At 75.3% G+C, this 55,062-nt stretch carries 53 protein-coding genes and 2 riboswitches (2 of these 55 cut by a window edge); of the genes, 35 read left to right on the top strand and 18 right to left on the bottom strand.

Annotated elements, in window-relative coordinates:
- Positions 1-1,888: the 3' portion of a mannose-1-phosphate guanyltransferase gene (locus tag CHF16_RS16090; protein ID WP_089326833.1), read on the top strand. It extends 611 nt beyond the left edge of the window; only the last 1,888 of its 2,499 coding nucleotides appear in the window; its start codon lies beyond the left edge, outside the window; the stop codon is at positions 1,886-1,888.
- 50 nt (positions 1,889-1,938) lie between these two features.
- Here CHF16_RS16090 and CHF16_RS16085 read toward each other — a convergent pair whose 3' ends face one another.
- Positions 1,939-3,276 (bottom strand): aminotransferase-like domain-containing protein, encoded by a 1,338-nt coding sequence (locus tag CHF16_RS16085; protein ID WP_089326832.1) that lies wholly within the window; start codon positions 3,274-3,276, stop codon positions 1,939-1,941.
- Between the two features lie 102 nt (positions 3,277-3,378).
- On the opposite strand from CHF16_RS16085, the gene CHF16_RS16080 reads away from it, so the two are divergent.
- The 8 genes from CHF16_RS16080 to CHF16_RS16045 all read left to right on the top strand — a co-directional run bounded on the left by CHF16_RS16080 (position 3,379) and on the right by CHF16_RS16045 (position 9,495).
- Positions 3,379-4,017, top strand: a complete 639-nt coding sequence (locus CHF16_RS16080) for a LysE family translocator (RefSeq protein ID WP_089326831.1) — start codon at positions 3,379-3,381, stop codon at positions 4,015-4,017.
- Between the two features lie 41 nt (positions 4,018-4,058).
- A complete protein-coding gene (locus tag CHF16_RS16075) occupies positions 4,059-4,949 on the top strand; it encodes a DUF881 domain-containing protein (RefSeq protein ID WP_089326830.1) in 891 nt (296 codons plus the stop codon).
- 22 nt (positions 4,950-4,971) lie between these two features.
- Positions 4,972-5,304, top strand: a complete 333-nt coding sequence (locus CHF16_RS16070; protein WP_089326829.1) for a small basic family protein — start codon at positions 4,972-4,974, stop codon at positions 5,302-5,304.
- On the top strand, positions 5,301-5,984 hold the full coding sequence (locus tag CHF16_RS16065; RefSeq protein WP_089326828.1) for a DUF881 domain-containing protein: 684 nt from the start codon (positions 5,301-5,303) through the stop codon (positions 5,982-5,984). Before CHF16_RS16070 ends, CHF16_RS16065 begins: the two co-directional genes overlap by 4 nt.
- Before the next feature lie 298 nt (positions 5,985-6,282).
- Positions 6,283-6,819, top strand: coding sequence for an FHA domain-containing protein (locus CHF16_RS16060; RefSeq protein ID WP_089326827.1), 537 nt, complete (start codon positions 6,283-6,285; stop codon positions 6,817-6,819).
- A 13-nt stretch (positions 6,820-6,832) separates the two neighbouring features.
- Positions 6,833-7,546, top strand: a complete 714-nt coding sequence (gene ftsR, locus CHF16_RS16055; RefSeq protein ID WP_089326826.1) for a transcriptional regulator FtsR — start codon at positions 6,833-6,835, stop codon at positions 7,544-7,546.
- Between the two features lie 142 nt (positions 7,547-7,688).
- Positions 7,689-8,159 carry a bifunctional nuclease family protein gene (locus CHF16_RS16050; protein WP_067468341.1) on the top strand — a complete coding sequence of 157 codons (471 nt, stop codon included), beginning with the start codon at positions 7,689-7,691 and terminating at the stop codon, positions 8,157-8,159.
- 739 nt (positions 8,160-8,898) lie between these two features.
- Complete coding sequence (locus CHF16_RS16045) at positions 8,899-9,495, top strand: MerR family transcriptional regulator (protein WP_089326825.1); 597 nt, start codon at positions 8,899-8,901, stop codon at positions 9,493-9,495.
- Between the two features lie 3 nt (positions 9,496-9,498).
- Here the strand turns inward: CHF16_RS16045 and CHF16_RS16040 are convergent, their stop codons facing one another.
- Positions 9,499-11,979 (bottom strand): lysylphosphatidylglycerol synthase transmembrane domain-containing protein, encoded by a 2,481-nt coding sequence (locus CHF16_RS16040; protein ID WP_245868587.1) that lies wholly within the window; start codon positions 11,977-11,979, stop codon positions 9,499-9,501.
- A 313-nt stretch (positions 11,980-12,292) separates the two neighbouring features.
- A riboswitch (glycine riboswitch) is annotated at positions 12,293-12,387 on the top strand.
- A riboswitch (glycine riboswitch) is annotated at positions 12,388-12,499 on the top strand. It abuts the riboswitch before it with no gap.
- 61 nt (positions 12,500-12,560) lie between these two features.
- Here CHF16_RS16040 and gcvP point away from each other — a divergent pair.
- Entirely contained in the window at positions 12,561-15,431 is a 2,871-nt protein-coding gene (gcvP, locus tag CHF16_RS16035) for an aminomethyl-transferring glycine dehydrogenase (RefSeq protein ID WP_089326823.1), read from the top strand.
- Between the two features lie 136 nt (positions 15,432-15,567).
- On the top strand, positions 15,568-16,674 hold the full coding sequence (locus CHF16_RS16030) for a tetratricopeptide repeat protein (protein WP_089326822.1): 1,107 nt from the start codon (positions 15,568-15,570) through the stop codon (positions 16,672-16,674).
- A gap of 28 nt (positions 16,675-16,702) precedes the next feature.
- Here CHF16_RS16030 and CHF16_RS16025 read toward each other — a convergent pair whose 3' ends face one another.
- On the bottom strand, positions 16,703-17,128 hold the full coding sequence (locus CHF16_RS16025; protein ID WP_089326821.1) for a PPOX class F420-dependent oxidoreductase: 426 nt from the start codon (positions 17,126-17,128) through the stop codon (positions 16,703-16,705).
- A gap of 50 nt (positions 17,129-17,178) precedes the next feature.
- Between CHF16_RS16025 and CHF16_RS16020 the strand changes: the two genes are divergently transcribed.
- Positions 17,179-17,826, top strand: a complete 648-nt coding sequence (locus tag CHF16_RS16020; RefSeq protein WP_089326820.1) for an alpha/beta hydrolase family protein — start codon at positions 17,179-17,181, stop codon at positions 17,824-17,826.
- A 100-nt stretch (positions 17,827-17,926) separates the two neighbouring features.
- Here CHF16_RS16020 and CHF16_RS16015 read toward each other — a convergent pair whose 3' ends face one another.
- Positions 17,927-18,130 carry a DUF5999 family protein gene (locus CHF16_RS16015; protein WP_089326819.1) on the bottom strand — a complete coding sequence of 68 codons (204 nt, stop codon included), beginning with the start codon at positions 18,128-18,130 and terminating at the stop codon, positions 17,927-17,929.
- Between the two features lie 277 nt (positions 18,131-18,407).
- Between CHF16_RS16015 and CHF16_RS16010 the strand changes: the two genes are divergently transcribed.
- Genes CHF16_RS16010 through CHF16_RS16000 form a run of 3 tightly spaced genes read left to right on the top strand, consistent with a single transcriptional unit; the run spans position 18,408 to position 21,219 of the window.
- Positions 18,408-19,136 (top strand): (Fe-S)-binding protein, encoded by a 729-nt coding sequence (locus tag CHF16_RS16010; RefSeq protein ID WP_089326872.1) that lies wholly within the window; start codon positions 18,408-18,410, stop codon positions 19,134-19,136.
- Positions 19,137-19,171: 35 nt separating this feature from the next.
- A complete protein-coding gene (locus tag CHF16_RS16005) occupies positions 19,172-20,581 on the top strand; it encodes a lactate utilization protein B (RefSeq protein ID WP_089326871.1) in 1,410 nt (469 codons plus the stop codon).
- Positions 20,578-21,219, top strand: coding sequence for a LutC/YkgG family protein (locus CHF16_RS16000; RefSeq protein WP_089326870.1), 642 nt, complete (start codon positions 20,578-20,580; stop codon positions 21,217-21,219). The genes CHF16_RS16005 and CHF16_RS16000 overlap by 4 nt, the downstream gene beginning before the upstream one ends.
- A gap of 30 nt (positions 21,220-21,249) precedes the next feature.
- Here the strand turns inward: CHF16_RS16000 and CHF16_RS15995 are convergent, their stop codons facing one another.
- Positions 21,250-21,828 carry a TetR/AcrR family transcriptional regulator gene (locus CHF16_RS15995; RefSeq protein ID WP_089326818.1) on the bottom strand — a complete coding sequence of 193 codons (579 nt, stop codon included), beginning with the start codon at positions 21,826-21,828 and terminating at the stop codon, positions 21,250-21,252.
- A 116-nt stretch (positions 21,829-21,944) separates the two neighbouring features.
- Between CHF16_RS15995 and CHF16_RS15990 the strand changes: the two genes are divergently transcribed.
- Positions 21,945-22,361: a plectin gene (locus CHF16_RS15990; RefSeq protein WP_089326817.1), complete on the top strand. Its 417-nt coding sequence runs from the start codon at positions 21,945-21,947 to the stop codon at positions 22,359-22,361.
- Positions 22,362-22,531: 170 nt separating this feature from the next.
- Positions 22,532-23,233, top strand: coding sequence for a maleylpyruvate isomerase N-terminal domain-containing protein (locus CHF16_RS15985; RefSeq protein ID WP_089326816.1), 702 nt, complete (start codon positions 22,532-22,534; stop codon positions 23,231-23,233).
- On the opposite strand, the gene CHF16_RS15980 is transcribed toward CHF16_RS15985, so the two are convergent.
- Positions 23,194-24,570: a nitrate/nitrite transporter gene (locus tag CHF16_RS15980; protein WP_089326815.1), complete on the bottom strand. Its 1,377-nt coding sequence runs from the start codon at positions 24,568-24,570 to the stop codon at positions 23,194-23,196. The genes CHF16_RS15985 and CHF16_RS15980 overlap by 40 nt on opposite strands.
- A gap of 191 nt (positions 24,571-24,761) precedes the next feature.
- On the opposite strand from CHF16_RS15980, the gene CHF16_RS15975 reads away from it, so the two are divergent.
- Positions 24,762-25,010: a hypothetical protein gene (locus CHF16_RS15975; RefSeq protein WP_089326814.1), complete on the top strand. Its 249-nt coding sequence runs from the start codon at positions 24,762-24,764 to the stop codon at positions 25,008-25,010.
- 81 nt (positions 25,011-25,091) lie between these two features.
- Here CHF16_RS15975 and CHF16_RS15970 read toward each other — a convergent pair whose 3' ends face one another.
- A complete protein-coding gene (locus CHF16_RS15970) occupies positions 25,092-25,601 on the bottom strand; it encodes an NUDIX domain-containing protein (protein WP_089326813.1) in 510 nt (169 codons plus the stop codon).
- A gap of 306 nt (positions 25,602-25,907) precedes the next feature.
- On the opposite strand from CHF16_RS15970, the gene CHF16_RS15965 reads away from it, so the two are divergent.
- The 4 genes from CHF16_RS15965 to CHF16_RS15950 are packed head-to-tail and all read left to right on the top strand — an operon-like array spanning position 25,908 to position 30,403.
- A complete protein-coding gene (locus CHF16_RS15965; protein ID WP_089326812.1) occupies positions 25,908-27,992 on the top strand; it encodes a molybdopterin oxidoreductase family protein in 2,085 nt (694 codons plus the stop codon).
- A 57-nt stretch (positions 27,993-28,049) separates the two neighbouring features.
- On the top strand, positions 28,050-28,442 hold the full coding sequence (nirD, locus tag CHF16_RS15960; protein ID WP_089326811.1) for a nitrite reductase small subunit NirD: 393 nt from the start codon (positions 28,050-28,052) through the stop codon (positions 28,440-28,442).
- Entirely contained in the window at positions 28,426-29,637 is a 1,212-nt protein-coding gene (locus CHF16_RS15955) for a uroporphyrinogen-III synthase (RefSeq protein WP_089326810.1), read from the top strand. The genes nirD and CHF16_RS15955 overlap by 17 nt, the downstream gene beginning before the upstream one ends.
- Complete coding sequence (locus CHF16_RS15950) at positions 29,630-30,403, top strand: sirohydrochlorin chelatase (protein ID WP_245868585.1); 774 nt, start codon at positions 29,630-29,632, stop codon at positions 30,401-30,403. The genes CHF16_RS15955 and CHF16_RS15950 overlap by 8 nt, the downstream gene beginning before the upstream one ends.
- Here the strand turns inward: CHF16_RS15950 and CHF16_RS15945 are convergent.
- Entirely contained in the window at positions 30,349-30,894 is a 546-nt protein-coding gene (locus CHF16_RS15945) for a MarR family winged helix-turn-helix transcriptional regulator (RefSeq protein ID WP_179271548.1), read from the bottom strand. The two genes, CHF16_RS15950 and CHF16_RS15945, sit on opposite strands and share 55 nt — an antisense overlap.
- 115 nt (positions 30,895-31,009) lie before the next feature.
- On the opposite strand from CHF16_RS15945, the gene CHF16_RS15940 reads away from it, so the two are divergent.
- From CHF16_RS15940 to CHF16_RS15930, 3 genes are all read left to right on the top strand, one after another.
- Positions 31,010-31,993, top strand: coding sequence for an ATP-binding cassette domain-containing protein (locus CHF16_RS15940; RefSeq protein WP_089326808.1), 984 nt, complete (start codon positions 31,010-31,012; stop codon positions 31,991-31,993).
- A 2-nt stretch (positions 31,994-31,995) separates the two neighbouring features.
- On the top strand, positions 31,996-32,883 hold the full coding sequence (locus tag CHF16_RS15935) for an ABC transporter permease (protein ID WP_089326807.1): 888 nt from the start codon (positions 31,996-31,998) through the stop codon (positions 32,881-32,883).
- A gap of 65 nt (positions 32,884-32,948) precedes the next feature.
- Positions 32,949-34,160, top strand: coding sequence for an esterase-like activity of phytase family protein (locus CHF16_RS15930; protein WP_245868582.1), 1,212 nt, complete (start codon positions 32,949-32,951; stop codon positions 34,158-34,160).
- A gap of 98 nt (positions 34,161-34,258) precedes the next feature.
- Here the strand turns inward: CHF16_RS15930 and CHF16_RS15925 are convergent, their stop codons facing one another.
- Complete coding sequence (locus CHF16_RS15925) at positions 34,259-35,656, bottom strand: RNA polymerase sigma factor (RefSeq protein WP_089326806.1); 1,398 nt, start codon at positions 35,654-35,656, stop codon at positions 34,259-34,261.
- A 329-nt stretch (positions 35,657-35,985) separates the two neighbouring features.
- The gene (locus CHF16_RS15920) at positions 35,986-37,152 is read right to left on the bottom strand and encodes an AMP-binding protein (RefSeq protein ID WP_179271547.1); all 1,167 of its coding nucleotides are present in this window, start codon (positions 37,150-37,152) and stop codon (positions 35,986-35,988) included.
- A 111-nt stretch (positions 37,153-37,263) separates the two neighbouring features.
- Here CHF16_RS15920 and CHF16_RS15915 point away from each other — a divergent pair, with 111 nt between their 5' ends.
- The 3 genes from CHF16_RS15915 (at position 37,264) to menD (ending at position 40,853) form a co-directional block, all read left to right on the top strand.
- Positions 37,264-38,163: a 1,4-dihydroxy-2-naphthoyl-CoA synthase gene (locus CHF16_RS15915; RefSeq protein WP_089326805.1), complete on the top strand. Its 900-nt coding sequence runs from the start codon at positions 37,264-37,266 to the stop codon at positions 38,161-38,163.
- A gap of 96 nt (positions 38,164-38,259) precedes the next feature.
- Positions 38,260-39,189 carry an o-succinylbenzoate synthase gene (locus CHF16_RS15910; protein WP_245868580.1) on the top strand — a complete coding sequence of 310 codons (930 nt, stop codon included), beginning with the start codon at positions 38,260-38,262 and terminating at the stop codon, positions 39,187-39,189.
- Entirely contained in the window at positions 39,186-40,853 is a 1,668-nt protein-coding gene (gene menD, locus CHF16_RS15905) for a 2-succinyl-5-enolpyruvyl-6-hydroxy-3-cyclohexene-1-carboxylic-acid synthase (RefSeq protein WP_089326803.1), read from the top strand. The genes CHF16_RS15910 and menD overlap by 4 nt, the downstream gene beginning before the upstream one ends.
- Before the next feature lie 129 nt (positions 40,854-40,982).
- On the opposite strand, the gene CHF16_RS15900 is transcribed toward menD, so the two are convergent.
- Complete coding sequence (locus CHF16_RS15900; protein WP_089326802.1) at positions 40,983-41,765, bottom strand: tyrosine-protein phosphatase; 783 nt, start codon at positions 41,763-41,765, stop codon at positions 40,983-40,985.
- Between the two features lie 210 nt (positions 41,766-41,975).
- Between CHF16_RS15900 and CHF16_RS15895 the strand changes: the two genes are divergently transcribed.
- Together CHF16_RS15895 and CHF16_RS15890 are read left to right on the top strand one after the other, a co-directional pair.
- Entirely contained in the window at positions 41,976-43,052 is a 1,077-nt protein-coding gene (locus tag CHF16_RS15895; protein ID WP_089326801.1) for a fatty acid desaturase family protein, read from the top strand.
- Positions 43,053-43,062: 10 nt separating this feature from the next.
- On the top strand, positions 43,063-43,878 hold the full coding sequence (locus CHF16_RS15890) for an Fpg/Nei family DNA glycosylase (protein WP_089326866.1): 816 nt from the start codon (positions 43,063-43,065) through the stop codon (positions 43,876-43,878).
- 59 nt (positions 43,879-43,937) lie between these two features.
- Here CHF16_RS15890 and CHF16_RS15885 read toward each other — a convergent pair whose 3' ends face one another.
- The 5 genes from CHF16_RS15885 to CHF16_RS15865 all read right to left on the bottom strand — a co-directional run bounded on the left by CHF16_RS15885 (position 43,938) and on the right by CHF16_RS15865 (position 48,688).
- Positions 43,938-45,197 (bottom strand): cation:proton antiporter, encoded by a 1,260-nt coding sequence (locus CHF16_RS15885; RefSeq protein ID WP_089326800.1) that lies wholly within the window; start codon positions 45,195-45,197, stop codon positions 43,938-43,940.
- Between the two features lie 6 nt (positions 45,198-45,203).
- Positions 45,204-45,686 (bottom strand): cation:proton antiporter regulatory subunit, encoded by a 483-nt coding sequence (locus tag CHF16_RS15880; RefSeq protein ID WP_179271546.1) that lies wholly within the window; start codon positions 45,684-45,686, stop codon positions 45,204-45,206.
- Between the two features lie 144 nt (positions 45,687-45,830).
- Positions 45,831-47,066 (bottom strand): isochorismate synthase, encoded by a 1,236-nt coding sequence (locus tag CHF16_RS15875; RefSeq protein ID WP_089326798.1) that lies wholly within the window; start codon positions 47,064-47,066, stop codon positions 45,831-45,833.
- Between the two features lie 233 nt (positions 47,067-47,299).
- On the bottom strand, positions 47,300-47,890 hold the full coding sequence (locus CHF16_RS15870) for a biotin transporter BioY (protein WP_089326797.1): 591 nt from the start codon (positions 47,888-47,890) through the stop codon (positions 47,300-47,302).
- Between the two features lie 117 nt (positions 47,891-48,007).
- Entirely contained in the window at positions 48,008-48,688 is a 681-nt protein-coding gene (locus CHF16_RS15865) for a spermine/spermidine synthase domain-containing protein (protein ID WP_089326796.1), read from the bottom strand.
- Between the two features lie 108 nt (positions 48,689-48,796).
- On the opposite strand from CHF16_RS15865, the gene CHF16_RS15860 reads away from it, so the two are divergent.
- Positions 48,797-49,597 (top strand): SDR family NAD(P)-dependent oxidoreductase, encoded by an 801-nt coding sequence (locus tag CHF16_RS15860; RefSeq protein WP_245868577.1) that lies wholly within the window; start codon positions 48,797-48,799, stop codon positions 49,595-49,597.
- A 78-nt stretch (positions 49,598-49,675) separates the two neighbouring features.
- The gene (locus CHF16_RS15855) at positions 49,676-50,701 is read left to right on the top strand and encodes a S1C family serine protease (protein ID WP_089326794.1); all 1,026 of its coding nucleotides are present in this window, start codon (positions 49,676-49,678) and stop codon (positions 50,699-50,701) included.
- Positions 50,702-50,755: 54 nt separating this feature from the next.
- Here CHF16_RS15855 and CHF16_RS15850 read toward each other — a convergent pair whose 3' ends face one another.
- Complete coding sequence (locus CHF16_RS15850) at positions 50,756-51,805, bottom strand: Rv2578c family radical SAM protein (RefSeq protein ID WP_245868574.1); 1,050 nt, start codon at positions 51,803-51,805, stop codon at positions 50,756-50,758.
- 210 nt (positions 51,806-52,015) lie between these two features.
- Here CHF16_RS15850 and CHF16_RS15845 point away from each other — a divergent pair, with 210 nt between their 5' ends.
- From CHF16_RS15845 to CHF16_RS15835, 3 genes are all read left to right on the top strand, one after another.
- Positions 52,016-53,638 carry a glycoside hydrolase family 10-like protein gene (locus CHF16_RS15845; RefSeq protein WP_245868571.1) on the top strand — a complete coding sequence of 541 codons (1,623 nt, stop codon included), beginning with the start codon at positions 52,016-52,018 and terminating at the stop codon, positions 53,636-53,638.
- A 58-nt stretch (positions 53,639-53,696) separates the two neighbouring features.
- A complete protein-coding gene (locus CHF16_RS41860; protein WP_089326792.1) occupies positions 53,697-53,897 on the top strand; it encodes a DUF3040 domain-containing protein in 201 nt (66 codons plus the stop codon).
- A gap of 420 nt (positions 53,898-54,317) precedes the next feature.
- Entirely contained in the window at positions 54,318-54,890 is a 573-nt protein-coding gene (locus CHF16_RS15835; protein WP_089326791.1) for an ATP-binding protein, read from the top strand.
- 9 nt (positions 54,891-54,899) lie between these two features.
- Here the strand turns inward: CHF16_RS15835 and CHF16_RS40890 are convergent, their stop codons facing one another.
- Positions 54,900-55,062, bottom strand: the final stretch of a protein-coding gene (locus CHF16_RS40890; RefSeq protein WP_218826687.1) for a helix-turn-helix transcriptional regulator. The gene runs 1,004 nt beyond the window's last position; the window shows 163 of its 1,167 coding nt (coding positions 1,005-1,167); the start codon falls outside the window, past its right edge; the stop codon is at positions 54,900-54,902.

Genomic DNA, 55,062 nt, shown 5'->3' with positions numbered 1-55,062 from the left:
CGCCCGCCTGTTCGGCTACGTGGCCGACTGCTACTGGGAGGACGTCGGCACCCACGAGAGCTACCTCAAGGCCCAGGCCGACATGCTGTCGGGCCAGGTCGCCATCGAGCTGGACGGCTTCGAGATGTCGCCGGGCGTGTGGGTCGCCGAAGGCGCCGAAGTGGACGCCGAGGCCGTCCTGAAGGGACCCCTGTACATCGGCGACTACGCCAAGGTCGAGGCCGGGGTCGAGCTGCGCGAGTACACCGTGCTCGGCAGCAACGTCGTGGTGAAGGAGGGCGCGTTCCTGCACCGGGCCGTCGTCCACGACAACGTGTTCGTCGCGCCGTCGACGAACCTGCGCGGCTGCGTCGTCGGGAAGAACACCGACATCATGGCCGGCGCCCGCGTCGAGGAGGGCGCGGTCATCGGGGACGAGTGCGTCATCGAGGCCGAGGCGTACGTCTCCAGCGGCGTGAAGGTCTACCCCTTCAAGACCATCGAGGCCGGCGCCGTCGTCAACACCAGCGTGATCTGGGAGTCGCGCGGGCAGCGCAACCTGTTCGGGCCGCGCGGCGTGTCCGGGCTCGTCAACGTGGAGATCACGCCCGAGCTGGCGGTGCGGCTCGCCAGCGCCTACGCGACCACCCTCAAGAAGGGCACCACGGTCGTCACCGGCCGCGACGTCTCCCGCGCCGCCCGCACCCTCAAGCGCGCCGTCAACAGCGCGCTGACCGCCAGCGCCATCAACGTCAACGACCTGGAGGCGACGCCGCTGACCGTCGCCCGGTTCGAGACCGGCCGCGAGGACGCCGTCGGCGGCATCTACATCCGCACCACCCTCGGCGACCCGCAGGGCGTCGACATCCTGTTCCTGGACGCGGGCGGCGCCGACCTGTCCCAGGCGGCGCAGCGCAAGCTGGAGCGCGTCTTCGGCCGCCAGGAGTACCGCCGCGCGTTCCCCGGCGAGATCGCCGAGCTCACCTACCCGCCGCGCGTCGTGGAGACCTACACCCGCGACCTGCTGCGCCGGGTCGACATCCGCGGCGTCCGCGAGGCCGGGCTGAAGATCGTCTTGGACTGCGCGGGCGGCGTCGCCTCGCTCGTCCTGCCGAACCTGCTCGGCAAGGTCGGGGTGGAGGTCCTCACCCGCAACGCCGGGCTGGACGAGGCGAACCCGACCGAGACGCTGGCCGAGCGGATGCGCGACCTGGAGCGGCTCGGCGAGCTGGTGTCGTCGTCGCGGGCGGCGTTCGGCGTCCGGTTCGACCCGGTGGGGGAGCGGATCTCGCTGGTGGACGAGAACGGCGAGCTCGTCGGCGACGAACGCGCCCTGCTGGTGATGCTCGACCTGGTCGCGGCCGAGCGGCGCGGCGGCAAGGTGGCCCTGCCGGTGACGACGACGCGGGTCGCCGAGCAGGTCTGCCGGTTCCACGGCGTGCAGGTCGAGTGGACGTCCACGTCCCAGGACGTCCTCACCAAGGCCGCCGCGCAGCCCAGCGTGATCTTCGCGGGGGACGGCCGGGGCGGCTTCCTGATGCCGGAGTTCAGCGGCACGGTCGACGGGATCGCGGCGTTCGTCCGCCTCGTCGGGCTGGTCGCCCGCACCCGGCTGACGCTCTCCCAGATCGACCGCCGCATCCCCGACGCGCACCTTCTGCGCCGCTCCGTCCCGACCCCGTGGGCCGCCAAGGGGAGCGTGATGCGGCACGTCGTGGAGGCCGCCGGCGACCGCGCCATCGACACCACCGACGGCGTCCGCGTGGTCGAGGACGACGGCCGCTGGGTCCTCGTCCTGCCCGACCCGGCCGAGGCGGTCACCCACCTGTGGGCCGAGGGCCCCGACGCGGACGCCGCGCAGGCGCTCCTGGAGGAGTGGGCCGAGGTCGTCGAGCGCGCCGGCTCCTGACGGCGTGCCCGGGCGGTGCCTCCGGGCGGTGTCCCCGGGCGGCGGGCGGGTCAGTCGACGGGGGCGTCGTCCGGGCTCCCCGCGGCGATCTCGGCGAGGACGTCCAGCGCGCGCGCCAGGGTGTCCAGGGGCGGCGACGCCAGGCCGACGCGGACCGCCCGAGGCGCCGCGCCCGTCCCCACGACGAACGCCGCCGCCGGCGTGATGGCGATCCCGCGCCGTGCCGCCGCCGCCACGAACGTCTCCGCCCGCCACCGCGGCGGGAGGTCCCACCAGCGGAAGTAGGCGGGCCGCGCGGCCGGGGCGGCGCCCGGCAGGCGCTCGGCGGCGAGGGCGGCGCGGGCGGCGGCGTCCGCGCGCTTGGCGCGGGTCACCGCCGCGACCGTCCCGTCGGAGATCCAGCCGGTCGCCGCCTCCAGCGCGAACCGCGCCGGGCCCCACGCGCCCGACCGCAGCGCCGCCGCGACGGGCTCGGCCAGCCGGGCGGGCGGCACGGCGAACCCGACGCTCAGGCCGGGCGCGAGGCGCTTGGACAGGCTGTCGACGAGCACGGTGCGGTCCGGCGCGAGCGCGGCGAGCGGCTCCGGCCCGTCCGGGTCGAGGAACGCCCAGACGCGGTCCTCGACCGCGGGGAGATCGAGCCGTTCCAGGACGGCGGCGAGGTCGGCGCGGCGCGCGGCGGGCATCGTCGTCCCGCAGGGGTTGTGCAGGGTCGGCTGGACGTAGAGCGCGCCGAGCGGCGCGGCGCGGTGCGCGGCGGCGAGCGCGTCGGGACGCAGCCCGTGCTCGTCGGCCGCGACCGGGACGAGCGCGACGCCGAGCCGGGCCGCGATCCCCTTGACCACCGGATAGGTCAGCGCCTCCACCGCCAGCCGCCCGCCGGGCGGGACGAGCGCCGCCACGGCCCCGGCGATCGCCTGCCGCCCGCTCCCGGCGAACAGCACGCGGGACGGGTCGGGCCGCAGGCCGGGCGCCGCCAGCAGCGCCGCGGCGGCCTCCCGGGCGGCGGCGGTCCCCGCGACCCCGACCGGGCCGAGCGCCCCGGCCGCGACGTCCCGGCGGGCGAGCCGCTCCAGCCCGGCGGCGAGCAGCGGGCCCTGCTCGGGCACCAGCGGGTGGCTGAGCTCCAGGTCGACGCGCGCGGCCGCGGGCTCGGCCAGCGCCGGGTCGGCCGGGCGCGCCGCGGCGCGGACGAACGTGCCGCGCCCGACCTCGCCGACCACGAGGCCGCGCCGCCCGAGCTCCCGGTACACGCGGGCCGCCGTGGAGGGCGCGATGCCGCGCCGCCGGGCGAAGGCCCGCTGCGGGGGCAGCCGGTCGCCCGGCCGCAGCCGCCCCGACGCGATGTCGGCGGCCACCTCGTCGGCGACGCGGCGGAAGTCCTCCACGGCCCCTCCTCACCTCGCGCCGGGAACCACACCCGGCGCCGCATTGCACCGAGAACAATGCACCTATTGTACTGATAAATGGTCCGATCTAGCATCGGTGCAATGATCTCGTACGCCGCCGTCGCGGCCGTCGCCGCCTTCGCCCTCGGACTCGTGCTCACCCCGGGACCGAACATGATCTACCTGGTGTCGCGGACGGTGACGCAGGGCCGCCGCGCCGGGCTCGTCTCGCTCGGCGGCGTCGCCGCCGGCTTCCTCGTCTACGTCGCGGCGGCCACCGCCGGGCTCACCGCCGTCTTCGCGCTCGTCCCCGCCCTCTACACCGCCATCAAGATCGGCGGCGCGGCCTACCTGCTCTGGCTCGCCTGGCAGGCGGTGCGCCCCGGCGGCACCGCCGTGTTCGCGCCCCGCGAGCTGCCCGCCGACCCGCCGCGGCGGCTGTTCACCATGGGCCTGGTCACCAACCTGCTCAATCCGAAGATCGCGATCCTGTACGTGTCGCTGCTGCCGCAGTTCGCCGACCCCGCGCGCGGGCACATCGCGCCGCAGATCTTGCTGCTCGGCCTGGTCCAGATCACCATCGCGGTCACCGTGAACGGCCTCATCGTGCTCGGCGCCGGCGGCATCGCCCGCTTCCTCGGCGGGCGGCCCGGCTGGCGGCGCGCCCAGCGGTACCTGATGGGCTCGGCCCTCGCCGGGCTCGCCGTCCACATCGGCCTCTACCGGCCCGCCGCGGCCTGACCCGCCTGCCGCGGCCCGCCGTCCCTTGCCATGATGGGGCGGTGATCACACGACGGGACGGCCCCGGCGTCCGGCGGCGGCCCGACGCCTCCATGTCGCTGCTCGCCGACCTTATCGCCGGCAAGCTCCTCGACCACGGCTACGCCGAGGCCGCGGCCCGCCGCGCCGCCGCAGGCGCCCGGCCGCCCCGGCGGGGGCCGCTGCGCGGCACCGGCGTCCTCCTGGTCCTCCTGCTCGCCGGGACGCTCGTCGCCGTCGCCGGCGCGCAGGTGCGCCGCGGCGAGCCCGGCGCGGCCGAGCGGCGGTCCCGCCTGATCGGGGAGATCCGCGCCCGGACGGCCGAGACCGACGCCCTGCAGCGCCGCCTCGACCGCGTCCGGGCCGACACCGAGCGGCGCCGCGCCGCCGCGCTCGCCCGCAGCGACGAGGGGCGCCGCGTCCGGGCCCGGCTCGCCCGCGCCGGCGCCGCCGCGGCCGCGCTGCCCGCCGCCGGCGCCGGGATCGTGGTCACGCTCGCCGACGCGCCGCGCCCCGGCCCCGGCGCGCCCGGCGCGCGGCGGCCCGCGGCCGACGCCGGCCGGGTCTATGATCAGGACCTCCAGGTGCTGGTCAACGGGCTGTGGGCGGCGGGCGCCGCGGCGGTCGGCGTCAACGGCCGCCGGCTCGCGCCGACCACCGCGATCCGCATGGCCGGCGAGGCGATCCTGGTCGACTACCGGCCGCTGACCGGCCCCTACGAGGTCACGGCGCTGGGCGACCCGGACCGCCTGCGGGAGGTCCTCGCGGGCTCGGCCGCCGACCGGCGGCTCGCCGCGCTGCGCACGCGGTTCGGGATCCGCTACCGCGTCCGCGCCGCGTCGGCGGCGCGGCTGCCCGCCGCGGGCGCCGTCCGGCCGCGGTACGCCGGTCCCCGCCCGGAGGACGGCCAGTGAGCGGGGAGGGGGTGGCCCGGGGATGTTCGCGCTGATCGGGCTCGTCATCGGCGTCGGGCTCGGCCTCGTCCTGCAGCCGGACGTGCCGCTCTGGCTGCAGCCCTACCTGCCGATCGCGATCGTGGCCGCGCTCGACGCCATGGTCGGCGGCGCCCGCGCCCGGCTGGAGGGCATCTTCGACGAGCGGGTCTTCGTGGTCTCCTTCGCCGGCAACACCCTCATCGCCGCGCTGATCGTGCTGCTCGGCGACCAGCTCGGCGTCGGCTCCCAGCTGTCCACCGGCGTCGTGGTCGTGCTCGGCATCCGGATCTTCGCCAACGCGGCCGGCATCCGGCGGAAGCTGTTCGGCGCATGACCGGCGAGCGCCCGCCGGGGGCGCCCCGCGGCCCGCTGGGGCCGGGCGCCCGCCGCCTCGCCGCCGGGCTGCTGTGCCTCGTGCTCGGCTTCGCGGCCGTCGCGCAGGTCCGCTCGACGCGGCGGGACACCGCCTTCGCCACCGCGCGGCAGGACGAGCTCGTCGGGATCCTGGCCGATCTGGGTCAGCGGTCCGAGCGGCTGCGGACCGACCTCGGCGACCTGGAGGCCACCCGGGCCCGGCTGGAGCGCGACGCCGAGGGCGGGACCGCGCTGGAGGAGGCCCGCGAGCGCGCGACGGCCTACGGCATCCTCGCCGGGACGCTCCCCGCCGAGGGGCCCGGCATCGAGCTGGTGATCCAGGACCCGGCGCGCCGGGTCAGGGCGGTCAACCTCCTGGACGCGCTGCAGGAGCTGCGCGACGCCGGCGCCGAGGTCGTCCAGATCGGCGACGTCCGCGTCGGGGTCGACACCTACTTCCTGGACGACCCGGGCGGCGTCCGGGTCGACGGGCGGCCGCTCACCGCGCCCTACCGGTTCCTCGCCATCGGCGACCCGCACACGATGACCACCGCGCTCAACATCCCCGGCGGGCTCGTGCGGACGCTGCGCGGGGCGGGAGCCGCCGTCCTGATCACCCCGCGCGCGAAAGTGTCCGTTGGCGCGGTACGGTCTCCCTAGAGGGAACGAACGGGCGGCCCGCTCGAGCGTCGCTGTCGCGGCGGTCCGCGCGGCGGCGTAGACCTGCGATCATCGACGAATGTAGTTTGGTGCGGTCGGTTCACCGTTCCGGTTGACCCCTCGGGTGATAGCCGCGTAAGTTGCGGCGACCGTCGCGCGAGCGGGGCGGTGAGTTGGACCGTGGTCGGGGGCCGGTCCCCGGCATGGGTTGGGTGAAGGATGCGCGTGGCGCAGGCGGCTCCCGCTGCGGCGGGGCGTCCGCGTGCGGCACGCCGATGGTAGGAGGCCGAGCCGATCGATGCCGAGCGTCTACTGCACGCAGTGCGGTCACGCCAACCCGGATGATGCCCGCTTCTGTTCGAACTGCGGCACTCCGCTGACCCGGAGTCCGGCCGCGCCGCCGCCGTACCGCGAGTCGCCCGGCGAGTCCACGTCCACGATCTCCATCGGCGGGTTCGAGGCACTGGACACCGACACCGGCGCCGAGGAGCAGGCCGGTCCCGACCAGATGGCGATGGAGGCGCTGCCCCCGGGCACCGCGCTGCTGGTCGTCAAGCGCGGGCCGAACGCGGGCAGCCGCTTCCTGCTCGACAAGGACCGCACGTCCGCGGGGCGGCACCCCGAGAGCGACATCTTCCTGGACGACGTCACCGTGTCCCGGCGGCACGCCGAGTTCGCCCGCCAGGGCGGCACCTTCTCCGTCCGCGACGTGGGCAGCCTTAACGGCACCTACGTCAACCGGCAGCGGATCGACCAGGCCGGCCTGTCCGGCGGCGACGAGGTGCAGATCGGCAAGTTCCGGCTGGTGTTCCTGACCAACCCGGCGCACGGCTGACGGGAGGGGCGCGTTGAACGCGGAGCCGGCCCGGTCCCAGATGACGATCGGGGACGTGCTCGGGCTGCTGCGGCCCGAGTTCCCCGACATCACCATCTCCAAGATCAGGTTCCTGGAGTCCGAGGGCCTGGTCGAGCCGGAGCGCAGCCCCGCCGGCTACCGCAAGTTCGGCCCCGCCGACGTCGAGCGGCTCCGCTTCGTCCTCACCGCGCAGCGCGACCACTACATGCCGCTGCGCGTGATCAGGCGGCACCTGGAGGCCCGCGACCGCGGCGAGAGCGTCCCCCCGCTCGGCGCCCGCGAACCGGCCCGGCGCCCCCGCACCCTCGTGGCCGCCGACACCACCGCGCCCGACCCCGCCGTCCGCCTCACCCGCCGCCAGCTCCTCGACGGCGCCGGCATCGACGAGGCGCTGCTCGCCGGCCTGGAGGAGTACGGGCTCGTCCGGCGCACCGGCGCCCACTACGAGGGCGAGGCCCTCGGCATCTGCCGGGTCGCCGCCGAGCTCGGCGAGTTCGGCTTCGAGGTCCGGCACCTGCGCGCCGTGAAGGCCGCCGCCGACCGGCAGGTCGGGCTGATCGAGCAGATGGTCGCGCCGCAGCTGCGCCGCCGCAGCCGCGGCGCCCACGAGCAGGCCGCCGAGACCGCCCGCGAGATCGCCGCGCTGTCGGTCCGGCTGCACGAAGCCCTGGTCAGCGCGGGTCTGCGCGAAAGCCTCGACCACTGATCATGGGGGCCGCGGAGGATTTTCCCGCACCCGCGGCGCGACGAGCTGTCCGGGCCTGGGTGTACGTTGGCTACATGGTTCGGTCAGGAATCGATCCGCTGCACGTGGTGATCGAGACAGCGAGAACCAGCAGGGAGCCGCAGTGAAGCAGATGGAGGTCGTCGGCGTCCGGGTCGAGATGCCCTCCAATCAGCCGATCGTCCTGTTGAAGGAGACGGAGGGCGATCGCTACCTGCCCATCTGGATCGGGGCGGTCGAGGCGACGGCCATCGCCTTCGCCCAGCAGGGCGTGCTGCCCGCCCGGCCGCTGACCCACGACCTCTTCCGCGATGTCCTGGACGCGCTCAGCGTCCAGCTCCGCACCGTCAACATCACCGCGCTCCGCGAGGGCATCTTCTTCGCCGACCTGATCTTCTCCAACGGCGTCGAGGTGAGCGCCCGCCCGTCCGACTCCATCGCCCTGGCCCTGCGCACCGGCGCCACGATCTTCGCCAGCGAGGACGTCCTCGAAGAGGCCGGCGTCGCCATCCCGGACGAGCAGGAGGACGAGGTCGAGAAGTTCCGCGAGTTCCTCGACACGATCTCCCCGGAGGACTTCGGCCGCGCCGGCTAAGGCGCTCGGGCTGGGGCAGGTGTGGTCGCAAGCTGCGCTTGCTCCCCGTCGGCCTCGCTGTGTGTTCTCCCAGGGGCGCGACCCCCTGGAACCCCCGGCTGTGGGCCTGCGCCCACGTCTCGGGGCTTGGGGGAGGTGCCTGAGGAGGCTCCTGGAAGCTTGCTGGGGCTCCGTCATGCCGGTCCGGGCTGGAAACAAGGGGGGTCGGGTGTCCGGGGTGTTCTGAGGGCTCTCAAGGGGCTTCTGGGGTGGAGCGGCGTTGTGGGGTGCGGTGGGTGATTCGGTGCCTGGAGTGGTCGTGTGGTGTTCGTCACTCGCGCCCTGCGGCGCGGGTGTCGCCTGCGGGCGACGGGTGTCGGGCCAGGTGGTGAGGGGATTGTGGTCTGGCCGGAGCCGGTGGGGCGATCCGGTCACCGTGCGTGACTGTTTGGTGGTTCGTGAGGCGGGCAGGACGGGGACTTGGCGCAGGGTGGGTAGGTGTTGTGAAGGGCAGTGATAAATGCCGCATCGTCCTGGACCTGGCGGTTTTTGGGGGACGCGCTTCGGGGTAGGAGTCGGTGGGTGGCAGAGGTTGCGCAGTTTGCCCACGTGAAGCCGGTTCATCCGGGCATGCGACGCGCCGACGGTGAACGTTGACCACACCCTGACCGGCACCTACCGTGCTGGTGGAACACCCGTGGTGTAATTCGTCAAACCCCCTTGACGAACCGCCACGGGATGATAGAAGCCGGAGGTCCGCGTGGCGGTGAGCAGCGGCGAGGGCAAGGCGACCCCCGACAGGCACGTGGCGTCCCGCCGTGCCGGAGAGCAGGGGCTGCTCTTCGACACGCAGGTGTCCGCGCCGCCGGAGGATGTCGGCTACCGGGGCCCGACGGCGTGCGCCGCTGCGGGGATCACCTACCGGCAGCTCGACTACTGGGCGCGCACGAAACTGGTCGAGCCGAGCGTCCGCGCGGCGCAGGGGTCGGGCAGCCAGCGGCTGTACAGCTTCCGCGACATCCTCGTGCTGAAGGTCGTGAAGCGTCTGCTGGACACGGGCGTGTCGCTGCAGCAGATCCGCACCGCCGTGACGCACCTGCGGGACCGCGGCGTCCAGGACCTCGCGCAGATCACGCTGATGAGCGACGGCGTCAGCGTCTACGAGTGCACGTCCGCCGACGAGGTCGTCGACCTGCTGCAGGGCGGGCAGGGCGTGTTCGGCATAGCGCTCGGCCGGGTGTGGCAGGAGGTGGAGGGCAGCCTCGCGCAGCTGCCCGGTGAGCGCGCCGCCGCGGACCCTATCGAGCACCCCCACGATGAGCTCGCCAACCGGCGCCGCGCGCGCCGGACCGGCTGACCCTCAGAGCGCCTCCTTGCGCTGGAGGAAGGCGAACGCCCCCCAGCCCGGCAGCACGGGCAGCCACAGCGTGAAGAGCCGGTAGAGCAGCACCGCGGACGTCGCGGTCTCCGCGGCCAGCCCGGAGATCGTCAGCGCCAGGGTGAGGGCGCCCTCGACGGCGCCGAGACCGCCCGGCGTCGGCGCCGCCGACCCGACCGCGTTCGCGGTGAGGAACACCAGCACCACCGTCGTCCACGGCAGCGACCCGCCGAACGAGCGGATCGACGCGTCCAGGCACAGGACGAACGCCAGCGTCAGCAGCAGGCTGCCGCCGATGCCGGTGAACAGCTTCGCGGGCGACTGCAGGACGTCCACCAGGCGGGGCACCACGCCGGAGAACATGCTCCGCAGCCGCGACGCCACCACCCGCCGGACGCGCGGGACCGTCAGCGCCAGCCCGGCGACCAGGCCCAGCCCCAGCACCGCGAGCACGACCGTCCGGGACGGCGCGAGGTCCTGCGTCGCCTTCGCCGTCGAGCCGGTGACGAACCCGAACAGCACCAGCAGCAGGATGTGCGTGACCAGCCCGACGAGCTGCGACGCGCCGACGCTCGCGACGGCCAGCGCCGGCCGCACCCCCGAGCGCTGCAGGTAGCGGGTGTTGACCGCGACGCCGCCGACGGCCGCCGGCGCGACCAGCTTCACGAACGACGCGGCGAGCTGCACCAGCACCGTCCGCCCCAGCGGCAGCCGCTCCGGGACGAACCCCATGAGCATCAGCGCCGCCCCGACGAAGCTCAGCGCCGCCGCGCCGAGCGCCGCGACCACCCAGTGCCAGCTCGCCGTCGCCGCCAGGTACCCGACGTCCAGGCTGGTCACCTGCGGGATGACGATGTACGCGGCGACCGACAGCGCCACCACGCTGAAGATCGTCCTCGGCCGGAACCGCTCCAGCCGGGCCGGGCCCGCCTCGTCGGTCTCCGGCTTCAGCCGGACGATCTGCTCCCGGATGCGGGTGAGCAGGTCGCGGTCGCGCCGCAGCGCGGCGCGGGTCGCGCGCGACAGCGCCACCCGCTGCAGCAGCGGCACCGCCCCGCCCAGCGCCTCCTCGCCGAGGACGGACGCGGCCGTGCGCACCGCCCGCTCGGGACCGGCCCGCAGCGCGAGGGTCGTCAGGAGCTGCGCCAGGTCGAGGCGCAGCACCAGGTCGCCGGCCGCCGTCTCCCCGGCCCGCAGGTCGGTGACGTAGGCGAGGCCGTCCTCGCCGATCAGCAGCGCCCGCTCCTCCAGCCGCCGGTGCGCGAGCCGGCCGCCCTGCAGCGCCCGGAACTGCCGCCAGACGTCGGTCAGCAGCGCGTCGGTGACCTCCTCGTCCGGCACCTCGCCGAGCCGCCGGCCCGGCACGTGCTCGTAGGCCAGCAGCGCCGCCTCGGTGCCGACCTCGCAGGTGCCGGCCAGCCGCGGCGTCCGCACGCCCGCCGCGTCGACCGCGTACGCCATCAGCGACTCCTGCTCCAGGGACCGGCGCAGCGACCGCAGCGTCCGCCCGCTGGTCGCGGCGCGCAGCCGCAGCAGCCGCCAGACGCGGTATAGCAGCCCGGCGGTCTGCTGGTCCCGGTCCAGGACGCGGACCTCCAGGTCCCAGCCGCCGTGCGCGCCGCGCCCGGCGGGGACCCGGGCGCCGTACCCGCCGCCCCGGTCCGGCCCGAGGACGACGCCGTAGCGGCGGCCGGCCTCGGTGTCGTCGCTGGGCTCGTCCAGCCGCGCGCCGCGCTCCGGCCGCAGCCCGAGCCGCTCCAGCGCCGCGACCACCGCCGCCCCGGACGGCCGGGGGTTCGGCGTGCCGACGGCGTACAGGGTGCCGTGGCCGATGGCGCGGCCGAGGAAGTAGGTGGCCGCGAGCGCGGCGACGGACGCGTAGGACGCGGTCAGCCCGGTCAGCGCCGCCAGCCCGATCATGGTCCAGGTGGCCGCCTGCCAGCGGGCCCGCCCCGCCATCCCGACGGCGGTGGCGAACGCGATCACCGGGGCGATGTCGGTGTGCACGGGGGCGGTCTCGGTGCCGCCCCAGATCAGCGAGTCCAGCACGCCGCCGGGGGCGGCCCGCACCACCAGGTCGTCCAGTCCCACCGTGATCCCGAAGGCGATCACGGCGGCCAGCAGCGCGATCGCGACGCGCGTCCCGTCCTTGTGGAACAGCCGCTCCACCGCGAACGCGACCGGCACCGCCAGCACCCCGAAGCTGGACACCAGCGTCGCGAGCGTCAGCAGCAGCCGGGGCGCGTGCGCGGTGCCCTGCGCGATGTCGGTCTCGAGGCCGTGCGTGGTCTGCTGGGCGATCGACACCAGCAGCATCACCGCCGCCAGCCCCGCCAGGGACGCGGCGAAGCGGATCGCGTCGGTGGGCCGGCGGATCCGGTCCGGCAGCGCGGGCTCGTCGACCGGCGCCGCCGCGGGCGCGTCCTGCCGCGGCGGCGCCTCGCCGTCGTGGATTCGCGTCACGCCGCTACCGCCCGGGCCGTCCTTCATCGCGATCAGCGTCCCAGAACCGGCGGCGCGCCGTCGAGCGCCGGGACGCCCCCCGGCCGGTCGCGCACGCACCCCGCAGCCCCATCTCCGCCCCCGTGGCCCGAGGTCTGTCTTGTCCCAGGTGAATCCGCACATCGTACCGGCCGGTACGCCGCGGCGCGGTGGGGACGGCCCCATGCCGGCGGCGGGGGCCGCCCCCACCGCCGCGGCGCGGCCGCCTCCACCGCCGGGGCCGCGGCGACGGCGCGGAGGGGACTTTGGGTAGGGTTCGGTCAGGACATGCCGTCGACCCTGGGCGGGAGAGACCCCGTGCCGCCAGCGCGGGGCGCCGAAGGGGCAACCTCCCCGGAACCTCTCAGGCAAAAGGACCGCTCGGGCGAGGCACCTCTGGAAAGCAGGCGTCGTTCCCCGCGCGCGGGGAACGCGGCTCACCGAAGGGGAAACCCCGCGGGCGCGGGTGAAGCTCTCAGGTGCCGATGACAGAGGGGGAGACCGGCCGCCGGCCCGCGCGCCGGCGGTGGCCCTGAGCGACCGCAGCAGCCAGGAGGCTCTCCATGACCGCGCAGTTCTTCGCCCCCGTGGCCTCGCCGCAGCACGCCCGCACCGCGTTCGCCGACCGGCACATCGGCCCGGGCCCGGCCGACCGGGACCGGATGCTCGCCGCGATCGGCTACTCCGGCGCCGAGGCGCTGATCGACGCCGCGGTCCCCGCCGCGATCCGCACGTCCCGGCCGCTGGACCTGCCGCCCGCGCTGAGCGAGTCCGCCGCGCTGGCCCGGCTCCGCGAGCTGGCGTCCCGCAACACCGTGCTGACCTCCATGATCGGGCTCGGCTACCACGGGACGACCGTCCCGGGCGTGATCCTGCGCAACGTCATGGAGAACCCCGGCTGGTACACCGCCTACACGCCCTACCAGCCGGAGATCTCCCAGGGCCGGCTGGAGGCGCTGCTGAACTTCCAGACGGTGGTCGCCGACCTGACCGGGCTGCCCGTCGCCAACGCCTCCATGCTGGACGAGGGGACCGCCGCCGCCGAGGCGATGGCCCTCGCGCACCGCGCGTCCAGGCGCAAGGACCCGGGCACGTTCCTCGTCGACGCCGACGCGCTGCCGCAGACGATCGAGGTCGTCCGGACGCGCGCCGTCCCGCTCGGCATCGAGGTGGTCACCGCCGACCTGTCCGCGGGCCTGCCGGACGGCGACTTCTTCGGCGTGCTGCTCCAGTACCCGGGCGCGTCCGGCGCCGTCCGCGACCTGGAGCCGGTGATCGCGCAGGCGCACGAGCGCGGCGCCAAGGCCGTGGTCGCCGCCGACCTGCTCGCGCTGACGCTGCTGCGCCCGCCGGGGGAGTCGGGCGCCGACATCGCGGTCGGGTCGGCGCAGCGCTTCGGCGTCCCGTACGGGTTCGGCGGGCCGCACGCCGGCTACATGGCGGTCGGCGAGGGCCTCCAGCGGCAGCTGCCCGGACGCCTGGTCGGCGTGTCCGTCGACGCGGACGGCGCCGCCGCCTACCGGCTGGCGCTGCAGACCCGCGAGCAGCACATCCGCCGGGAGAAGGCCACCAGCAACATCTGCACCGCCCAGGTCCTCCTCGCCGTGATGGCGAGCATGTACGCGGTGTACCACGGCCCCGAGGGGCTGGCCGCGATCGCCCAGCGCGCCCACCGCCGGGCCGCCGAGATCGCCGCCGGGCTGCGGGCCGCGGGCGTGGAGGTCGTCCACGGCTCCTTCTTCGACACCGTCCTCGCCCGCGTGCCGGGCCGGGCCGCCGAGGTCGTCGCCGCCGCCCGCGAGCGCGGCGTGAACCTGCGCCCGGACGGCCCCGACCGCGTCGGGATCGCCTGCGACGAGACGACCCTGCCCGAGCACGTCACGGCCGTGCTGGAGGCGTTCGGCGCCGCCCCCGCCGGCGAGGCCTCCGACGCCATCCCGGACGCGCTGCGCCGGGAGAGCCCCTACCTGACCCACCCGGTGTTCCACGCGCACCGCTCCGAGACCGCGATGCTGCGCTACCTGCGCCGCCTCCAGGACAAGGACATCGCGCTCGACCGCTCGATGATCCCCCTCGGCTCCTGCACGATGAAGCTGAACGCCACCACGGAGATGGAGCCGGTCACCTGGCCGGAGTTCTCCGACATCCACCCGTTCGCGCCGGTCGACCAGGCCGCCGGCCACCTGGAGCTGATCGGCGAGCTGGAGGACGCGCTCGCCGAGATCACCGGGTACGCGAAGGTGTCGGTGCAGCCGAACGCCGGGTCCCAGGGCGAGCTGGCGGGCCTGCTGGCGATCCGCGGCTACCACGCCTCCCGCGGCGAGGAGCACCGCGACGTCTGCCTGATCCCCTCGTCCGCGCACGGCACCAACGCCGCCAGCGCCGTCATGGCGGGCATGCGCGTCGTCGTCGTGAAGTGCGACGAGGGCGGCAACGTCTCGCTGGACGACCTGCACGCCAAGATCGAGCAGCACGGCGCGCGGCTGGCCGCGATCATGGTGACGTACCCGTCCACGCACGGCGTCTTCGAGGAGACGATCACCGACGTGTGCGCGGCCGTGCACGCGGCCGGCGGCCAGGTCTATGTCGACGGGGCCAACCTCAACGCCCTCGTCGGCCTCGCCCGCCCCGGCGAGTTCGGCTCGGACGTCTCCCACCTGAACCTGCACAAGACGTTCTGCATCCCGCACGGCGGCGGCGGTCCGGGCGTCGGCCCGATCGGAGTCCGGGCGCACCTCGCCCCTTTCCTGCCGAACCACCCGCTGCGCGGGGAGGCCGGACCGGACACCGGTGTCGGGCCGATCTCCGCGGCCCCGTGGGGCTCGGCGGGCATCCTGCCGATCTCCTGGGCCTACATCGCCATGATGGGCCCGGACGGCCTGCGCGCCGCCACCGAGGGCGCGATCATCGCCGCGAACTACCTCGCCGCCCGGCTCGCCCCGCACTACCCGATCCTCTACACGGGCCGCAACGGCCTCGTCGCGCACGAGTGCATCGCCGACCTCCGCAAGATCACCAAGGAGACGGGGATCACCGCCGAGGACGTCGCCAAGCGGCTCATCGACTACGGCTTCCACGCCCCGACGCTGTCGTTCCCCGTCGCCGGCACCCTGATGATCGAGCCGACCGAGTCCGAGGACCTCGCCGAGCTCGACCGGTTCTGCGACGCGATGATCGAGATCCGCCGGGAGATCCAGCGGGTCGCCGACGGCGGCTACGACCGCGAGGACAACCCGCTGAAGAACGCCCCGCACACCGCCGCCTGCCTGGTCTCCGACGACTGGAAGCACGCCTACACCCGCGAGGAGGCCGCCTACCCCGTCCCGTCGGTGCGCGAGGGCAAGTACTGGCCGCCCGTCCGCCGCATCGACCAGGCCTACGGCGACCGCAACCTGGTCTGCTCCTGCCCGCCCCCCGAGGCGTTCGAGGACTGAGCGGGGGACCGGGCCCCGCCGCCACCGGGACGGATATGTGTTCTTGGTGGGGTTTCGGGGTGTCGTCGCGGGACGCGGGGGCGCCGGGTCGCTAGTCTCTGTGCGGACTTCACTGAACCCCACAGGGCAGGGGCCGATGAGCGAGTTGCCGGACGGGACGGACGACCCGGCGCGGATGTGCGAGCGGGCCCGCGCCCTCGCCGAGGGCGGCGCGGCCGGGGAGGCGGCGCGGCTGTTCGAGAAGGTGCTCGCCATGGGCGAGACGCCGGTGCGGGCTCAGGCCGCGCTCGGGCTCGCCGTCGTCCTCGACGACGCCGGCGAGGTGGAGCGGGCCCGCGAGGCCGACGGCGTCGCGATCGCCACCGGCGACCCCGAGTACGGGCCCCGCGCGGCCTACCACCTGGCGCTCACCCACGAGCGGGCCGGCGAGCCGGAGCGCGCCGCGCCCGCCTGGCGCGCCGTGGTCGGCTTCGGCAACCCGGCCTACCTGCCGCCCGCGCACCTGGCGCTCGCCCGGATCGCCGACGACGCCGGCGACTTCGACGCGGCGCGCGAGCACTGGGAGGCCGCGGTCGCGACCGGCGACGCCGAGTACGGGCCGCTCGCCGCGCACGACCTCGCGCAGCGGCTGCTCGAGCGCGGCGACCCGGCGCGGGCGCAGCGGACCCTCGCCGCCGGGCTGCGGCTCATCGACCGCGAGGCCGCCCCGTACGCGTACGCGCGGCTCGCCGTCGCGCTCGGCATCTCCTACCTCGACCAGGCCATCGGCGCGTTCGGCGCGGCGCTGGCCGCCGAGCCCGCCGATCCCGAGACGGGGCCGCTGGCCACCGAGCTGCTCGCGCGGACGCTGCCGCTGCGCGGCCGCGGCGGCGAGGCCGGCGAGGTGTGGCGGCGCGGGCTCGCCGAGCCGGGCACCGCGCCGCAGGTGCGGGCCAGGCTGCGCCGCGACTTCGCCGAGGACGACGGCGACGCCGACCTGTGGTGGGAGCCGGTCGTCGAGCAGGCCGTGTCGGAGGGCACGCTCCCGGCGCTCGCCGGGGAGGCGTTCGGCGCCCTCGACCACATGTACGCGCTGCTGGCCGTCCGGTACGCCGAGCGGCGGGGCGACGACGCCCACGAGGTGCTCGGCGGCGCGGTCCGGGTCCCCGACGGCTACCCGTGGGGGCCGCTGCTGCACGAGAGCTTCGCCGAGCGGCTCCGCCTCGCGACGGGCGCGCCCGTCCCGGAGTGGCCGGACGGCTGACCCCGCAGGCGGCCCGGCCGCTCCTCCGCTACTCCGCGATGGCGCGCTCGGCGATCACCTTGGTGATGCGGGCGCGGACGAGGTACTCGGTGGGGACGGCGTTGCGCGCCCCGAACTCGCCGCCCCGCTCCACGCCCATGTAGCGGCCGCCGATGAGCGTGGCCCAGTGGCGCATCTCGTCCAGGTCCTCGATGAGGGTCGCCTCCGCCTGGAGCTGCACGTACGAGAACGGCGGGGTCTGGTCGTCCACGCAGATCGACAGGCGGGGGTCGCGCGCGAGGGCGCGGCCCTTGACGCTGTCCCGGGCCGTGTTGAACAGCACGTCGTCGCCGTCGAGCAGGAACCAGATCGGCGTGACGTGCGGCGTCCCGTCCCGGCGGACGACGGCCGCCTTGCCGGTGCGGGTGCCCTCGCACACGAACGCGCGCCACTCGCTGTCCGTCATCTTCTCCATGCGCCCAGTCTGCCGCAAAGATCATCAGGGCCTGCCGTTACGGTGGTCGCATGGAGGTCACGACGGCGCACGGGCCCGCCGAGCTGGTGCTGGACGAGGTGGACGGCCCCGCGTTCCTGCTGGTCCTGACGCACGGGTCGAACGGCGGCGTGGACGCCCCCGACCTGCTCGCCGTCCGGGAGGCCGCCCTCGGCCTCGGCGGCGCCGTCGCCCGGGTGACGCAGCCGTTCCGGTACGCCGGTCGCCGCGCGCCCGGAGCGCCGGCCCGGCAGGACGAGGCGTGGCTGGAGATCGTGGAGCCGCTGCGGGAGCGGTTCGCGGGCGTCCCGCTCGTGCAGGGCGGCCGCAGCAACGGCGCGCGGGTGGCGTGCCGGACGGCCGCCGCGGCGGGGGCGGCCGGCGTGGTGGCGCTCGCCTTCCCGCTCCACCCGCCCGGGAAGCCGGAGAAGACGCGGGTGGGCGAGCTGCGCGCGGCGGGCGTGGAGGTCCTCGTCGTCAACGGCGACCGCGACCCGTTCGGCGTGCCGGACGAGGCCGACGCGGCGCACGTGGTGGTCCTGGCGGGGGAGCGGCACGACCTGAGCAGGGATCCCGCCGAGGTCGGCCGGGCGGTCGAGCCGTGGCTGCGCAAGTGGGCGTCGCGCCGGCAGGCGGCGGACACACGAACGGCCCGTCCGGTGCGGACGGGCCGGGAGTGACGATGCGGTCCGGGCCCGGTGCGGGCCCGGAGGGTGAGGGCGGGTGGGCGTTGCCCCCGAGGATGATCACCCGCTTGGACTAGTCCCCCGTGGAGACCGGTCAAGCGGCGGACGGCGCCTGCAGGTCCGTCGGCCGGTGCGGTGCGATGACTCCCCCGTCGGGCAGCAGCTCACCGGTGTCCTCGAAGAGCACGACGCCGTTGCACAGCAGGCTCCACCCCTGCTCGGGGTGCGCGGCCAGGGTGCGGGCGGCGTCGCGGTCGGGTGCGTCGTGCGAGGGACAGGCTGGCTGGTGCGGGCACATCGTGTGCCTCCGGTCTCAACTACTGGTCGGTGGTCGTGCTTTCCTTTTGGGACGCACCCCAGTGTGGAGTGGTTCGCCCGGACCGGCTATAGCCCGTTGGGAGGGTTGTCCCTTGGTACCGGAGTACCGGCCGGGTGTGATCACTCTCACTCCGAGGTGCCAGGCATAGCGTCTCTCCCACGCGATAACGGGCGAAGAACGACACGCCGCCGGGAGCGAAACCCCTACGATGTCGGCGGGGGACGCCCTGTACAGGGCGCTGGGGGGAGTGAGGCCGATGCGGGTCGCGTTGTCCGTCGCGTGCTTCGATGACGCGCTTTTCCCTGATACAGGGAAGGCCGTGACCGTGCTTTTGGAACGACTGGGGCACGAGGTGGTATTCCCGCCCGCGCAGACCTGCTGCGGGCAGATCCACTGGACGGCCGGCTACCACCGGGAGGCGGCCGGCCTCGCGCGGGCGTACGCGGCCGCGTTCGAGGGCGAGGACGTCGTGGTGGCGCCGTCGGCGTCCTGCGCGGCCGCCATCCGGGCCGACTACCCGCGGATCGCGCGCGCGTCCCGCGACCCGGGGCTCGCCCGCGCCGCCGAGGGCCTGGCCGTCTACGAGCTGAGCGAGTTCCTCGTCGACGTCCTCGGCGTCACCGATGTCGGCGCCTACTTCCCGCACCGGGTCACCTACCACCCGTCGTGCCGGTCGCTGCGGTCCCTGGAGGCCGGCGACCGGCCGCTGCGGCTGCTGCGCGCGGTGCGGGGCCTCGACCTGGTCGAGTTACCGGCCGCGGCGGAGTGCTGCGGGTTCGGCGGCGCGTTCGCGATGAAGAACGCGGACGTGTCGGTGGCGATGGTCGCCGACAAGGTCCGGCACGTCCGCGGCACGGGCGCGGACGTGGTGTGCGCGGTCGACGACTCCTGCCTCGCCCACATCGGCGGGGCGCTGTCGCGGCTGCGCGCCGGGGTGCGGACCATGCACCTGGCCGAGATCCTCGCCGCGACGGAGGCGTCGTGACCGGCGCCGCGCCGGGCGGGCCGGTCCCGCCGCCGATGCCGAAGTTCGCCGCCGCCGCGCGGCCCGCGCTGGCCGACACCGGCCTGCGCCGCACACTGCGCGGCACGACCGCGCGGCTGCGGGAGCGGGCGGCCGGGGCCGCCGCCGAGCCCGCCGACTGGGAGGACCTGCGCGAGGCGGGCCGCGCCATCGGCGAGGAGGCGCTGCTCAACCTCGACGCCCACCTGGAGGACCTGGAGCGCGCCGTCACCGAGGCGGGCGGCACCGTGCACTGGGCGGCGGACGCGGCCGAGGCGCGCCGGACCGTCACCGGCCTGGTCCGGGAGTCGGGGGCGGGGGAGGTACTGAAGGCGGCGTCGCTGACGCTCCGCGAGATCGGCCTGGACCGCGCGCTGGCCCGCGCCGGCGTGGCCGTCCAGGAGACCGCGCTCGGCGACCTGGCCGTCCGGCTGGGGGAGGACGAGCCGTCCCATCCGCTGTCGCCGGCCGCGCACCGCGACCGCGCCCGGATCGCGGAGCTGTTCCGGCGCGGGATGCCCGCCGCCGGCCCCGGCCTGCCGGACGATCCCGAGGCGCTCGCCGGGGCGGCCCGCGCCCACCTGCGCGAGCGGTTCCTGCGCGCCCGGGTCGCGGTGACCGGGGCGAACTTCCTGGTCGCCGAGACCGGCACGGCCGTGGTGGCCGAGTCCGAGGGCAACGCGCGGATGTGCCTGACGCTCCCGGACACGCTGATCTGCGTCGCGGGCATCGACAAGGTCGTCCCGACGTGGGATGACATGGAGGTGTTCCTCCAGCTGCTGCCGCGGTCGTCGACCGGCGACCGGATGACGCCGTACGTCTCGTCGTGGACGGGCGTGACGCCGGGCGACGGGCCGCGCGCGTTCCACCTCGTCCTGCTCGACAACGGCCGCACGCGGGCCCTGGCCGACGAGGTCGGGCGGGCGGCGCTGCGCTGCGTCGGCTGCTCGGCGTGCCTGAACGCCTGCCCCGTCTACGAGCGGACGGGCGGCCGCCCCTACGGGCCCGTCCACCAGGGCCCGATCGGCGCGATCCTCACCCCGCAGCTGCGCGGCGTGGAGAGCGCGGCGATGGCGTCGCTGCCGTACGCGTCCACGCTCTGCGGGGCCTGCGCCGACGTGTGCCCGGTGAAGATCGACATTCCGGGCGTGCTGGTCCACCTGCGCGGCCTGGTCGTCGACTCGCGCCGCGGGCGGCCCGTCCCGCCGCCGGAGATGGCGCTGATGCGGGGCCTGGCGTGGACGATGGGCGACCCGCGCCGGCACGAGGCCGTGCTGCGGCGCGGCACCCGGTGGGCGCGGCTGCTGTCGCGCGGCGGCCGGATCCGCCGCCTGCCCGGGCTGCTCGGCGCGTGGACGGAGGCCCGCGACCTGCCGGCGCCGCCCGCGGAGAGCTTCCGCGCCTGGTGGCACAGGACCCGCGGATGACCGCGCGCGAGGAGATGCTGCGCCGGGTGCGCGAGGCCCTCGGCGGGTCGCGCGGCGCGCACCCGCCGGTGCCGCGCGGCTACGCGCGCCGGCTGACCGGGCCCCAGGCCGCGACGCGGGCGGACGTCGTCGCGCTGTTCACCGAGCGGGTCGCCGACAACCGGGCCTCGGTGCGGCACGTCGGCGCCGACGAGCTGGGCACCGCGGTGGCCGCGGCGCTGTGGGGGCGGGAGGCCAAGCGGATCGCCGTTCCGGCGGACCTGCCGTTCGGCTGGCTCGCGGAGCTGGACGGCGTGCGGGCGCTCGCCGACACCCCGGCCCTCGACCTGGACGCCCTCGCCGCCGTCGACGGCGTGGTGACCGGCTGCGCGGCGGCGGTGGCGGAGACGGGCACGGTGGTGCTGGACGGCGGCCGCGCGCAGGGCAGGCGGGTCCTCACCCTCGTGCCGGGCTACCACCTGTGCGTCGTCCACGCCGACCAGATCGTCGGGACGGTCCCGGAGGCGATCACCCGGCTGGACCCGGCGCGCCCGCTGACCTGGATCAGCGGCCCGTCGGCCACCCACGGCGTCGAGGGGCTCCGCGCGGAGGGCGTGCACGGCCCGCTGCACCTGGAGGTCCTCGTCGTCGAGGACTGACCCGGCCCGCCGGGGCGCCCGCCGGGCCGGTCAGCGGACCCCGGCGATGACGAGGTCCAGCCCGGCGGTGAACCGGGCGTCCCAGTCGACGACCCGGTCGGCGCCGTCCTCCGCGGTGTCGCGCACCTCCAGGGCGGTGTGGCCGATCACGTAGCCGAGCAGCGTGTGCGCGGCGACGGCGGCGGTGTCCTCGGCGACGCCGCCGAGCCGCATGACCTCGCGCAGGGACGCGAGCGTGGCGGTGAGCGCGGCGGGGTTGCGGCGGGTGACGACGAGGGGGAGGACCCCGGCGTGCGCCGTCAGCCGGGCGCGGTAGCCGGCGGCCCATTCGCGCAGGGCGTCCTGCCAGCGGCCTTCGGCGCAGGCGCCGCCCGCGGTGTCGGCGGGGGCGGCGGCGACGTGCGCCACCAGGCCGTCGAGGAGCTGCTCCTTGCCGCGGGGGAGGTGGTGGTAGATCGCCATCGCCTCGACCTCGAGCGCGTCGCCGAGGCGGCGCATCGTGAGGCGGCCGAGTCCCTGGCCGTCGACGATCCGCAGGGCGGCCTCGATGATCCGCTCGGTGGACAGGGGCGCGCGGTGCTGGGCATTGATGCTGGGCTGCCGGACCATGAGCAGTGACCTTACTACGTAAAGGCGCGGGGCCGGGCGTCCGCCGCTCCGACACGCCGGGACCCCCGAGTACGCTTACCTGGATCGGACAGTCGGATCGTCGAGGGAGTACCACCATGCCGCTGGGCCGCCGGGTGAGCAAGGACGTCGCGGAGCCGTACGAGGCCGACCAGCGGCTGGCCGCCGAGTACGAGGACCGGCTGGCGGCGGCCGCCGAGGCGGAGCGGGCGCTGCGGGACGCGCAGGCCGCCGGCGCGGACGTGCGGGAGCTGCGCGAGCGCACGGTCGCCTTCGACGAGGCGATGACGGCGGTGCTGGCCGCCGCGGAGGCGGCCGAGCGGGTCGCGATGGGCCCGAAGGTGTACGCGCCCGCCGGAGCCGACGCCAAGGCCCGCCGCGCCGCCGAGATCGCGTACCGCAAGGCCAAGGCGCGCCCGGCGGTGCGGCCGTGGACCGACGAGGTCGACCGGCTGCGCACCGCCCGCGAGGCGCACCGGCTGAGCTTCAAGACGGTGCCGGCCGCGCTCGGCTGAGGTCCGCGACGACGTGTGACGACACAGCGTCACCGGGTGGCACCCGCCACCGAACTTTGAGAGTCTGCCCTCTCGGGGAACGCCGGGGGCGCCCCCCGCCGCCATCGCGTGCGCGCGGGCGCGTCCCGGCGGGGAGGGCACACGCTGCTCTGGACGTTGGGGGATGTCACGTGGAGCGCACGCCGCCGGACCGGTGCCGCGTACTCGAGTCCTACCAGGACGGGGTCAAGGCGATCCGCGCGCTGGCGGAGGGGGTCGTCGACTGGGACGTGCCGACGCCCTGCACCGACTGGCGGCTGATCGACCTCGCGGGGCACCTGCGCTGCGTCGCGGAGAACTTCCTGGAGTACCTCCAGGACGCGCCCGACAGCCGGCTCGCGACGCTGTTCGCGCAGGAGGCGGCGACGGCGGTGCTGATCCGGCAGCAGGCGCGGCAGAACGCGACCGAGCTGGCGGTGCTGCCGCCGGAGCCGGGCCCCGACCGGATCATGTCGTTCGGGGTGTCGGCCGGCGCGTACGCCGACCTCATGCCGGACATGTGGGACCGCACCCATCTGATCTACCGGGGCACCAAGTACACCGTGGGCGACCACGCGGGCGCGGCGTGCGTCGAGTGGCACCTGCACGCCTGGGACATGGCCCGCGCGACCGGCGCCGACTACCGGCCGCGCGACCCCGACCTGCTGGTGTCGGCGTGGCACTGGGGCGTCCCGCACCTGCCGCTGGAGCCGGGCGACGCGTGGGAGGCGGTGCTGCGCTCCTCGGGCCGGTCGCCGCGCTGGCCGGAGCCCGACGACCGTCCCGGACGGCCGCGGGCCCGGCGCGCGGCTCGTCAGACGCCGTCCGGCCGCCCCGGGCGGGCCCGCAGGTAGACCGCCCAGGTGAGCGCGCAGCACACGGCGTAGAAGGCGATGAACGACAGGTAGGCGCCGTCGCCGGTGCCGTAGGTGAGGAACGACTGCCGGAAGGCGACGTTGACCAGGACGCCGCCGAGCGCGCCGACGGCGCCCGCGATCCCGATCAGCGCGCCGGACAGCCGGCGGGCCTCGTGCTCGGCCTCGGCGGCGCCCACCGCGCCGGCGTCGGCGGCCCTGCGCGCCCGGTCGCGGAAGATCGCCGGGATCATCTTGTAGGTCGAGCCGTTGCCGATGCCGCTGAGCGCGAACAGCAGGATGAAGGCGACGAAGAACAGCGGCAGCGAGCCGCGCAGCGACGCGGCCAGCACGAGCCCGGCGGCCCCGGCCATCGCGACGAACGTCCAGAGGGTCACGGCGGCGCCGCCGAGCCGGTCGGCGAGCCGGCCGCCGGCGGGGCGCAGCAGCGAGCCGAGCGCGGGGCCGAGGAAGGTCACGCAGGCGGCCTTGACCGGGGTGTCGAACTCGGCGGCGAACTGCACCTGCAGGACCTGCCCGAACGCGAACCCGAACCCGATGAACGAGCCGAACGTGCCGATGTAGAGCACCGACATGATCCAGGTGTGCGGGTCCAGGGACACGTCCCGCATGGCCCCGCGGTCGTTGCGGGCCTGCGCCAGGTTGTCCATGCGGAACCAGGCGCCGAGGGCGGCGACCACGATCAGCGGGATGTACACGCCGGCGACGAGGCCCGGGTGGTCCTTGCCCGCGGTCGCGAGGACCAGCAGCCCGACGAGCTGGACGACGGCGACGCCGAGGTTGCCGCCGCCCGCGTTGATCCCGAGCGCCCAGCCCTTGAGGCGCTCGGGGTAGAACGCGTTGATGTTGGCCATCGAGGACGCGAAGTTGCCGCCGCCGACGCCCGCGACGGCGGCGAGGACCAGCAGCGTGGTGAACGACACGCCCGGCTCGACCAGGAACGCCGCCAGCACGGCCGGGACGAGCAGCAGCGCCGCGCTGAACACGGTCCAGTTGCGGCCGCCGAACCGGGCGACGGCGAAGGTGTAGGGCAGCCGCAGCGCCGAGCCGACGAGGGCGGGGACGGCGGTGAGGGTGAACTTGCCGGCCGCGTCGATGCCGTAGGCGGGGCCGAGGAACAGCACCATCACCGACCACAGCGACCACACCGAGAACCCGATGTGCTCGGAGAAGATCGAGTAGACGAGGTTGCGGCGGGCGACGCGCGCGCCGCGGGCCGTCCAGAAGGCGGGGTCCTCGGGCCGCCAGTCCTCGATCCAGCGGCCTTTCTGCGGGTGGGCGCGGCCGGCGCGCGGGGTCCGGGCGGTGACGGTCATGAGGCGGTCTCCTCGGTTCGGATCGGATGCCCGAACGTAGGAAGGCCGGGTTTCGTCCGCGTGTGACAGGTCATACGCCGGTGATAACTCCGTCGCACAGCGCGTTCCCGCCGGCTGTGAGGGCGGGGTAGACCCGGGGAGGCCGGGTAGGCAGTGACCGCGGCGCGGCGGGGGAAACGGAGACGAGAGCGATGGCGACCTGCGAGGTCTGCGGCAACGACTACGCGATGGCCTTCGAGGTGCACGCGCAGGGCCAGGTGCACACGTTCGACTCGTTCGAGTGCGCGATCACGAAGATGGCGCCGATCTGCGAGCACTGCCAGTGCCGCATCATGGGGCACGGCGTGGAGGTGGGCGGGCACTTCTACTGCTGCGCGCACTGCGCCCGCGCCGTCGATCCGGACGGCGCCCGGCAGATCAAGGACGCGGTCCCGGTGTGACCGCCCGGCCGCGCGGGGGTGCGCGGCCGGCGGCGGGCGCGGGCGGCCCGGCGAGGTGCGGCCCGGTCGGGTGCGGGCCGGTCAGGTGCGGCCGGGCCGGGCGCGGGCGGCGCCGAACGGCTGCTCGCGGCCGTCCTCCAGGTAGACGGCGCGGCCGTCGGCCATGGCGCGCAGGCTGGGGTCCATCCGGCGGGAGACGTGCGGCGGCGCCAGCTCGGGGACCTTCTCCGGCGCGACCAGGACGTGGTCGGACAGCTCCTCGGGCGGCAGCCGGATCGCGGCGATCTCCGCGCCGGTGATGGAGCCGCCGAAGACGAACACGTTGACGGCGTCGACGCCGTCGTCGCGGGGGGAGCCCCAGTCGACGCACGCCAGGCCGTCCAGGCGGGGGACGAGGCCGAGTTCCTCCTCGCACTCGCGGACGCACGCCGACAGCGGGGACTCGTCGGCCTCGATGACCCCGCCGGGGAGATACCAGCCCTCGCTGTAGGTGGGCTTGACCAGCAGGACCCGCCCGAGGTCGTCCAGGAGCAGGGCCGCCGCGGCGCCGCGGGCGCGCGGCAGGGAGGCGTAGTAAGCAAGGTCGGGCATGTACCGAGGTTAGGCGTGATCACCGCGGCGGGATCGGGGCGGGGAGGCGGCGGGGGCCGCATCCTCCGCGAGATCACCGGGCCGCCGTGAATCCGTTCGAGAATCCCATAAATAATGACGAATAGGGCATGACAGGGATCGACAACGCTTGACACGCGTTCGTCAAGGCCGGTGGCGGGCCGCCCGCCGCAGCGGACGCCGTGCCGCTGACCTCGACGGACGCGGTGCGCGGTCGTGAAGGGCATTTAACACCGGGGTCACACAGGGGACTCGGCCGCGAAACGGCGCCCGCCGAGCCTCGGCAGAATGAACGCGACTCCGACGCACTGCCCGTACTGCGCCCTGCAGTGCGGCATGACCCTGAGCGGGACCGCGAGCGGCGGCCTCGGGGTGGCACCGCGGGACGACGTGCCCGCCAACCGCGGGGGGCTGTGCCAGAAGGGCTGGACGGCCGCGGAGCTGCTCACCGTCCCCGACCGGCTGACCACGCCGCTGATGCGGCACGGCAGGGACGAGCCGCTGCGCCCGTGCGGCTGGGACGAGGCGCTCGACCGCGTCGCCGCCGAGGCCGCCCGGCTCCGCGCGCTGCACGGCCCGGACTCCGTCGCGGTCTTCGGCGGCGGCGGGCTGACGAACGAGAAGGCCTACCAGCTCGGCAAGTTCGCCCGCGTTGCGCTCGGCACGTCGCAGATCGACTACAACGGCCGGTTCTGCATGTCGTCGGCGGCGGCCGCCTCCGGCCGGGCGTTCGGGCTGGACCGCGGGCTCCCGGGCCCGGTCACCGACCTCGCGGCGTCCGGCGCCGTCCTGCTCGCGGGCGCGAACCCGGCCGAGACGATGCCGCCGTTCATGCGGCACCTCGCCGAGATGCGCGAGGGCGGCGGGGCCCTCATCGTCGTGGACCCCCGCCGCACCGCCACCGCCCGGCAGGCCGACCTGCACCTGCAGCCGGTGCCCGGCACCGACGCCGCCCTGGCGTGCGGGCTGCTGCACCTGGCGCTGGCCGAGGGCCTCGCCGACGACGCCTACATCGCGGCGCGCACGTCCGGGTTCGAGGCCGTCCGGACCGCCGCCAACGCCTACTGGCCCGACCGCGTCGAGCGGATCACCGGCGTGCCGGTCCCGGCGATGCGCGAGGCCGTCCGGCTGCTGGCCCGGGCCCCGCGCGCCCACGTGCTGACCGGGCGGGGAGCCGAGCAGCACGCGCGCGGCACCGACATCGTCACCGCCTTCATCAACCTGGCGCTCGTCCTCGGCCTGCCCGGCCGCGAGGGCTCGGGATACGGGTGCATCACCGGGCAGGGCAACGGGCAGGGCGGGCGCGAGCACGGCCAGAAGGCCGACCAGCTCCCCGGCTACCGCCGGATCGACGACCCGGAGGCCCGCGAGCACGTCGCCCGGGTGTGGGGGATCGACCCGGCCGACCTGCCGGGCCCCGGCCGGTCGGCGTACGAGCTGCTGTCGGCGCTCGGAACCGGCGCGGGCCCGAAGGCGCTGCTGCTGTTCGGGTCCAACCCGGTGGTGTCGGCGCCGCGCGCGGCGCACGTTCAGGAGCGGCTCGCCGCCCTGGACCTGCTGGTGGTCGCCGACTTCGTCCCCTCGGAGACGGCGCGCCGCGCCGACGTGGTGCTGCCCGCCGCGCAGTGGGCGGAGGAGTCCGGCACGATGACGAACCTGGAGGGCCGGGTGCTGCGCCGCCGCCGCGCCGCCCGCCCGCCGGCCGGCGCCCGCACCGACCTGGAGATCATCGCGGCGCTCGCCGAGCGGCTGAAGGCGCCGGGGGAGTGGAGCACCGACCCCGAGGAGGTGTTCGCCGAGCTGCGCCGCGCGAGCGCGGGGGGCAGGGCCGACTACTCCGGCATCGACTACGCGCGGATCGAGGCCGAGGGCGGGGTGTTCTGGCCCTGCCCGTCCCCGGACCACCCCGGCACGCCCCGACCGTTCCTGGACCGCTTCGCCACCCCGGACGGCCGCGCCCGGTTCGTCCCCGTCGAGCACGGCGGGCCCGCCGAGGACGTGGACGCCGAGCACCCCGTGTACCTGACGACCGGGCGGGTCCTCGCCCAGTACCAGTCGGGGGCGCAGACCCGGCGCGTAGCGGCGCTGGCCGAGGCCGCGCCCGGCCCGTTCGCCGAGCTGCACCCGGATCTGGCGGCCCGGCTCGGCATCGAGGACGGAGCCGAGGTGCGGCTGGAGAGCCGCCGCGGCGCCGTGACGGTGCGGGCGCGGCTCACCGACGCGATCCGCGACGACACCGTCTTCGTCCCGTTCCACTGGCCGGGGGACGAGCGGGTGAACCTGCTGACCAACCCCGCCCTGGACCCGGTGTCGCGGATGCCGGAGTTCAAGGTCTGCGCGGTCCGCCTCGAGGCGGCCGTGAGCCCCTTTTAACACGGCGGTGACAAAGGGGACCCCGCCGCGAAACCGCTCGAACGGAGGATTCGGACCATGACCACGACACCAGAAGCGACGATCACCAGGGACCCGGCGGGCCTCGGGACGGCTCGCTGGTTCGACATCTGCTCCTACGCCGACCTGATTCCCGAGCGCGGGGTGTGCGCGATGGTGGACGGCGTCCAGGTGGCGGTCTTCCGGGTCTACGACGGCTCCCTTTTCGCACTGTCCAACCTCGACCCGTTCAGCGGCGCCTACGTGCTGTCGCGCGGGATCCTCGGCACCCGCGACGGGACGCCGACGGTCGCGTCCCCCATGTACAAGCAGGTGTTCGACCTGCGGACGGGGGCGTGCCTGGACGACCCGAGGGTGGCGCTGCCGGTGTTCCCGGTGCGCCGCGCCGGGGACCGGGTGGAGGTGGCGCTCACCGATGAGCACCGGCAGTGAGGCCGCGGCCGGCCGCACCGGCCCCCTGGCCGGTTTCGCCGTCGGGGTGACCGCGGCCCGGCGGCACGAGGAGCTCGCGACGCTGCTGGAGCGGCGGGGGGCCCGGGTGGTGGCCGCTCCCGCGATCCGGCTCGTCCCGCTCTCCGACGACGCCGAACTGCTGGAGGCGACCCGCGCGGTCGCCGCCGGCCCGCTCGACCACCTCGTGGTCACGACCGGGATCGGGTTCCGGGCGTGGCTGGAGGCGGCGGACGGGCACGGGCTGCGGGACGCGCTCGTCGCCCGCCTCGCCGGGGCGGGGATCGTGGCCCGCGGCCCGAAGGCGCGCGGCGCGATCCGGTCGGAGGGGCTGCGGGAGGCGTGGTCGCCGCTGTCCGAGGGCTGCGACGAGGTGATCGCGCACCTCCTGGAGCGCGACCTCACCGGGGCGCGGGTCGCCGTGCAGCTGTACGGCGAGCGGCAGCCGGAGCTGACCGCGGCGCTGCGCGCCGCGGGCGCCGAGGTGATCGAGGTCCCGGTGTACCGGTGGTCGCGCGCCGAGGACCCGACGCCGCTGCGCCGGCTCGCCGGGCAGGCGGTCGCGGGCACCGTCGACGCGATCACGTTCACCAGCGCGCCGGCGGTCGCGGCGACCCTCGCGGTCGCCGCCGAGGACGGGCTGGAGGAGGCCCTGCTGGAGGCGATGCGCGGCCCGGTCGTGGCGGCGTGCGTCGGCCCGGTCACGGCGCGGGCGCTCACCGACCGCGGCGTGCCGACCGTCCAGCCGGAGCGGGCGCGGCTCGGCGCGCTGGTCCGGGCGCTGGTCACCGATCTGCCGCGGCGCCGGTCGCGGCGGCTGTCGGTGCGCGGCGCGTCGCTGGAGCTGCGCGGGCACGCCGTCGTGCTCGACGGGCAGCTGCGGCCGATCGCGCCGGCGCCGATGGCGATCCTGCGGGCGCTCGCCCGGCGCCCCGGGCACGTGGTGTCGCGGGCGGAGCTGTGCGGCGCGCTGCCGAGCCGCCCGGCCGGCAACGGCGCCGGCCGCGGCCGGGAGGCGCGGCCGCAGGCCGACGAGCACGCGGTCGAGATGGCGGTGGCGCGGCTGCGCCGCGGCCTCGGCCGCCCGGGCATCGTGGAGACGGTCGTCAAGCGCGGCTACCGGCTGGCGTGCGACCCGCGTCCCGCCGGCCGGCTCGCGGCGGGCGCCGGTGGCTGAGCCGGCGCTGCTGGCCGTCGCGCACGGCACCCGGGACCCGGCCGGGCCCGCCGCGGTGCGGGAGCTGCTGGCCCGGGTGCGGGCGATGCGGCCGGGCCTGCGGGTCGCCGAGGCCTACGGCGAGCTGGCCGAACCGTCGCTGGAGGACGCCGCGGCGTCGCTCGGCGGCGGGCCGGCGGTCGTGGTGCCGCTGCTGCTGGCGCGCGGCTACCACGCGCTGGCCGACTTCCCGGGCCGCGCGGCGCGGGTGCTGCCCGGCGCGGTGGCGGCCCGGCCGCTCGGCCCGGACCCGCTGCTCGCGCACGCGCTCGCCGGCCGCCTGGCCGATGGCGGGGCCGGCGGCGCGGGTGGAAGTGCGGTTGGAAGTGCGGAGGGCACTGCCGTGACCGTGATCCCGGTGCGCCCGGACGCCGTCGTCCTCGGCGCGGCGGGATCCGCCGACCCGGCCGGCCTCGCCGACGTCCGGGAGGCCGCCCGGCTGCTGGCGCGGCGGCTGGGCCGGCCCGTCCGGCACGGGTTCGTCGCCGCCGGCGGGCCCGTGCTGGACGAGGTCGTGGCGGACCTGCGCCGCGAGGGCGCCCGCCGGGTGGCGGTGGCGTCCTACCTGCTGGCGCCGGGCCGGTTCCACGACCGGGCCGCGGCCTGCGGCGCCGACGCGACCGCGCCGCCGCTCGGCGCGCATCCCGCGGTGGCGCGGCTGGTACTGCGCCGCTACGACGAGGCCCGGTCGCGGGCGGCCGCGCGGGTGCCGGCGTTCGCGTCCTGACCGGGGGCCGCGCCCCGGCCGCAATCCCGGCCGGCTTCACCGTCCGGGCCGGCGAAGCGGTCGTCGTGGTGGGCGAGGACCCGCAGCATCATCTCCTTGAACAGCGCCCGCTCCTGCGGTGACAGGGGCGAGAAGAGGGCCTCGTTGAGCCGTATGCGGGCCTCCAGGGCCGCGTCGAGGAACCGCCGCCCGTCCCCGGTGACCTCCAGCGCGTACCGGCGCCGGTCGCCCGGGTCGCGGCGGCGCTCCAGGTAGCCGTCCTTCTCCAGGGCGTCCACAATGCCGACCAGGTCGCCGGGGTCCATCCGCAGCCGCTCGGCGACGGCGCGCTGCGACAGCGGGCCGCCGCGCGCCACGCACCACAGGACGAGCAGCTGCGGCAGCCGGGGCTGGCCGGGGAGCATGCGGGCGGAGGTGCGCCTGACGAGCCGCACCATCTCGAACATCAGGTAGCTGGGCGAGTCGAACATCGGGTCGGACTGGTCCGTCACGTCCGGCTCCTCGGATTGCTTGGAACGACCTATCTCTCTTGACGTGAGAGATAGGGTACTCCTACCGTTGGAGAGCCCAAAATCTGGGTGTGCGCTCCATGCGGAGGGAGGCCCCATGCCGGACGGGGGACCCGCCGTCGAGGTCGACGGCCTGATCAAGAGGTTCGGCGAGGTGGAGGCGGTGCGGGGGATCGACCTCGCCGTGCGGCCGGGGGAGATCTTCGGCTTCCTCGGCCCGAACGGCGCCGGCAAGTCCACCACGATCAACATGCTCTGCACCCTGCTGCGGCCGACCGCCGGCCGCGCCCGCGTCGCCGGGCACGACGTCGTCGCCGACCGCGACAGCGTGCGCCGCAACATCGGGCTGGTGTTCCAGGACCCCACCCTCGACGGCTACCTGTCGGGGGAGCAGAACCTGCGCTTCCACGCCGAGCTGTACGGGGTGCCGCGCTCGGTGACCGGCGACCGCATCCGGCAGGTGCTGGAGATGGTCAACCTGTGGGACCGGCGCGGCGACCTGGTGCAGACCTACTCCGGCGGCATGAAGCGCCGCCTGGAGATCGCGCGCGGCCTGCTGCACTCGCCGCGGGTGCTGTTCCTGGACGAGCCGACCGTCGGCCTGGACCCGCAGACCCGGGCCTCGATCTGGGAGTACATCCGGCAGCTGCAGGCGGCCGAGGAGATCACGATCTTCATGACGACGCACTACATGGACGAGGCCGAGTTCTGCGAGCGCATCGCGATCATGGACTCGGGGCGGATCGTCGCGCTCGACACCCCCGAGGCGCTCAAGGCGGGCGTCGGCGAGGACCGGATCCGCATCCGGACCGCCGACGACGCGGCCGCGATCGCCGCGATCGAGGAGCGGTTCGGGCTGGCCGCGGTCGTGTCGGAGGGCGCGGTGACCTTCTCGGTCGCCGCCGGGGAGGCGTTCGTGCCGCGGCTGCTCGCCGAGCTGGGCGTCCCGATCCGCTCGGTGAACGTGGCTCGGCCGTCGCTGGACGACGTGTTCATGTCCTTCACCGGCTCCACGATCCGGGACGCCGAGGCGACCAGCAGCGACCGCATGCGGATGACGATGCGGGTGACGAGGAGATGACGATGGGGAGTACCGCGGAGACGGCGCCGCCCGCCGGGGTCGTCCGGGTGCGGGTGCCCGAGCGCGGCCTGCGGCGGGACCTGCGCGCCGTGAAGATCGTCCTGCACCGGGAGCTGATCCGGTTCTGGCGCGACAAGCTGCGGATGGTGTCCGGGCTCGTCCAGCCGGTGCTGTGGCTGCTGGTCATGGGCACCGGCCTGTCCAACCTCGTGGCCAGCGGCGGCGGCCCCGCCGGCGAGGTGAACCTGAAGACCTTCATCTACCCCGGCGTGTGCGCGATGTCGGTGATGTTCACCGCGATGTTCTCCGCCGGGTCGATCGTGTGGGACCGCGAGTTCGGGTTCCTGCGCGAGATGCTGGTGGCGCCCGTCAGCCGCAGCGCCATCGTGATCGGCAAGTGCGTCGGGGGCGCGGTCGTGGCGACGCTGCAGGGCGTGGTGATCGTGCTGCTCGCGCCGCTGGCCGGCGTCCCCTACGACCCGGCGCTGATGGCGCAGCTGGTCGGCCTGATGTTCATCGGGGCGTTCGCGCTCACCGGGTTCGGCGTGATGATGGCGGCGCGGATCACCCAGATGCAGGCGTTCTTCGGCCTCATGCAGATGGCGATGATGCCGATGATGTTCCTGTCGGGCGCGCTGTACCCGCTGAACGGCCTGCCGGCGTGGCTGAGCGTCCTGACCCGCTTCAACCCGCTCACCTACGCGGTCGACCCGATGCGGCACGTCGTGTTCGCGCACCTGGACGTCTCCGACCGGCTGCTGCGCACGTTCGACCCGGGCGTCACCTGGGGCGGCTGGACGGTCCCGGTCTGGCTGGAGATCCTCATCGTCCTCGGGATGGGCTTCGGCCTGATGGCGGTCGCCATCGTGGAGTTCCGCCGCGCCGACTGAGAAATCCCCGCGGCCCGGGCGGCGCTGCAGCATACTTGCCCTGCGCACGGAGTGTGTTCGTTCGGATGCGAAGGGTGGCGGCGATCGACGTGGACGTGAACAGGGTGATGTGGCGGGGAGCGGCGGCTGCCGCCGCCGTCCTGGCGGCGGTGGCGGGCGCGGCGCTCGCGGACGGGCGGCCCCGGGCGGAGGCCGCCGACGGCGCGGCGGCCCGTCCCGCGGCGCGGGCGCTGCAGATCACGCGCTTCCTTGGGGAGCAGCGGCTCCCGCACATGATGAAGGCCGGCGGCACCACCTTCGGCGGGATCTCGGGGATCGACCGCGATCCCCGCACCGGTACCTGGTATCTGATCTCCGACGACCGGTGGCGCTACGACCCGGCCCGCTTCTACACCGGCCGGCTCGACATCGACCCCGCGACCGGGCGGTTCGGCGGGGTGCGGATCTCGGGCGCGGTCACGCTCCGCCGTCCCGGGGGCGGGCCCTACCCGGCCTTCGGCGAGCCGGGGTCGGCCGACCCGGAGACGATCCGGTTCGACCCCCGCACCCGGCGGCTGCTGTGGGGCAGCGAGGGCGACCGGCCCGACGAGGGCCACCCGGGCATCCCGCTGTCGCCGATGTCGCTGAACTGGGCGCGGACCGACGGGCGGCACGCCGGGGGGCTGCGCGTCCCGCCGCCGCTGCGGCTCACCACCGACCACCGGGGCCCGCGCCGCAACTTCGGCTTCGAGGCGCTGGCGGTCACCCCGCACGGCGTCGCCGCGATGGTCGAGGGCCCCCGCTACGAGGACGGCGAGCCGCCGACGGTGCGGCACGGCGCGCTGACCCGGCTCACGCTGTGGGACCGCGCCGGCCGGGTCCGCGCCCAGTACGCCTACCCCGTCGACCCGCTCCCGGCCGCGCCGCGACCGGCCGGCGGCGCCACCGACAGCGGCGTGTCGGAGATCCTCGACGCGGGCGGCCACCGGTTCCTGGCGCTGGAGCGGTCCTGGCTCGAGGGCGTCGGCTACAAGGCCCGGCTGTACGAGTTCGACGTGCGGGGCGCCACGGACGTGCTGCACCGCGACTCCCTGGCCGGGGACGCCCGGTTCCGGCCGGTGCGCAAGCGGCTCGTCGCCGACCTCGGCGCGTTCGCGACCCCGACGCAGAACCTGGAGGCGCTGGCGTGGGGGCCGCGGCTGAGGTCGGGGGAGTGCACCCTGGTCGCCGCCTCCGACGACAACTTCGACCAGCGCGAGGTCACCCAGTTCCTGGCGTTCGCCGTCCGGGGCTGCTGACCACGGGCCGCCGACCCGGCGCGCGTGGCCGGGGAAAGCGCGAGGGCCCGCCGGACCGTGCGGTCCGGCGGGCCCTGCCGCGCCCGTGCGGGGACGGGTCAGACGGCGAAGTCCAGCAGCGGGCGGGCGTTGCTGGGGTGCCGCAGCTTCGACAGCGACTCCTTCTCCAGCTGGCGGATCCGCTCGCGGGTCAGCCCGAGGGCCTTGCCGATCTCGTCCAGCGTGCGCGGCGTCCCGTCGTACAGCCCGAACCGCATCGCCATGATCTTGGCTTCGCGCGGCGACAGGATGTCGAGGGTGCGGCGCAGCTGGTCGGCCATGAGCTGCCGGTCGACGAGCTCGGACGCCTCGGGGCTGTCGGTGTCCTCGATGAGGTCGCCGATGCGGGTCTCGCCGTCCTCGCCGATCGTGGAGTCCAGGCTGATCGGCTGCCGGCTGGTGCGCAGCAGCTCGCGGACCTGCTCGGGGCTCTTGTCGAGCTCGGCGGCGAGCTCCTCCGGGGTGGGCTCGCGGCCGAGCCGCTGGTGCATGTCGCGCTCGACGCGGCTCAGCTTGCTGAGCATCTCCAGCACGTGCACGGGCAGGCGGATCGTGCGGGCCGAGTCGGCGAAGCCGCGCTGGATGGCCTGCCGGATCCACCACATCGCGTAGGTGGAGAACTTGTAGCCCTTGGAGTAGTCGAACTTCTCCACGGCGCGGATCAGGCCGAGGTTGCCCTCCTGGACGACGTCCAGCAGCGACAGGCCGCGGTCGGAGTACTTCTTGGCGACCGACACCACGAGCCGGAGGTTGGCCTCCAGCATGTGGGCCTTGGCGCGGCGGCCGTCGGCGGCGACCCACTCCAGGTCGGCGCGGACGCCGGGGGAGAGGTCCTCGGTCTCCAGCTTGTGCTCGGCGTAGAGCCCGGCCTCGATGCGCTTGGCGAGGTCGACCTCCTGCTCGGCGGTGAGCAGCTGGCGGCGCCCGATGGCCTTGAGGTAGGTGTGGACGGAGTCGCCCATGGTGGTGGACTGGTCGTCCAGGTCCGCCCCGGTGTCGCCGCCGGTGTCGGCCTCGACCTCGGCGGTGGTGACCTCGAACCCGCCGTCGGCGGGGGCGTCCTTGGCGGCGTCCTGCGGATCCGCGGCGCCGGCGGTATCCGCGGTGTCGGCGCCGCCGCGGCCGGTCTTGCGCGCGGTCTTGGCGGTCTTGGCGGTCTTGCGGGAGGTGCGCTTCTTCGCGGGCCCGGTCGGCGCCTGGGCGGTCTCCCCGCCGTCGTGGTCGGCGGCCGCGGCGAGTTTGCGGACGGTGTCGGCCTCGCCGGCCAGGCTGATCCCGGCCTCGGACAGCTCGCGCAGGATGGAGCGGCCCTGGGCCGGGCTGATCCCGGCGGCCTCGAAGGCCCCCCGGACCTCGTCGAGCGAGAGGCGCCCTTGGGCGCGGCCCCGCTTGAGGAGCTCGTTGAGCGCGGGGCCCGCCGGCTCCGTGAGCGGGGTCTCGACGGCGCTTCGCGGCATGGGGACACCCCCCTCCCTTCGGTGTGAGTGCGGCGCGGATTGTGTGTTCGCTGGTGGCGCACGCACTTAACGGAACGTCGCACGGCCGGGTCATTGTTCCCAGGACCGCGGGACGACGGCCCGTCCCCGGGGGATCGCGGAGGAACGATCCAGAACGGTCTGGTGCCCGGAATGAGTGGGTTCACACGGCTTCTCGCGCCCTGACCTGAACCGATGTCACCTTACTACGTAAAGGCGCCGGGCCGTAGCCGCGTGATGAAGCCCACTGCCCGTCCGGGTCATGCGGACGCGATCCCCGACCCTAGCGCGCGGCGTCTCGTTCTCGCAGGTCAGGTGGCCGCGGGGGTGCGCAGGCGGGCGCGGTCGGGCTTGCCGGACGCCAGCAGCGGGATCGCGTCCACCAGCTCGAGCTCGCGGGGGGCGGCGAAGGCCGGCATCGTCTCCCGGACGAGGGCCCGCAGGTCGGCGAGCTCCGGCACCGCCGGGGCGGCGGGGACGACGACGGCGGTGACCCGCTCGCCCCACTCGGGGTCGGGCCGGCCGACCACGACGACGTCGCGGACCGCCGGGTGCCGCGACAGCGCGGCGGCGACCTCGCCGGCGACGACCTTCTCCCCGCCGGTGTTGATCACGTCGTCGACGCGGCCCCGGACGCGGAGCCGGCCGTCCTCCAGGGCCCCGAGGTCCTGGGTGACGAACCAGTCGCCGTCGCGGGCCGCGGCGGTCAGGTCGGGCCGCAGCCGGTAGCCGGTGAACAGCGAGGGCCCCGCCAGGCGGATCCGGCCGCCCTCACCGAGCTCGACGCGCATGCCGTCCAGCGGGACGCCGTCGTAGACGCAGCCGCCGCAGGTCTCGCTCATCCCGTAGGTGGTGAAGACCCGGGCGCCGCGCTCGCGGGCCTCGGCGAGCAGGCCCGGCGCGGCGGCGGCGCCGCCGAGCACGATCGCGCCGAGCCGGGACAGGTCGGCGCCGGTGTCCAGCACGCGGCGCAGCTGGGTCGGCACGAGCGAGACGTGCAGGCCGTCGGCCTCCGCGACGGCGGCGGCGTCGAAGCGCGGCGCGATGACCGGGCCGGTGCCGGCGACCAGGGACCGGACGAGCACCTGCACGCCGGAGATGTGGCTGGTCGGCACGCAGCACAGCCACCGGTCGCCGGGCGCGGCGCCGATGCGGGCGAGGGTGCCGGCGGCGGAGTGCCGCAGCGCGTCCGCCGCCAGCTCGACGAACTTCGGGGCCCCGGTGGAGCCGGACGTGGCGATCAGCACGGCGGTGCCCGGCGAGACGGGCGCCCGGCCGCGGCCGGGGGAGTGCGGGATCAGCCCGTCCGGCGTGTCGACCGCGTCGGGGGCGAGCGCGTCCAGCAGGCTGTCCAGCGCCGGTCCGGGCAGGTCCGGGGAGAGCGGGCAGAGCGCGGGGCCGCCGTCGAGGGCGGCGGCGAGGGCCCGCAGCAGCCGGGGGCCGGGCGGCAGGACGGCGGCGTGCAGCGGGCGATCCATGATCCCATCAGCGTAGACGACCCCGCTGAACGCGTTCAAACGCGGGGAGGGTTGAATGGGTCACCGGCCGCCCCGCGCCCCCGGCGGCGCGGGTCTTGACGGAGGGAACACATGGTCTCGGAGCTGTTCGACGCGGACGCGTGGAAAGAGGTCGAGGGGTTCGGCTTCACCGACATCACCTACCACCGCGCCGTCGACCACGGCACGGTGCGGATCGCGTTCAACCGGCCGGAGGTGCGCAACGCCTTCCGCCCCCACACGGTGGACGAGCTGTACCGGGCGCTGGACCACGCGCGGATGTCCAGCGACATCGGCTGCGTGCTGCTGACCGGCAACGGCCCGTCGCCCAAGGACGGCGGCTGGGCGTTCTGCTCGGGCGGCGACCAGCGCATCCGCGGCAAGGACGGCTACAAGTACGCCGAGGGCGAGACGTCCGACACGATCGACCCGGCGCGGGCGGGGCGGCTGCACATCCTGGAGGTGCAGCGGCTGATCCGGATGATGGGCAAGGTCGTCATCTGCGTGGTGCCGGGCTGGGCCGCGGGCGGCGGCCACAGCCTGCACGTGGTGTGCGACCTCACCATCGCCAGCCGCGAGCACGGCCGCTTCAAGCAGACCGACGCGGACGTGGCGAGCTTCGACGGCGGGTTCGGGTCGGCGTACCTGGCACGTCAGGTCGGGCAGAAGTTCGCCCGGGAGATCTTCTTCCTCGGCGACACCTACGATGCCGAGGCCGCGCACCGGATGGGCATGGTCAACGCCGTCGTCCCGCACGCCGAGCTGGAGGCGACGGCGCTGGAGTGGGCGCGCAAGGTCAACGGCAAGAGCCCGACGGCGCAGCGGATGCTGAAGTTCTCCTTCAACCTGATCGACGACGGGCTGGTGGGGCAGCAGGTGTTCGCGGGCGAGGCGACGCGCCTGGCCTACGGCACCGACGAGGCCGCCGAGGGGCGGGACTCGTTCCTGGAGAAGCGCGACCCCGATTGGTCGCGTTTCCCGTGGTACTACTAGGGGTTCGAACGCACGGTGTGCTCCGGAATACCGTGATTAGGCGGGCAGAGCAGCGGCAGGTCAGGGGGTCGGCGGGTGCGGGTGTACTCCATCCCGATGCGGACGCGGTTCCGCGGTGTGACGCGGCGGGAGGGCGTCCTGATCGAGGGGCCCGCCGGCTGGGGGGAGTTCTCGCCGTTCGCCGAGTACGGCCCGGCCGAGTGCGCCCGCTGGCTGGCCGCCGCGCGGGAGGCCGCGTTCGAGGGCTGGCCGGCGCCCGTCCGCGACCGGATCCCGGTGAACGCGACGATCCCGGCGGTCGGCCCCGAGCGCGCGTTCGCGCTGACCAAGGAGTCCGGCTGCCGGACCGCGAAGGTGAAGGTCGCCGAGCGCGGGCAGAGCGACGCCGACGACATGGCGCGGGTGGAGGCCGTCCGGGACGCGATCGGCCCTGACGGCCGCGTCCGGATCGATGTGAACGGCGGCTGGGACGTCGACCGCGCGGCCCGGATGATCCGGGCGCTGGACCGGTGGGAGCTGGAGTACGCCGAGCAGCCGTGCGCGACGCTGGAGGAGCTGGCGCGGGTGCGGCGGCTGGTGGATGTGCCGATCGCGGCGGACGAGTCGATCCGCCGCGCCGAGGACCCGCTGAAGGTGCGCGCCGCCGGCGCGGCCGACGTCGCGGTGCTGAAGGTGCAGCCGCTGGGCGGGGTCGCGGCGGCGCTGCGGGTCGCGGAGGCGTGCGGGCTGCCGGTGGTGGTGTCGAGCGCGGTGGAGACGTCGGTGGGCCTGGCGGCGGGGGTGGCGCTGGCCGCGGCGCTGCCGGAGCTGCGGTACGCGTGCGGGCTGGGGACGCTGTCGCTGCTGGAGGGCGACGTCGCCGCCGAGCCGCTGCGCCCGGTGGCGGGGGAGATCAAGGTGCGGCGGCCGGCGGTGGACGCCGGGGCGCTGGACCGCTGGGCGGGGCCGGAGGCCGCGTGGCGGGAGCGGGCGCTGGCCGCGCAGGAGCATCTGGGCGGCCCGGCGGTGATCGGGGCGGCGCCGTGAACCCGGCGACCGCGCTGGCGGCAGTGCTGGTCGACGAGCTGCTGCGCTGCGGGATGACCGACGCGGTGCTGGCGCCGGGGTCGCGGTCGGCGCCGCTGGCGCTGGCGCTGCAGGCGGCCGAGGAGGACGGCCGGGTCCGGCTGCACGTGCGGATCGACGAGCGGTCGGCGTCGTTCCTCGGGCTCGGGCTGGCGAAGCGGTCGGGGCGCCCGGTGGCGCTGGTGTGCACGTCGGGGACGGCGGCGGCGAACTTCCATCCGGCGGTGATCGAGGCGCACGAGTCCGGCGTCCCGCTGATCGTGATCACCGCGGACCGCCCGCCGGAGCTGCGCGACACCGGCGCGAACCAGACGATCGACCAGGTGAAGCTGTACGGAACGGCGGCGCGGTGGAGCACCGAGGTCGGGGTGCCGGAGAACCGCCCGGGGATGGTGGCGTACTGGCGGTCGCTGGTGAGCCGCGCGTGGGGGGTGGCGCAGGCGCCGTCGCCGGGGCCGGTGCACCTGAACGCGGCGTTCCGGGAGCCGCTGATCCCCGATGGGGACGAGACCTGGTGCGAGCCGCTCGACGGCGATGTGACGGGCGCGTGGACGAAGGTGCGGGCGGCGACCCCGGGGTCGGTGCTGCACGTCCCGCCGACGCGGCGCGGCGTCCTGGTGGTGGGCGACGGCGCGGTGAACGTCAAGCGGTACGTGGCGGCGGCGTCGATGGCGGGCTGGCCGGTGCTCGCCGAGCCGAACGGCAACGCCCGCTACGGCGACCATGCGCTGACGTCGCACCATTTCCTGCTGGGCGTGCCGGAGTTCGTGGAGCGGCACCGCCCGGAGGTGGTGGTGACGCTGGGCAAGCCGGGGCTGTCGCGGCCGTTGCTGTCGCTGCTGCGGCGTGCCGAGGAGCACATCGTGCTGGCGCCCGACCTGTCGCACTGGCCGGACCCGGTCCGGTCGGCGACGCAGGTCGCGCCGGAGGTGGAGATCCCGGTGGTGTCGGGCGACGACGCGTGGCTGAAGTCGTGGCGGACCGCCGACCTGGCGGCCGCGGCGGCGGTGGACGCGGTGCTGGACGCGGTGCCGGAGGTGACCGAGCCGCGGCTGGCGCGGGATCTGGTGGCGGGGCTGCCGGGCGGGTCGCTGCTGTTCACGGCGGCGAGCATGCCGATCCGGGACCTGGACCAGGTGATGCGGCCGCGCCGCGGGATCCGGATCATGGCGAGCCGGGGCGCGAGCGGCATCGACGGGCTGGTGTCGACGGCGATCGGCGCGGCGCTGGCGCACAGCGGCCGGTCCTACGCGCTGCTGGGCGACCTGGCGTTCCTGCACGACCAGAACGGGCTGGTGATCGGCCCGTACGACCGGCGTCCGGATCTGGCGGTGGTGGTGGTGAACAACCAGGGCGGCGGGATCTTCTCGCTGCTGCCGCAGGCGGCGCTGGCCGGCCCGTTCGAGCGGGTCTTCGGTACCCCGCACCAGGTGGACGTGAGCGCGGTGGCGGCGGCGAACGGCGTCCCGTACCGGCGGCTGGAGGCGGCGGCGGACCTGCCGAAGGCGCTGGCGGGGGAGGGGCTGCGGATCGTGGAGGCCCGCACCGACAGGGAGGCGAACGCGGCGCTGCACGCGGAGATGCGCACGGCGGCGCAGGACGCGGTGCGCGCGGCGCTGGCCTGACCCGGGGGAGCCCGGCGAGATCGGCGATGCTCCCCTGGTCGACAGGTATTGAACTTACAACGTAAAGGCGCCGGGCGGGTTGTTTCCATCCTCACCTTGAAAACAACCTTCCCCGAAGGGGAAGCCTGCTCAGGGGGAGAGGAAGCGGTCGCGCAGGGCGTCGGTGTCCTCGGGTGTCCAGCCGTGCCCGGCGAGCCAGCCGAGCGTCCCGCCGTATTGCTCGTCGACGCGGGCGAGGAGCTTCTCCATGATGGCGGCGTGGGGCCGGTGGGTGTCGGCGGGGCGGGAGTCGAGGTCGGCGGCGTAGGTGTCGCTGGCGCGCAGCCGGTCCAGGACGGCCTCCAGGCGCTCGCCGGTCTGGGCGTAGTCGGCGACGATGGCCTCGCGGGTGACGCCGGCGGCGTCGAGGGCGAGGGCGCAGACGACGCCGGTGCGGTCCTTGCCGGCGGCGCAGTGCACCAGTGCGGAGCCGTCGGTGCGGGTCATGACGCGCAGGGCGGCCACGATGGAGTCGCCGCGGTCGGTGAGGTAGCCCAGGTAGTGGCCGGTGGAGCGGTCCTGCCAGGGCAGCGCCCGGTCGACGTCCACGTCCGCATCGACGTCGGCGGACACGTCGGTGCGGCGGCCGCCTTCGGGGAACAGCGAGAGCTGGTGGACGGTGACGGTGGGTATCCGGGTGAGGGGTCCGGGCCCTTCGAGCCGTACCTCGGCGTCGCTGCGCAGGTCGATGACGTTCTTGAGGGCGTAGTCGTCGAGGAGGAGGCGGACGTCGGCGACCGAGAGGTCCTGGAGGTTGTCGGAGCGGAGTACGCGTCCCCGCCGGGTGGTGCGTCCGTCCACCGTGGGGAGGCCGCCGAGGTCTCGGGCGTTGACCGCACCGTCGAGTTCGATCCACCGTGTGCCATCGTCCATGACTTGTGACCCTATATGGGTGGGGTGTCCCCGCTTTTGTGCAGGGTCCGCTTCCGGCCGATGCGGGCGGTGATCATCTCAGGGAGCGAGACGCGGTGGGCCGACCGGGACCTGTGAGCCAGGGGAGGGATGGCTCTCCAGCGGGGCGACCGCCCGGTGTCACGCTCCGTAGCTTGCGGGGTGTCGGTTTCCCCTCGCACTGGAGGTTCCATGCCCGCGACCCTGCACGCTCCCGGCGCTCCCGCCGGCGTCTCCGCTCCCGCGCCGCCCGGTGGGAGGGCCGGCCGGGCCGGCAGCGACTTCGCCCCGCTGGCGCGGCGGGTGCGCGAGAGCGGGCTGCTGGAGCGCCGCCGCGGCTACTACGCGCGGGCGATCGGGTTGAACCTGGCGGCGACGGCCGCGCTGTGGGCCGCGGTCGCGTGGGCGGGGGACGGGTGGTGGACGGTCCTGCTGGGCGTCCCGCTGGCGGTGGTGGCGGCGCGGACGGCGTTCCTCGGGCATGACGCGGGGCACCGGCAGATCGCGCGGACGGCCCGGGGCAACCGGTGGCTGGGGCTGCTGCTGGGGAACCTGCTGCTGGGGATGGGGCACGGGTGGTGGAACGACAAGCACAACCGGCACCACGCGAATCCGAACCATGTGGGCAAGGACCCGGACGTCGGCGAGGGGGTGCTGGCGTGGACGCAGGAGCAGGCCGGGCGCCAGCGGGGCGTGCTGCGGTGGGTGGCGCGGCACCAGGCGGCGCTGTTCTTTCCGCTGCTGACGCTGGAGGGCGTGAACCTGAAGGTGGGGAGCCTGCTGTTCCTGCGGGGCCGGTCGCGTCGTGACGTCCTGCTGGAGGGCGGTCTGCTGCTGGCGCACGCGGCGGGGTATCTGTCGTTGGCGTTCGCGCTGCTGCCGGTGGGGCAGGCGGTGGCGCTGATCGCGGTGCAGCACGCGCTGTTCGGGGTGCATCTGGGTGCGGTGTTCGCGCCCAACCACAAGGGGATGGCGATGCCGGGGCCGGGTGAGCGGTGGGGGCATCTGCGGCGGCAGGTGCTGACGTCGCGGAACGTGCGGGGCGGTGTGGTGACGGACTGGCTGATGGGCGGGCTGAACTACCAGATCGAGCACCATCTGTTCCCGGGGATCCCGCGGTGCGGCCTGCGGCGGGTGCGGCCGCTGGTGATGGAGCACTGCGCGGCGGTGGGCCTGCCGTACACCGAGACGGGTCTGGTGGCGTCGTACCGGGAGGCTCTCGGTCACATGCGGGAGATCGGTGCGCCGTTGCGGGAGGGGCGGGGATAGGCTCCGGGCCATGCCGGAGGGACACACGATTCATCGCCTGGCCGCCGAGCATCAGCGGATGTTCGGCGGCCGTGCCGTTCGCGCGTCGAGTCCGCAGGGGCGGTTCGCCGAAGGGGCGGCGCGGTTGGACGGGCGGGTGCTGGTGGGGGCGGACGCGCATGGCAAGCATCTGCTGCTGGGGTTCGACGACGAGTCGACGCTGCACGTCCATCTGGGGATCTACGGGAAGGTCGGGTTCGGTGGGCTGCCGGCGCCGGAGCCGGTGGGGCTGGTGCGGTTGCGGTTGGAGGGCGGTGAGCATTTCGCGGATCTGCGGGGGCCGAACCGGTGCGAGGTGCTGGAGCCGGGCGGGGTGAAGCTGCTGCGGGACCGGCTGGGGCCGGATCCGCTGCGGGCGGACGCCGATCCGGAGGCGGCGTGGCGGCGGATCTCGCGGGCGCGGACGCCGGTGGGGGTGCTGCTGATGGATCAGTCGGTGGTGGCGGGGCCGGGGAACATCTACCGGGCGGAGGTGCTGTTCCGGCAGGGGGTCGATCCGCGGTTGCCGGGGCGGCGGCTGTCGGCGGAGCGGTGGGCGGGGATCTGGTCGGATCTGGTTGTGCTGATGGCGGAGGGGGTCCGGGCGGGGCGGATCGACACGGTGCGTCCGGAGCACACGCCGGAGGCGATGGGGCGCCCGCCGCGGGTGGATGATCATGGTGGTGAGGTGTACGTGTACCGGCGTGCGGGGTTGCCGTGCCTGGTGTGCGGGACGGCGGTGGCGGCGGCGGTGCTGGCGGGGCGGAACCTGTTCTGGTGTCCGGGGTGCCAGCCGTCCGCCGCGTGAAGCCGCACGGCCTCGCGCGGTAGGCCGCGTGAGGCCGTGCGGGGCGTTGCGGGGGCGGGTCAGGAGATGGTGGGTGTGGGCCCGGTGTCGCTGGTGGTGCTGTGGGGGACGGGGCGCGAGACGAGGGGGACGTCGTCGTCGGTCTGGGGGGCGCGGCGGCGTGCGCGGCGGGTGCGCAGGAGGCCGGCGAGGGGTTCGGTGCCGCGGGCGATGACGGGGCCGGCGACGGCGAGGATGAGGACGTAGGCGGCGGCGAGGGGGCCGAGGCGGGGGTTGGTCCCGGCGCTGACGGCGAGGCCGGCGATGACGATGTTGAACTCGCCGCGGGGGACGAGGGAGGCGCCGGCGCGCAGGCGTCCGGTGGTGGCGATGCCGGCGCGGGCGGCGGCGATCCAGCCGGTGCCCATCTTGGTGATGATGCCGGCGGCGGCGAGGAGCGCGGCGATGCCGAGGACGGGCGGCAGGTCGGAGGGGTCGGTGTGGAGGCCGAAGAAGACGAAGAAGACGGCGGCGAAGAGGTCGCGGAGGGGGCTGAGGAGTTTCTGGGCGGTGTGGGCGAGGCTGCCGGACAGGGCGATGCCGACGAGGAAGGCGCCGACGGCGGCGGAGACCTGGAGCTGCTGGGCGACGCCGGCGACGAGGAGGGTGAGGCCGAGGACTTTGAGGAGGAGGACCTCTTCGCTGGGGGAGGCGACGAAGCGTTCGACGAGGGTGCCGTGGCGGAGGGCGACGAAGAGGATGACGGTGATGGTGGCGGCGGCGACGCCGAGGGCGGTGGCGCCGCCGATGAGGCCGGCTCCGGCGAGGAGGGTGGTGAGGATGGGCAGGTAGGCGGCCATGGCGAGGTCCTCGAAGACGAGGACCGACAGGACGGCGGGGGTTTCGCGGTTGCCGAGCCAGCCGAGGTCGCCGATGACTTTGGCGGTGATGCCGGAGGAGGTGACGTAGGTGATGCCGCCCATGGCGACGGCGGCGACGGGGCCCCAGCCGAGGAGGAGTGCGGCGGCGACGCCGGGGGCGGCGTTGAGGACGAGGTCGGCGAGGCCGGTGGGCGCGGAGGTGCGCAGGGTGCTGACGAGTTCGCCTGCGGTGTATTCGAGGCCGAGGGTGAACAGCAGCAGGATGACGCCGACCTCGGCGCCGATGGAGACGAAGTCCTCGCTGGTGGTGAGGGGGAGGATGCCGCCGGAGCCGAAGGCGAGGCCGGCGATGAGGTAGAGCGGGATGGGGGAGATGGAGAAGCGGACGGAGACCGCGCCGAGGAGCCCCAGGGCGAGGATGATGGCGCCGAGTTCGATGAGCTGTACGGCTGAGTGCATGGGCGGTCAGCCGTGGGTGAGGATCTGGGCGACTGCGGTGGTGCCTTCTCCGGTGCCGACGACGACGACGATGTCGCCGGCGAGGAAGGTGAAGTCGGGGCGGGGGCTGGCGAGGACCTGTCCGTCGCGGACGACGGCGACGATGGAGGCGCCGGTGCGGGTGCGGGCGCGGGTGTCGCCGAGGGGGCGTCCGTCGTAGGGGGAGCCGGCGGGGATGGGGACCTGTTCGGTGACGAGTCCTTCGACCTGGCGGTGGAGTTCGGCGAGGTGTTCGATGATGCGGCCGGTGCCGAGGAGTTCGGCGATGGCGTTGGCCTCTTCGGGTGTGAGGGCGACGGTGGCGATGCAGCTGTCGGGGTCTTCTTTGTCGTAGATGACCAGGTCGCGGCGGCCGGTGCGGTGGGAGATGACGCCGAGTTGGCGGCCGCGGTCGGTGGTCATGATGTGCTGCAGGCCGATGCCGGGCAAAGCGGTCCGTTCGACGTCCACGGTGCTTCGTCCTCCGTCTCCGTGTGCTGGGGTCGAGGAAGACCGTACCGGGGGCGGCGGGGTGGTCTGTCGCGGGGTGGGGGTCATCGGCACAGCTCGGGGCGGGTTGGTGCGGGTTGGTGCGTGGCGGTGCGGGGGGGCGGGTCAGCCGTGGAGGGCGTAGCGCATGGGGCGGAATTTGGCGTGGGCTTCGGCGAGTTCGGCGGCGGGGTCGGAGTCGGCGACGATGCCGCAGCCGGCGAACAGGCGGGCGCGGGTGCCGTCGATCTCTGCGCAGCGCAGGGCGATGCCCCATTCGCCGTCGCCGCGGGCGTCGACCCAGCCGACGGGGCCGGCGTAGCGGCCGCGGTCCATGCCCTCGAGTTCGCGGATGAGGTCGAGGGCGGTGGCGGTGGGGGTGCCGCAGACGGCGGGGGTGGGGTGCAGGGCGGCGACGACGTCGAGGACGGACCGGTCGGCGGCCAGGCGTCCGCGGATGGGGGAGGCCAGGTGCATGACGTTGGGGAGGGTGAGGAGTTCTGGCCGGCCGGGGACGGTGAGCTGGGAGCAGAGGGGGGTGAGGGCGTCGCGGACCATGTCGGCGGCGTAGCGGTGCTCTTCGCGGTCCTTGGCGGAGGAGAAGAGGCGGTCGGCGCGGGCGCGGTCGTCGGCGGGGGTGTCGCCGCGGGGGGTGGTGCCGGCGAGGACGAGGGATTCGATGTCGTCGCCGGTGCGGCGGATGAGGAGTTCGGGGGTGGCGCCGACGAGGCCGGCGCAGGAGAAGGTGTAGCAGGCGGGGAAGCGGCCGGCGAGGCGCTGGAGGAGGACGCGGGCGTCGATGGGGGCGGTGGCGCGGGCGGTGATGTCGCGGGCGAGGACGACTTTGCCGAGGTGGCCGGCGCGGATGCGGTCGACGGCGGCGGCGACGGCGTCCTTCCACCGGTGTTCGGGGAGGGCGCCGTCGCTCCAGGTGAGGCCGGTGGGGGGTTGGGGCGGGTTGGCGAGGGCGAGGGGGTCGGTGGTGTCGCCGATGGTGGTGAGCCAGGCGTGTCCGTCGCGGCGGCCGAGGACGCGGCGGGGGACGATGAGGGTGGAGTCGCCGGATTTGGGGTCGAAGCCGAAGGAGCCGAAGGCGACGGGTCCGGTGCCGGGGAGGGCGACGGGGTCGTCGATGTCGGCGGCGCCGAAGAGTTCGCCGAGGAGGCGGGTGGCGGTGGTGAAGCGGTCGTCGCCGCCGGGGAGGGTGAGCCGGGCGGCTTCGCCCCAGCCGACGATGCCCTGGCCGTGGCGGATCCAGGCGAGTGCGGCGGGGTGGGGAAGCCGCGCGATGAGGTCGCCCGGGTCGGGGATCGGGACGGTGCGGACGGTGAGTCGGTCCGGTGCTGTCACGGCGAGCTTCACGTGGCCACTGTACGACAGATTTGAACCTGTTCAAACGGTGGGGGCGGGCGCGCGGGATGATGTGCGCCACACCGGCGGGGCCGGATGCGGGGGGGGCCGGAGTGCGCGGGGCGGGGGCGTGCGGGGGCGGGGGTGCGGTACCCGTCCGTCCCGTCCCCATGCGTGCGGGGACGGGACGGACGGTCGGCGCGCCTGGCCGCGGCCTGGGCCTGGGCTGTGTGCGCCCGGGTGGGTCAGCGGCGGTTCGCGGTGCCGGTGAGCTTCCAGGCGGCGGGCAGCAGCCCGGCGGCGAGCAGGATCTTCAGGGCGTCGCCGGCCAGGAAGGGCGTGACGCCGAGGTCGAGTGCCTTGGCGAGGTCGACGTGCAGGTAGGCCATCAGGTAGGGGACGCCGGCGGCGTACATGATGGCGGTTCCGGCGAGCATGGTCCCGATGGTGCGCAGCGGGGTGCGGTCGCCGCCGCGGCGGGCGAGGTGCCCGACGGCGGCGCCGGCGACGATGAAGCCGAGGATGTAGCCGAAGCTGGCGAAGCCGGCGCCCGAGCCGCCGTCGGTGAACCAGGGGACGCCGGCGAGGCCGGCGAGCAGGTAGACCAGCATGCCGAGGGCGGCGCGGCCGGGGCCGAGGGCGGCGCCGGCGAGGAGCACCGCGAAGGTCTGCCCGGTGACGGGGACGGGGGTACCGGGCAGCGGGACCGCGATCTGCGCGGCGATGCCGGTGAGGACGGCGGCGCCGAGGACGAGGGCGGTGTCGCGGGCCAGGGCTCCGGGCAGCAGGTCGCCCAGGACGGCGGGGCGCCGCTGGGCTGCGTGGGCAGTAGCCACAGATCCTCCCAAAAAGGTTTTGTCAGGCCGAAACCTAGCGAATGGTCTTTCCGGGACGAACAGCGCGGGCTACAGAAACGAGCGGCCGGAGTTTGTCGGACGCTCCGGACCCTCGGGTCACCGCGCGTGCGCCGGGCGGGCCGCCAGGTACACGACGTCGGGTTCGCCGCGCGGCACAGGCACCGCCCGGGCCTCGACGCGGGCGAACCGGTCGCGCAGCAGCGACTCGAACGCGGGGGCGGCGCCGGCGCTCCACACCGCCAGGACGCCGCGCGGGGTGAGCATGCGGGCGAGCAGGTCCAGGCCGGTGGGGGCGTAGAGGCGGGCGTTGCCGGGGGTGACGGTCCAGTCGGGGCCGTTGTCGATGTCCAGGCACAGGGCGTCGAAGCGGCCGGCGGCGGGGTCGGCGACGACGTCGAGGAGGTCGGCGTTGCGGACGGTGACGCGGGGGTCGGTGAGCGCGCCGCCGGACCAGGGGGCCAGTGCGGTGCCGTGCCAGGCGATGACGGCGGGTTCGCGCTCGACGACGGTGACGTGGTCGACGGCGGGCAGGGTGAGGGCCTCGGCGAGGGAGAAGCCGACGCCGAGCCCGCCGATGAGCAGCCGCACGGGGGCGTCGAGGCCGTCGATGGCGGTGCGGACCAGCAGCCGCTCGGACTCGCCGTTGCGGGTGTCCATGAGGAACACGCCGTTGCTGATGATCTCGTAGTCGGCTCCGGCGCGGCGCAGGACCAGTTCGCCGCCGGCCCCGTCGGCGCGGTCGACGACCACCGGCTGTGCGGGTTCGGCGATTCCCATGCCCGAAACCCTAGCCGCCGCCGCACCGCCCGCGCGCGCCGGTGCGGGCGGGCCCGTGCGCGTGCGAGGGGTGGGCGTGATGGGGCGGTGTGGGCTACGGTGCCGGTCATGCCCGAGCCTGCTTCGCCCGGCGGCCTGCTGCCGGGGCGCCGGATCCTGGTCGTCGGCGCGGGGACGCGCCCGAGCGGCGATCCCGCGGCGCCGGTCGGCAACGGCCGCGCGATCGCGGTGACCGCGGCCCGGGAGGGCGCGGCGGTGGCGTGCGCGGACCTGGACGAGGGCGCCGCGGGCCAGACGGCGGCGCTGGTCGCCGAGGCGGGCGGGACGGCGTGCACGGTGGTCGCCGACGTGGCCGATCCGGCGTCGTGCGACCGGGTGGTCGCGCAGGCGGCCGAGGGCCTCGGCGGGCTGGACGGCGTGGTGTTCAACGCCGGGATCGGGATCGGTTACGGGCTGGCGGGCACGGCGCTGGCCGACTGGGAGCGGGTGATGCAGGTGAACCTGCGGGCGCCGTTCCTGGTGGGCAAGGCGGCGATGCCGGCGCTGGAGGCGGGCGGGTCGCTGGTGTTCATCGGGTCGCTGGCGGGGACCAAGCCGGGGTCGCGGTCGCCGTCCTACGACGCGTCCAAGGCGGGGCTGGCGGGCCTGGTGCGGCACATCGCCGCCGAGGGCGCGCCGCGCGGGGTCCGCGCGAACGTGGTGGCGCCGGGGCTGATCGACACGGTGATGGGCCGGGACGCCTCGGCGGGCCATGAGGGCCGCGACCGGGTCGCGCGGCTGATCCCGATGGGGCGGCAGGGCAGCGCGTGGGAGGTCTCGGAGGTGGCGGTGTTCCTGCTGTCGGACCGCGCGTCCTACGTCACGGGGCAGGTCGTCCACGTCGACGGGGGCCTGTCGACGCTCCGGTAGGCGGCGCGGCCCGCGGAGGGAACACCCCTTCCCCCCGGATGGTTACCGTGTAACGATGTAATCATCCGGGAGGTTGCCATGGAGCAGACCGAACCCCCGACCGGCCCCGCACCCGACCCCGAACCCGAACCCGCCGGCGGCCCCGAGTCCGGGCCGGCCGCCGGGCCCCTGGACGCCTACTCCCGCGTCGTGTCGGCCGTGGCCCGCGAGCTGACCCCGCGCGTGGCGGCGCTGCGCGTCCGCGGCCGCCGCGGCGAGGGCGGCGGGTCGGCGGTGGCGTTCACCGGCGACGGGTTCCTGCTGACCAACGCCCACGTGGTCGGCGGCGCCCGCGGCGGGCAGGCCGCGTTCGCCGGCGGCGACACCGCCGACTTCACCGTGGTCGGCACCGACCCGCTGTCGGACCTGGCCGTGGTCCGCGCCGACGGGCCCGTCCCCGACCCCGCCGTCCTCGGCGACGCCGACGCGCTGGTCGTCGGGCAGCTGGTCGTCGCGGTCGGCAACCCGCTCGGGCTGGCCGGGTCGGTCACCGCCGGGGTGGTCTCGGCCCTCGGGCGGTCGCTGCCGGCCTCGCAGCCCACCCGGGGCGGCACCGCGGTCCGCGGCGTCATCGAGGACGTCATCCAGACCGACGCCGCGCTCAACCCCGGCAACTCCGGCGGCGCCCTGGCCGACTCGGCCGGGCGGGTCGTCGGGGTCAGCACCGCCGTCGCCGGGATCGGGCTCGGGCTGGCCGTCCCGGTCAACGCCACGACCCGCCGGATCATCGCGGCGCTGATGCGCGACGGGCGGGTCCGGCGCGCGTTCCTCGGCCTGGCCGCCGCGCCCGTCCCCGTCCCGGCGCGGCTGCGCGAGCGGACCGGGCAGGACGCCGCGCTGCGCGTCGCCGAGGTCGTGCCGGGCAGCCCCGCCGACCGGGCCGGGCTGCGCCGCGGCGACCTGGTCCTGACCGCCGGCGGCGCGCCGGTCTCGCACGCCCAGTCGCTGCAGAAGCTGATGTTCGCCGACGCGATCGGCCGCCCGCTGCCCGTCACGGTCCTGCGCAACGGCGCGATGGTCGACGTCATCGCCGAACCCGTCGAACTCACCCCCGACCACGACTGAACCCGCGACCCGCACCCGTGACCGGGCCCGGGGGCGCCGCCCGGGGCGGGCGGGTCACAGGAGGGTGAGCTGCTGCGGACGCGGGGCCTGCGGGGCGGGGGCGGGGCGGTGCCGCGCGCGGCGGCCGATGCCGTACTCGGCGGCCAGGTCGCGGACGCGGCGGGAGATCGCCTCCTGGTAGTCGCGGGGGGCGTAGGCGCCGCCGCGGTACAGGCGGGCGTAGGGGACGACCAGGTCGGGGCGGTGCTCGCGCAGCCACGCCAGGAACCACTCGCGGGCGCCGGGCCGCAGGTGCAGCGTGATCGCCGACACCGAGGTCGCGCCGGCGTCGGCGATCTGCCGGACGGCGCCGGCCAGCTGGGCGGGGGAGTCCGACAGGTAGGGCAGGACCGGTCCCATCAGGACCGAGCAGTCGACGCCCGCGTCGTTGAGCGCGGCGCAGGTCTCCAGCCGGCGGCGCGGCGGCGGGGTGCCCGGCTCGGTCAGCCGCCACAGGTCGGTGTCGACGGTGCCGACCGACACCGCCGTGCCGACGCGGGTGCGGGAGGCGGCCTCGCGCAGCAGCGGCAGGTCGCGCAGGATCAGCGTGCCCTTGGTCAGGATGGAGAAGGGGTTGGCGGCGTCGGTGAGCGCGGCCAGGATGCCCGGCATGAGCCGGTAGCGGCCCTCGGCGCGCTGGTAGCAGTCGACGTTGGTGCCCATGGCGATGGGCTCGCCCCGCCACCGCGGCGCGGCCAGTTCCGCGCGGACGCGTTCGGCGGCGTTGACCTTCACCACGATCCGCGAGTCGAAGTCCGCACCCGCATCCAAATCGAGATACTCGTGAGTTTTGCGGGCAAAACAGTAGATACAGGCATGGGAGCAGCCCCGGTAGGGGTTGATCGTCCAGCGGAACGGGACGCGGGAGGCCTCCGGGACCCGGTTGATGACGGTGCGGGCCTGGACCTCGTAGAAGGTCATGCCGCGGAAGCCCGGCGTGTCGATCGTCCGCGCGACGGCGCCCCGCTCGATCAGCGGCGCCTGCGCCGCCCGCGGCCCGCCGGTACCGGGGCCGGCGTCCGTGGTGGCGGCTGCGGCGTCCAGCCGCAGATGGTCCCAGCGCACCGCATCCCCCCGCATCCTCCGAGGCGCTGTTCGAACAGGTGAGCGATCAGCGCGTCCGGCCAGTATGGAACGGGTGTTCGAAGATCGCAAGGCGATGGCCGGACAAAACGGGACGGCGAGGCATGACGCGGACATCGTGGTTCTGGCCCGAGCATCGCAACGGGTGCGTAACAATGGGCCGCTATGGCATGGCGAACCAGGATCCGGGCAGTGGCGGCGGCGATCGCGGCGGGAGTGTCGGCGGGCGCCCTGGCCGCCTGCGGCATCCCCGCCTTCGGCGACCGCGAGGGCGGGAGCGGATCGGTCCCGCCGCCCGGCGCGGCCGCCGAGTGCCCCCGCGTCCCCGCGCCCGGCGACTCCGCGCACCGGCAGCTGCGCGCCATGTGGATCGCCACCGTCGGCGGCATCGACTGGCCCAAGGACGCCGGCGGCTCCGCCGCCGCGCAGAAGAAGCAGTTCATCGACCTGCTCGACACCGCCACCGCGATGAACATGAACGCGGTGTTCGTGCAGATCCGCCCGAACTCCGACGCCTTCTACGACTCCCCCTACGAGCCGTGGTCGCAGTGGATCACCGGCACCCAGGGCAAGGACCCCGGCTACGACGTCCTGGCGTTCATGCTCAAGGAGGCCCACGCCCGCAACCTGGAGTTCCACGCCTGGTTCAACCCCTACCGCGTGTCGCGGCAGGACGACGTCGCCAAGCTGCACCCCAAGAGCCCCGCCCGCCGGCACCCCGACTGGGTCCGCAAGTACGGGACCGGGCTGTGGTACGACCCGGGCCTGCCGCAGGTCCGCGACCTGGCCGCCAACGCCGTCATGGACGTCGTGCGCAAGTACGACATCGACGCCGTCCACTTCGACGACTACTTCTACCCCTACCCCGAGGGCGGCGACTTCCCCGACGACGCCGCCTACAAGGCCTACGGCAAGGGCAAGAAGCGCGCCGACTGGCGCCGCGAGAACGTCGACACCCTCGTGCAGTCCCTGTCCCGCCAGATCCACGACGCCAAGCCCTGGGTCCAGTTCGGCATCAGCCCCTTCGGCGTCTGGCGCAACAAGAGCACCGACCCCGCCGGATCGCCCACCCGCGCCCTGCAGAGCTACGACGACATCTACGCCGACACCCGCAAATGGATCAAGAAGGGGTGGCTCGACTACATCACCCCGCAGCTGTACTGGCCGATCGGCGACCCCCGCGCCGACTACGCCGACCTCGTCGCCTGGTGGGCCGGCCAGGTCAAGGGCACCGGCGTGCAGCTGACCATCGGGCAGGGCGCCTACCGCGTCGGCGCCGACAGCGCCTGGAAGGACCCCGCGGAGATGTCGCGCCACCTCACCCTGAACGCCAAGTACCCGCAGGTCCGCGGCGACGTGTTCTTCAGCGCCTCCGACATCGCCGCCAACCGCCGCGGATTCGCCGCCCGGCTCCGCGACGACCACTACGCCCGCCCCGCCGTCCCGCCCCTGTCACCGCGCGCCGGAACCGGCGACGGCGGCGGCAAGACCGGCACCGGAGGCGGCCAGAAGGCCCCGGCCGCGCCGCCGCCCGTCCGCGGCACCGCCGCCGCCCCCGACCGCAAGGGCGTCCGCGTCACCTGGCAGCCCTCCGACGGCGCCGCCTCCTACGCCGTCTACCGCGTCGAGGGCACCCGCCCCGGCTGCGCCCCCGTCGACCCCCGCACCCTCGTCGCCGCCGTCCGCGGCGGCGGCATCGTCGACCCGGCCGCCGAGCCCGGCCGCGCCTACACCTACTACGTCACCGCCCTGGACCGCCTCCACCGCGAGAGCGCCCCCGGGCGCGGCGCAACGGCCACCGCCCCGAAGGGATAATGATCATGATCTCTGGGGAGGAACCAGGCATCTGGATCACCCCCCGGAGGTTTGAAGCATGGCGCTGTCGATGGAGGAGCAGCGGATCCTCACCCAGATCGAGGTCCGCCTGAGCGAGGACGACCCGCGGCTGGCCCAGCGGCTCGCCCGCCACGGCACCCCCCGCGGGCGGCGGACCCGCACCATCGTCCTCGCCGCCGCCGCCGTCATCATCGTCCTGGCGGCCGCGGGCGCCGGCATCGCCGCCGCCGTCCTGTAACACCCTTCTCCCGCCCACCCCGCCTGTGACACCTATTCCCCCCGCCCACCCCGCCTGTGGACACGCGAACGCCGAGGCCCCGGCGAGATCGAACTCGCCGGGGCCTCGGCGTTCAAGCCGGTGTGGAGGTCGCCTCACGGCGAAAGGCACAACGAAGCTCCAGCCCGGACCGCATGGGACCGGCGGTATTCCCCGAAGGCATCAGGTAGAGCCCGGGGGACACATGCCACACCGACCCCTCCACTGTAACGGCTCCCGGCCCGTGCCTCCGCCACCGCCACCCCCGAGCCGCGTCCACCTCACCCCGGAGTGAGGGTTGTCTACGCCGGTGCACCGCCCCGCCCGCGGACGCGTCCCTGACTATGACCGCACCCACAAGCCGCAACACCGCACAAGCCGCACAGCACGGGGGACACCACCATGACCAGCACGGGGACCGCACGGCCCGGCACCGCAGCACCCGGCACTCCACCCGCCCGCACCCCGCAAGCCCACAGCCCGCAAGCCCACACCCCGCCCGGACGCGGCCAAAGCGACACCGCCCCCGGCGGCGCGGGCCCCGCGGCGGCCGCGTGGGACCTGCCCGCCCAGCCCCGCGCCGCCGCCCGCGCCCGCGACCTCACCGCCCGGACCCTGCGCGGCTGGCACGTCACCGACCCCGACGACACCGCCGACATCGTCCTGATGGTCGGCGAGCTGGTCACCAACGCCGTCGTGCACGGCACCGGACCCGTCCACCTCGCCCTGCGCCTGGACGCCGGCCCCGCCGGCCCGCTGCTCACCGCCGAGGTCAGCGACGCCGACCCCGCCGCGCCCACCGGACCCGCCGCGCCCCCGCCCGTCCTGGACTGGGCCGAGGCCGGCCGCGGCCTGCTCCTGGTCGCCGCCCTCGCCACCGACCACGGCGCCCGCCCCAGCCCGCCCGGCAAGACCGTCTGGTTCACCCGCCGCACCGCACCACCGGCACCCGGCACGCCCGCCACCGCACCCTGACGAGCCGGGTCACGCCTGCAGGGGGCAGCGGTCGACGACCCACGCCTCCTCTTCCCCGCCGCCCCCCGGCGGGGGCGGCGGCTCGTCGGTGAGGCGGTCCAGATGCCACTCCACGTGCGCCAGCGGCCCCCGCCAGCCCGCCAGCAGGTCCGCCAGCGGACGCGGCGGACCC

Source organism: Actinomadura meyerae (assembly GCF_900188445.1).
Taxonomy (GTDB): domain Bacteria; phylum Actinomycetota; class Actinomycetes; order Streptosporangiales; family Streptosporangiaceae; genus Spirillospora; species Spirillospora meyerae.
The sequence above is the reverse complement of the archived record's forward strand: the minus strand, read 5'-3'. Positions and strand labels throughout refer to the sequence as shown.

What these genes read in the sequence shown, in the direction of transcription:
- CHF16_RS15910 (WP_245868580.1), top strand. Translation starts at nt 38,260, where the DNA reads ATGCGGACGCGGTTCCGCGGTGTGACGCGGCGGGAGGGCGTCCTGATC.
- CHF16_RS15995 (WP_089326818.1), bottom strand. Translation starts at nt 21,828, where the DNA reads ATGGTCCGGCAGCCCAGCATCAATGCCCAGCACCGCGCGCCCCTGTCC.
- CHF16_RS15865 (WP_089326796.1), bottom strand. Translation starts at nt 48,688, where the DNA reads ATGGGAATCGCCGAACCCGCACAGCCGGTGGTCGTCGACCGCGCCGAC.
- CHF16_RS15885 (WP_089326800.1), bottom strand. Translation starts at nt 45,197, where the DNA reads ATGCACTCAGCCGTACAGCTCATCGAACTCGGCGCCATCATCCTCGCC.
- CHF16_RS15855 (WP_089326794.1), top strand. Translation starts at nt 49,676, where the DNA reads ATGGAGCAGACCGAACCCCCGACCGGCCCCGCACCCGACCCCGAACCC.
- CHF16_RS16080 (WP_089326831.1), top strand. Translation starts at nt 3,379, where the DNA reads ATGATCTCGTACGCCGCCGTCGCGGCCGTCGCCGCCTTCGCCCTCGGA.
- CHF16_RS15920 (WP_179271547.1), bottom strand. Translation starts at nt 37,152, where the DNA reads ATGGATCGCCCGCTGCACGCCGCCGTCCTGCCGCCCGGCCCCCGGCTG.
- CHF16_RS15895 (WP_089326801.1), top strand. Translation starts at nt 41,976, where the DNA reads ATGCCCGCGACCCTGCACGCTCCCGGCGCTCCCGCCGGCGTCTCCGCT.
- CHF16_RS15915 (WP_089326805.1), top strand. Translation starts at nt 37,264, where the DNA reads ATGGTCTCGGAGCTGTTCGACGCGGACGCGTGGAAAGAGGTCGAGGGG.
- CHF16_RS16015 (WP_089326819.1), bottom strand. Translation starts at nt 18,130, where the DNA reads ATGTGCCCGCACCAGCCAGCCTGTCCCTCGCACGACGCACCCGACCGC.
- CHF16_RS16010 (WP_089326872.1), top strand. Translation starts at nt 18,408, where the DNA reads ATGCGGGTCGCGTTGTCCGTCGCGTGCTTCGATGACGCGCTTTTCCCT.
- CHF16_RS15930 (WP_245868582.1), top strand. Translation starts at nt 32,949, where the DNA reads ATGCGAAGGGTGGCGGCGATCGACGTGGACGTGAACAGGGTGATGTGG.
- CHF16_RS15935 (WP_089326807.1), top strand. Translation starts at nt 31,996, where the DNA reads ATGGGGAGTACCGCGGAGACGGCGCCGCCCGCCGGGGTCGTCCGGGTG.
- CHF16_RS15990 (WP_089326817.1), top strand. Translation starts at nt 21,945, where the DNA reads ATGCCGCTGGGCCGCCGGGTGAGCAAGGACGTCGCGGAGCCGTACGAG.
- CHF16_RS16070 (WP_089326829.1), top strand. Translation starts at nt 4,972, where the DNA reads ATGTTCGCGCTGATCGGGCTCGTCATCGGCGTCGGGCTCGGCCTCGTC.
- CHF16_RS15925 (WP_089326806.1), bottom strand. Translation starts at nt 35,656, where the DNA reads ATGCCGCGAAGCGCCGTCGAGACCCCGCTCACGGAGCCGGCGGGCCCC.
- CHF16_RS16060 (WP_089326827.1), top strand. Translation starts at nt 6,283, where the DNA reads ATGCCGAGCGTCTACTGCACGCAGTGCGGTCACGCCAACCCGGATGAT.
- CHF16_RS15835 (WP_089326791.1), top strand. Translation starts at nt 54,318, where the DNA reads ATGACCAGCACGGGGACCGCACGGCCCGGCACCGCAGCACCCGGCACT.
- CHF16_RS16025 (WP_089326821.1), bottom strand. Translation starts at nt 17,128, where the DNA reads ATGGAGAAGATGACGGACAGCGAGTGGCGCGCGTTCGTGTGCGAGGGC.
- CHF16_RS15900 (WP_089326802.1), bottom strand. Translation starts at nt 41,765, where the DNA reads ATGGACGATGGCACACGGTGGATCGAACTCGACGGTGCGGTCAACGCC.
- nirD (WP_089326811.1), top strand. Translation starts at nt 28,050, where the DNA reads ATGACCACGACACCAGAAGCGACGATCACCAGGGACCCGGCGGGCCTC.
- CHF16_RS16000 (WP_089326870.1), top strand. Translation starts at nt 20,578, where the DNA reads ATGACCGCGCGCGAGGAGATGCTGCGCCGGGTGCGCGAGGCCCTCGGC.
- gcvP (WP_089326823.1), top strand. Translation starts at nt 12,561, where the DNA reads ATGACCGCGCAGTTCTTCGCCCCCGTGGCCTCGCCGCAGCACGCCCGC.
- CHF16_RS15980 (WP_089326815.1), bottom strand. Translation starts at nt 24,570, where the DNA reads ATGACCGTCACCGCCCGGACCCCGCGCGCCGGCCGCGCCCACCCGCAG.
- CHF16_RS16005 (WP_089326871.1), top strand. Translation starts at nt 19,172, where the DNA reads ATGCCGAAGTTCGCCGCCGCCGCGCGGCCCGCGCTGGCCGACACCGGC.
- CHF16_RS15970 (WP_089326813.1), bottom strand. Translation starts at nt 25,601, where the DNA reads ATGCCCGACCTTGCTTACTACGCCTCCCTGCCGCGCGCCCGCGGCGCC.
- CHF16_RS15940 (WP_089326808.1), top strand. Translation starts at nt 31,010, where the DNA reads ATGCCGGACGGGGGACCCGCCGTCGAGGTCGACGGCCTGATCAAGAGG.
- CHF16_RS16030 (WP_089326822.1), top strand. Translation starts at nt 15,568, where the DNA reads ATGAGCGAGTTGCCGGACGGGACGGACGACCCGGCGCGGATGTGCGAG.
- CHF16_RS15965 (WP_089326812.1), top strand. Translation starts at nt 25,908, where the DNA reads ATGAACGCGACTCCGACGCACTGCCCGTACTGCGCCCTGCAGTGCGGC.
- CHF16_RS16065 (WP_089326828.1), top strand. Translation starts at nt 5,301, where the DNA reads ATGACCGGCGAGCGCCCGCCGGGGGCGCCCCGCGGCCCGCTGGGGCCG.
- CHF16_RS15860 (WP_245868577.1), top strand. Translation starts at nt 48,797, where the DNA reads ATGCCCGAGCCTGCTTCGCCCGGCGGCCTGCTGCCGGGGCGCCGGATC.
- CHF16_RS15955 (WP_089326810.1), top strand. Translation starts at nt 28,426, where the DNA reads ATGAGCACCGGCAGTGAGGCCGCGGCCGGCCGCACCGGCCCCCTGGCC.
- CHF16_RS16020 (WP_089326820.1), top strand. Translation starts at nt 17,179, where the DNA reads ATGGAGGTCACGACGGCGCACGGGCCCGCCGAGCTGGTGCTGGACGAG.
- CHF16_RS15975 (WP_089326814.1), top strand. Translation starts at nt 24,762, where the DNA reads ATGGCGACCTGCGAGGTCTGCGGCAACGACTACGCGATGGCCTTCGAG.
- CHF16_RS41860 (WP_089326792.1), top strand. Translation starts at nt 53,697, where the DNA reads ATGGCGCTGTCGATGGAGGAGCAGCGGATCCTCACCCAGATCGAGGTC.
- CHF16_RS15890 (WP_089326866.1), top strand. Translation starts at nt 43,063, where the DNA reads ATGCCGGAGGGACACACGATTCATCGCCTGGCCGCCGAGCATCAGCGG.